The 56,744-nt window shown below is 66.8% G+C and carries 46 protein-coding genes (1 of these 46 running past the window's edge); 17 read left to right on the top strand and 29 right to left on the bottom strand.

The window, feature by feature from the left end; genetic code table 11:
• The 9 genes from LJ737_RS24745 to LJ737_RS24705 all read right to left on the bottom strand — a co-directional run.
• Positions 1-1,759 carry the 5' portion of an ATP-binding protein gene (locus LJ737_RS24745; protein WP_227769453.1) on the bottom strand. Its footprint begins 557 nt before the window's first position, so 1,759 of the gene's 2,316 nt are visible here — the first part of the coding sequence; it begins with the start codon at positions 1,757-1,759; the stop codon falls past the left edge of the window.
• On the bottom strand, positions 1,741-2,304 hold the full coding sequence (locus tag LJ737_RS24740; RefSeq protein ID WP_227769452.1) for a biliverdin-producing heme oxygenase: 564 nt from the start codon (positions 2,302-2,304) through the stop codon (positions 1,741-1,743). The genes LJ737_RS24745 and LJ737_RS24740 overlap by 19 nt, the downstream gene beginning before the upstream one ends.
• 299 nt (positions 2,305-2,603) lie before the next feature.
• Positions 2,604-3,383 (bottom strand): LytR/AlgR family response regulator transcription factor, encoded by a 780-nt coding sequence (locus LJ737_RS24735; protein ID WP_227769451.1) that lies wholly within the window; start codon positions 3,381-3,383, stop codon positions 2,604-2,606.
• Positions 3,364-4,464 carry a sensor histidine kinase gene (locus LJ737_RS24730; RefSeq protein ID WP_227769450.1) on the bottom strand — a complete coding sequence of 367 codons (1,101 nt, stop codon included), beginning with the start codon at positions 4,462-4,464 and terminating at the stop codon, positions 3,364-3,366. The genes LJ737_RS24735 and LJ737_RS24730 overlap by 20 nt, the downstream gene beginning before the upstream one ends.
• Before the next feature lie 31 nt (positions 4,465-4,495).
• Positions 4,496-4,750, bottom strand: a complete 255-nt coding sequence (locus LJ737_RS24725; RefSeq protein WP_227769449.1) for a phosphopantetheine-binding protein — start codon at positions 4,748-4,750, stop codon at positions 4,496-4,498.
• Between the two features lie 151 nt (positions 4,751-4,901).
• Positions 4,902-7,997, bottom strand: coding sequence for an efflux RND transporter permease subunit (locus LJ737_RS24720; protein WP_227769448.1), 3,096 nt, complete (start codon positions 7,995-7,997; stop codon positions 4,902-4,904).
• 36 nt (positions 7,998-8,033) lie between these two features.
• Positions 8,034-9,104: an efflux RND transporter periplasmic adaptor subunit gene (locus LJ737_RS24715; RefSeq protein WP_227769447.1), complete on the bottom strand. Its 1,071-nt coding sequence runs from the start codon at positions 9,102-9,104 to the stop codon at positions 8,034-8,036.
• Between the two features lie 79 nt (positions 9,105-9,183).
• Positions 9,184-10,596: a TolC family protein gene (locus tag LJ737_RS24710; protein WP_227769446.1), complete on the bottom strand. Its 1,413-nt coding sequence runs from the start codon at positions 10,594-10,596 to the stop codon at positions 9,184-9,186.
• Between the two features lie 308 nt (positions 10,597-10,904).
• On the bottom strand, positions 10,905-12,497 hold the full coding sequence (locus LJ737_RS24705; RefSeq protein ID WP_410779966.1) for a DEAD/DEAH box helicase: 1,593 nt from the start codon (positions 12,495-12,497) through the stop codon (positions 10,905-10,907).
• A gap of 265 nt (positions 12,498-12,762) precedes the next feature.
• Between LJ737_RS24705 and LJ737_RS24700 the strand changes: the two genes are divergently transcribed.
• Positions 12,763-13,419, top strand: a complete 657-nt coding sequence (locus LJ737_RS24700) for an NAD-dependent epimerase/dehydratase family protein (RefSeq protein ID WP_227769445.1) — start codon at positions 12,763-12,765, stop codon at positions 13,417-13,419.
• 95 nt (positions 13,420-13,514) lie between these two features.
• Here the strand turns inward: LJ737_RS24700 and LJ737_RS24695 are convergent, their stop codons facing one another.
• On the bottom strand, positions 13,515-14,564 hold the full coding sequence (locus LJ737_RS24695) for a Gfo/Idh/MocA family oxidoreductase (RefSeq protein ID WP_227769444.1): 1,050 nt from the start codon (positions 14,562-14,564) through the stop codon (positions 13,515-13,517).
• 208 nt (positions 14,565-14,772) lie between these two features.
• Between LJ737_RS24695 and LJ737_RS24690 the strand changes: the two genes are divergently transcribed.
• From LJ737_RS24690 to LJ737_RS24680, 3 genes are all read left to right on the top strand, one after another.
• Positions 14,773-15,552 (top strand): DUF3108 domain-containing protein, encoded by a 780-nt coding sequence (locus LJ737_RS24690; RefSeq protein ID WP_227769443.1) that lies wholly within the window; start codon positions 14,773-14,775, stop codon positions 15,550-15,552.
• A gap of 77 nt (positions 15,553-15,629) precedes the next feature.
• Positions 15,630-16,829, top strand: a complete 1,200-nt coding sequence (locus LJ737_RS24685) for a CaiB/BaiF CoA transferase family protein (protein ID WP_227769442.1) — start codon at positions 15,630-15,632, stop codon at positions 16,827-16,829.
• Positions 16,830-16,919: 90 nt separating this feature from the next.
• A complete protein-coding gene (locus LJ737_RS24680; RefSeq protein WP_227769441.1) occupies positions 16,920-17,816 on the top strand; it encodes a eukaryotic translation initiation factor 3 subunit J in 897 nt (298 codons plus the stop codon).
• A 284-nt stretch (positions 17,817-18,100) separates the two neighbouring features.
• On the opposite strand, the gene trpS is transcribed toward LJ737_RS24680, so the two are convergent.
• The 8 genes from trpS to LJ737_RS24640 form a co-directional block, all read right to left on the bottom strand.
• The gene (gene trpS, locus LJ737_RS24675) at positions 18,101-19,078 is read right to left on the bottom strand and encodes a tryptophan--tRNA ligase (protein WP_227769440.1); all 978 of its coding nucleotides are present in this window, start codon (positions 19,076-19,078) and stop codon (positions 18,101-18,103) included.
• A gap of 9 nt (positions 19,079-19,087) precedes the next feature.
• Positions 19,088-19,744, bottom strand: coding sequence for a hypothetical protein (locus LJ737_RS24670; protein ID WP_227769439.1), 657 nt, complete (start codon positions 19,742-19,744; stop codon positions 19,088-19,090).
• Between the two features lie 15 nt (positions 19,745-19,759).
• Positions 19,760-20,533, bottom strand: coding sequence for a queuosine precursor transporter (locus LJ737_RS24665; RefSeq protein WP_227769438.1), 774 nt, complete (start codon positions 20,531-20,533; stop codon positions 19,760-19,762).
• 186 nt (positions 20,534-20,719) lie between these two features.
• Positions 20,720-21,631 (bottom strand): ribonuclease Z, encoded by a 912-nt coding sequence (locus LJ737_RS24660; protein WP_227769437.1) that lies wholly within the window; start codon positions 21,629-21,631, stop codon positions 20,720-20,722.
• Positions 21,632-21,759: 128 nt separating this feature from the next.
• On the bottom strand, positions 21,760-22,134 hold the full coding sequence (locus LJ737_RS24655) for an STAS domain-containing protein (protein WP_078012567.1): 375 nt from the start codon (positions 22,132-22,134) through the stop codon (positions 21,760-21,762).
• A 109-nt stretch (positions 22,135-22,243) separates the two neighbouring features.
• Positions 22,244-23,068 (bottom strand): DUF4198 domain-containing protein, encoded by an 825-nt coding sequence (locus tag LJ737_RS24650; protein WP_227769436.1) that lies wholly within the window; start codon positions 23,066-23,068, stop codon positions 22,244-22,246.
• A 6-nt stretch (positions 23,069-23,074) separates the two neighbouring features.
• On the bottom strand, positions 23,075-24,919 hold the full coding sequence (locus LJ737_RS24645) for a glycosyltransferase (RefSeq protein WP_227769435.1): 1,845 nt from the start codon (positions 24,917-24,919) through the stop codon (positions 23,075-23,077).
• 139 nt (positions 24,920-25,058) lie between these two features.
• A complete protein-coding gene (locus LJ737_RS24640) occupies positions 25,059-26,912 on the bottom strand; it encodes an alpha-amylase family glycosyl hydrolase (protein ID WP_227769434.1) in 1,854 nt (617 codons plus the stop codon).
• 183 nt (positions 26,913-27,095) lie between these two features.
• Between LJ737_RS24640 and LJ737_RS24635 the strand changes: the two genes are divergently transcribed.
• The 3 genes from LJ737_RS24635 to LJ737_RS24625 all read left to right on the top strand — a co-directional run bounded on the left by LJ737_RS24635 (position 27,096) and on the right by LJ737_RS24625 (position 29,696).
• Entirely contained in the window at positions 27,096-28,205 is a 1,110-nt protein-coding gene (locus LJ737_RS24635; RefSeq protein ID WP_227769433.1) for a class I SAM-dependent methyltransferase, read from the top strand.
• Between the two features lie 67 nt (positions 28,206-28,272).
• A complete protein-coding gene (locus LJ737_RS24630) occupies positions 28,273-28,950 on the top strand; it encodes a hypothetical protein (RefSeq protein WP_227769432.1) in 678 nt (225 codons plus the stop codon).
• A gap of 347 nt (positions 28,951-29,297) precedes the next feature.
• Positions 29,298-29,696, top strand: coding sequence for a DUF6960 family protein (locus LJ737_RS24625; RefSeq protein ID WP_227769431.1), 399 nt, complete (start codon positions 29,298-29,300; stop codon positions 29,694-29,696).
• 127 nt (positions 29,697-29,823) lie between these two features.
• On the opposite strand, the gene LJ737_RS24620 is transcribed toward LJ737_RS24625, so the two are convergent.
• Positions 29,824-30,519: a glycosyl hydrolase 108 family protein gene (locus LJ737_RS24620; RefSeq protein WP_227769430.1), complete on the bottom strand. Its 696-nt coding sequence runs from the start codon at positions 30,517-30,519 to the stop codon at positions 29,824-29,826.
• A 276-nt stretch (positions 30,520-30,795) separates the two neighbouring features.
• On the opposite strand from LJ737_RS24620, the gene LJ737_RS24615 reads away from it, so the two are divergent.
• The 4 genes from LJ737_RS24615 to LJ737_RS24600 all read left to right on the top strand — a co-directional run bounded on the left by LJ737_RS24615 (position 30,796) and on the right by LJ737_RS24600 (position 35,115).
• Positions 30,796-31,533: a hypothetical protein gene (locus LJ737_RS24615; RefSeq protein ID WP_227769429.1), complete on the top strand. Its 738-nt coding sequence runs from the start codon at positions 30,796-30,798 to the stop codon at positions 31,531-31,533.
• Positions 31,534-31,859: 326 nt separating this feature from the next.
• Entirely contained in the window at positions 31,860-33,503 is a 1,644-nt protein-coding gene (locus LJ737_RS24610; RefSeq protein ID WP_227769428.1) for a hypothetical protein, read from the top strand.
• Positions 33,504-33,560: 57 nt separating this feature from the next.
• Positions 33,561-34,358 (top strand): peptidoglycan recognition protein family protein, encoded by a 798-nt coding sequence (locus tag LJ737_RS24605; RefSeq protein WP_227769427.1) that lies wholly within the window; start codon positions 33,561-33,563, stop codon positions 34,356-34,358.
• Positions 34,359-34,557: 199 nt separating this feature from the next.
• Positions 34,558-35,115, top strand: coding sequence for a hypothetical protein (locus LJ737_RS24600; RefSeq protein WP_227769426.1), 558 nt, complete (start codon positions 34,558-34,560; stop codon positions 35,113-35,115).
• A gap of 25 nt (positions 35,116-35,140) precedes the next feature.
• Here LJ737_RS24600 and LJ737_RS24595 read toward each other — a convergent pair whose 3' ends face one another.
• On the bottom strand, positions 35,141-36,502 hold the full coding sequence (locus LJ737_RS24595; RefSeq protein ID WP_227769425.1) for a YfcC family protein: 1,362 nt from the start codon (positions 36,500-36,502) through the stop codon (positions 35,141-35,143).
• 312 nt (positions 36,503-36,814) lie between these two features.
• On the opposite strand from LJ737_RS24595, the gene LJ737_RS24590 reads away from it, so the two are divergent.
• Complete coding sequence (locus LJ737_RS24590) at positions 36,815-37,060, top strand: hypothetical protein (RefSeq protein WP_227769424.1); 246 nt, start codon at positions 36,815-36,817, stop codon at positions 37,058-37,060.
• A 27-nt stretch (positions 37,061-37,087) separates the two neighbouring features.
• Here LJ737_RS24590 and LJ737_RS24585 read toward each other — a convergent pair whose 3' ends face one another.
• Together LJ737_RS24585 and LJ737_RS24580 are read right to left on the bottom strand one after the other, a co-directional pair.
• Entirely contained in the window at positions 37,088-37,534 is a 447-nt protein-coding gene (locus LJ737_RS24585) for a hypothetical protein (protein WP_227769423.1), read from the bottom strand.
• A 14-nt stretch (positions 37,535-37,548) separates the two neighbouring features.
• Entirely contained in the window at positions 37,549-39,825 is a 2,277-nt protein-coding gene (locus tag LJ737_RS24580; RefSeq protein WP_227769422.1) for an efflux RND transporter permease subunit, read from the bottom strand.
• A 304-nt stretch (positions 39,826-40,129) separates the two neighbouring features.
• On the opposite strand from LJ737_RS24580, the gene LJ737_RS24575 reads away from it, so the two are divergent.
• The 3 genes from LJ737_RS24575 (at position 40,130) to LJ737_RS24565 (ending at position 44,875) form a co-directional block, all read left to right on the top strand.
• On the top strand, positions 40,130-41,035 hold the full coding sequence (locus LJ737_RS24575; protein ID WP_227769421.1) for a UbiA prenyltransferase family protein: 906 nt from the start codon (positions 40,130-40,132) through the stop codon (positions 41,033-41,035).
• 9 nt (positions 41,036-41,044) lie between these two features.
• Positions 41,045-43,675 carry a PEP/pyruvate-binding domain-containing protein gene (locus LJ737_RS24570; protein ID WP_227769420.1) on the top strand — a complete coding sequence of 877 codons (2,631 nt, stop codon included), beginning with the start codon at positions 41,045-41,047 and terminating at the stop codon, positions 43,673-43,675.
• A 132-nt stretch (positions 43,676-43,807) separates the two neighbouring features.
• The gene (locus tag LJ737_RS24565) at positions 43,808-44,875 is read left to right on the top strand and encodes a hypothetical protein (RefSeq protein WP_227769419.1); all 1,068 of its coding nucleotides are present in this window, start codon (positions 43,808-43,810) and stop codon (positions 44,873-44,875) included.
• A 43-nt stretch (positions 44,876-44,918) separates the two neighbouring features.
• Here the strand turns inward: LJ737_RS24565 and LJ737_RS24560 are convergent, their stop codons facing one another.
• Positions 44,919-45,368, bottom strand: a complete 450-nt coding sequence (locus LJ737_RS24560) for a GNAT family N-acetyltransferase (RefSeq protein WP_227769418.1) — start codon at positions 45,366-45,368, stop codon at positions 44,919-44,921.
• A 127-nt stretch (positions 45,369-45,495) separates the two neighbouring features.
• Here LJ737_RS24560 and LJ737_RS24555 point away from each other — a divergent pair, with 127 nt between their 5' ends.
• Positions 45,496-46,383 carry a LysR family transcriptional regulator gene (locus LJ737_RS24555; protein WP_227769417.1) on the top strand — a complete coding sequence of 296 codons (888 nt, stop codon included), beginning with the start codon at positions 45,496-45,498 and terminating at the stop codon, positions 46,381-46,383.
• A 77-nt stretch (positions 46,384-46,460) separates the two neighbouring features.
• Here the strand turns inward: LJ737_RS24555 and LJ737_RS24550 are convergent, their stop codons facing one another.
• The 5 genes from LJ737_RS24550 to LJ737_RS24530 form a co-directional block, all read right to left on the bottom strand.
• Positions 46,461-47,657, bottom strand: a complete 1,197-nt coding sequence (locus tag LJ737_RS24550; protein WP_227769416.1) for an aminoglycoside phosphotransferase family protein — start codon at positions 47,655-47,657, stop codon at positions 46,461-46,463.
• A complete protein-coding gene (locus LJ737_RS24545) occupies positions 47,650-48,789 on the bottom strand; it encodes a DUF3419 family protein (RefSeq protein WP_227769486.1) in 1,140 nt (379 codons plus the stop codon). The genes LJ737_RS24550 and LJ737_RS24545 overlap by 8 nt, the downstream gene beginning before the upstream one ends.
• 16 nt (positions 48,790-48,805) lie before the next feature.
• The gene (locus LJ737_RS24540) at positions 48,806-50,251 is read right to left on the bottom strand and encodes an AMP-binding protein (RefSeq protein ID WP_227769415.1); all 1,446 of its coding nucleotides are present in this window, start codon (positions 50,249-50,251) and stop codon (positions 48,806-48,808) included.
• A gap of 844 nt (positions 50,252-51,095) precedes the next feature.
• Complete coding sequence (locus LJ737_RS24535; protein WP_227769414.1) at positions 51,096-51,356, bottom strand: hypothetical protein; 261 nt, start codon at positions 51,354-51,356, stop codon at positions 51,096-51,098.
• Between the two features lie 11 nt (positions 51,357-51,367).
• Positions 51,368-53,833 carry a TonB-dependent receptor gene (locus LJ737_RS24530; protein ID WP_227769413.1) on the bottom strand — a complete coding sequence of 822 codons (2,466 nt, stop codon included), beginning with the start codon at positions 53,831-53,833 and terminating at the stop codon, positions 51,368-51,370.
• A 147-nt stretch (positions 53,834-53,980) separates the two neighbouring features.
• Here LJ737_RS24530 and LJ737_RS24525 point away from each other — a divergent pair, with 147 nt between their 5' ends.
• Positions 53,981-54,721, top strand: coding sequence for a MarR family winged helix-turn-helix transcriptional regulator (locus LJ737_RS24525; protein ID WP_227769412.1), 741 nt, complete (start codon positions 53,981-53,983; stop codon positions 54,719-54,721).
• 147 nt (positions 54,722-54,868) lie between these two features.
• On the opposite strand, the gene LJ737_RS24520 is transcribed toward LJ737_RS24525, so the two are convergent.
• On the bottom strand, positions 54,869-56,533 hold the full coding sequence (locus LJ737_RS24520; protein ID WP_227769411.1) for a M28 family peptidase: 1,665 nt from the start codon (positions 56,531-56,533) through the stop codon (positions 54,869-54,871).
• Positions 56,534-56,744: the final 211 nt, after the last annotated feature.

Below are 56,744 nucleotides of genomic sequence, written 5' to 3'. Positions count from 1 at the left end.
TCAGGCGCACCAGCGTTTCCAGCTTCTGCGTGCCCTCGGCGTCGAGCTTGTCGGCGTAGTCTTCGAGCAGGAAGATGGAGTAGTTGTGAATGCCGCGCAGCGGCTCCTTCAAGTCGTGCGAGGCCACGTAGGCAAAGGAATCCAGCTCGTCGTTGCTGCGCTCCAGCTCCGAGTTGAGCTTGCTCAGCGAGGCGGCGCGGGCCTGCAGCTCGTTGAAGATTTTCAGGCGCACGTCGGAGAGGTGCAGGCGGATTTCCTCGGCCGCCTTGATTTCCATGGGCCGCCACGCCACGGCGGTGCTGTCCACGGTTTGCTTCCAGGCTTCGAAAGACTGGCGCGGCGAGAGGTGCAGCAGCCCGTTTTCCATCCGCTCGGCCTTTTGCTCGCGCCCGGCCCAGGTTACCGTCTGAATCACCTCCGGCCGGAACCAGATCAGGTAGTCGCCGGACTCCTGCGAGAGCGACACCGCTAAAATGCCGCTGGCCGTGCCGCGAATGGCGAGGCCGGCGGGGTTGTGCTGCACGTAGGAGTTGGTGTAAAACACGTCCTGCGGGGCGTGCTGCTGCAGCCACTGGGTCAGCTCGGCAATCTGCGCCTTGGTGGGCGTGGTCCCCAGCGTGATGATGTTGCCCTCGAAGCAAATGGCCGCCCCGCCGCAATCAAACACGTCGGTGACGGTGGGCTTGCGCTGGTACAGGCCCTCGAGGAAGTTGGCGTGGCGCCCCACTTGCTCAAACAGCTGGGCCTGGGTTTCGCGGATGTGCAGCTGGTAGGCAAACTCGTCCTGCTGCTGCTTGGTCTTGAGCAGGGCCGAAAACGTCTTGCCGATGAAGAGGCACAGCTCGCGCAGCTCGTAGCGCAGCAGCCGCGGAGTGAGGTGGTGGCAGGTGATGAGGCCCCACAGGCGGTTTTCCTGGATAATGGAAATCGTCATGGTGGCCGCCACGCCCATGTTGCGCAGGTACTGCAGGTGAATGGGCGACACGCTGCGCAGCACCGCGTGCGTCATGTCGGGCGGGCGCTGGTGCTCGGGGTGGAGCACCGGCACCAGCGGGGCCGGCTGGTAGTCCACGTCGGCAATGAAGCGCAGCCAGTTTTTGAGGTACATGGCCCGCGCCTGCTGCGGAATGTCGGTGGCGGGGTAGTGCAGGCCAAAAAACGGCTCCAGGTCCTCGCGTTTGGCCTCGGCCACCACCTCGCCGCTGGCGTCCTCGGCGAAGCGGTACATGAGCACCCGGTCGAAGCCCGTCAGGTCGCGCACTTGGTCCACGGCAAACTGGCAGAATTCCAGCACCGAGCCGGCGGTCAGCATCTGGCCCAGGGTCTGGTTGAGGGTGGCCAGGTCCAGCACGTTGGCTTCGCCCGCAGCCACGGGCTCAAACTCCAGCCACAGCAGCCCGTCGTGGCGGTGAAGCACCACGCGGTAGGCCGGGCGTCCCGCGCCGGTCAGCAGGGGCACGGTCAGCAGCTTGGGCTCCTCCGCGGCCACCTCCAGGGCACGCTCCACCTCGGCCAGGGCCGTTGGGTCCAGCAGGCGCTCCAGGCCCGCGCCCAGCAGCGCCGTGGCGTCGATGCCGATGTGCTCCGCGGCATTGGCCGAGGCGTGCACCACGCGCCGGCTGCCCTCCTCCAGGCACAGAAGGAAGCCGTAGGGCTGAATCGAGCCCGGAATATGAATCGGTTCCCGGTCGCAGGTGGTCAGCGTGACCGGGGCATTGATCAGGGTTTCGTCCGTCGTGACTACCGTTGCTCGATCCACGCGTGTAGCAATTGAAAGGTCTGAATAGCGGCGGCGACGATGGCAGCCTCGTTGTCGGCGGTGGCTTCGGCGCCCAGCAGCTGGCAAAAGCTTTTCCACAGCGCCCCGGTCTGCTCGGCGTGCCCGCTGAAGTAGCGACGGGGGGCCAAGCCGGCCCGGGCCAACTGCCGGGCAATAACTTGCCCGCCCAGCGTCGAGCCTTCCAGCACGTACATGGCGCCCAGGAGCCGGGGCCAGGTGTCGAGCAGGGGCATGGTGGAGCAGAGGGGCAGCGCGTCGGCGGCGGGTAGGTCGGCGCGCAGCAGGTGGGCGCGCTGGCGCAGCTCCGGCTGCCATTCGGGGCCGGGGCGGTGGTGGCGCAACTGCGCCTCGTAGGGCAGCAGAAAGCCGTACAGCTTGCCCAGAAACTGCTCCGTCACCGCCGCCGTGAGCGTGCCTGCCTGCAGTGCTTGGTTGAACGCGTTTTGCTCCAGCGCCTCGTGGTACGCGTGCGTTTCGCTGCGCAAACGCTGCAGGATAACGGGACGTGTGAGGGCAACAGACATAACGGTTGGGACAGGTGCGAAGGGTAAAGATAAAACAAGCCGCCGAAGCAGACGACTGCGCATCCGCCCGAAAGCAGCCGTGGCCCGCGCCGGCCGAAGCCGCGCGCACCGCCCGGCCGGAACGCGGCGGCCGCGGCCAATTGAGCGATACGAAGACGGTGCGGGCAAGGTGTTGATTGACAGCGAAGAGTTGGCGGTAAAAATTGCCGAACTCCGCAGCACGCCAAAAGCCCCGCCGGCAGGTACGGCGGGGTCAGTAATCGGCGAAAAAAACGGTTGGCGTAGGCCGGGGCGCGCAGCTATTCCAGCCAGCGCTTCAGGGCCGGGGCCCGCTCGCGGCTGACGAGCACCTCCTCGCCGGCGGCGGGCAGCAGTTCCAGCTTGAGCTTGCCGCCGAGGTAGGTGTAGATTTTCTCCACCGCCGGCATGGCCGCCAAGTACTGCCGGTTGACGCGGAAAAACTGCGCTGGGTCGAGCAGCTTTTCCAACTGGTCCAGCTTGTAGTCGACGGGAAAGCGGCGGCCGTCGCGGCGTACCAGGTACACCAGCTCGTGGGCGGTGAAGAAGTAGGCTACCTCGCCGACCGGCACCGGGAGCAACTGCTCGCCGGTGCTGACGAGGAAGCGCTGCCGGTAGCGCGGCGGGCTCAGCGGCAGCGCGTCGAGCAACTGCTGCATCTGCAGGAGCTGGGCGTTGCTGAGCTGCTGCTGGCGGGCGGGTTCCTGCTGCTGCCAAAACTGGTACTTGCCCAGGGCCCGGCCCAGTTGCCCGGCGTTGATGGGCTTGAGCAGGTAATCCACGCTGTGCAGCGAGAAGGCCTGCAGGGCGTACTCGTCGTAGCTGGTGGTGAAGACGATGGGGCTGCGCACGGCCACCGCGTCGAAGATTTCAAAGCTCAGCCCGTCGGCCAGCTGGATGTCGGCGAAGATGAGGTCGGGGGCGGGGTGCGAGGCAAACCAGGCCACGGCTTCTTCCACGCTGGCCAGCCGGACTTCCACCTGCACGTCGGGGTGCTGGCCGAGCAGCTGGGTGAGGCGCTGGGCCGCGGGGGCTTCGTCTTCAATGAGTACGGCGCGCATGGGCGGGGGTAAGCAAGGGGAGTTTGACGGCAAAGCGGCCCGCGTCCTGCTCGACGAGCACCTCGCGCCCGGCCAGCAGCTGAAACTGCTCCTGCAGGTTGCGCAAGCCCAGGCGGGCGCCGCGGGCCAGCTGGGTTTTGGGCTGCACGTTGTTGCTGACCTGCACGTAGCCCGCGGCCTCGCACAGCTCGATGCGCAACGGCCGCTGCGGGCTGGCCGCGTTGTGCTTGATGGCGTTTTCCACCAGCATCTGCACTGACAAGGGCGGCACGTGCTGCTGCAGGACGGCCGCGGGCAGCTGGCTCAGCACCTGCACCGCTTCCTGGTGGCGAATCTTGTTCAGGTACACGTACGACTCGACGAAGGCCATTTCCTCGGCCAGGGTCACGGTGGCCTGGTCGCGGCGGGAGAGGACGTAGCGGTACACGTTGGCCAGCTCGTCGAGGAATTCCTGGGCGGGCTCGTTGTCGCCGACCAGTGCCGCCAGCGTGTTCAGGGTATTGAACAGAAAGTGCGGATCGACCTGCTGCTTGAGGGCGGCCAGCTGGCTCACGGCGCGCTCCTTTTCCAGCCAAGCGGTGCGCAGGTAATAGCGTTTCCATTCCTGGAAAAAGTACACCGACTCGTAGATCAGCAGCACGATGGCCGTGGCCGGCAGCGAGTGCAGCAGGCAGCTGGCGTAGGACTGGCCGTACTGCAGCTCCGGCATAAACACCCAGCTGCGCACGGCGGCCATGCCCACGTTGACCAGCAGGGTGTAGGCCAAAATCAGCAGGGCCTGCAGGCTTAAGCGGATTAGGGTGGACTGGTAGTTGGGGTAGCGGCGGCGCAGGGCAAACATGATTTGCCGGTCGCCCTCCCAGCAGACGGCGGTGCAAAACGTGCCGAAGGCCAGCTCCGCCACCGAGCCCCGGCTGTGCAGCAGCCAGATAATCAGTGCTACCAGCGGGATGCCCAGCAGGTGCAGCTGCGCCTCGCCCAGTTCCCACTTGGCCAGGCGCAGCCAAGTGCGCGGGGCCAGCCGGCAGGTGTCAGCGGCGGAGTAGTCGGGGGCGACGAAGGGCGGGGCGGGAGCTTCCATAGCAGCTCTAAGATATAGTTTCGGGGCCTAATCAGGCGGCCTGCGCGGGCGTCAGCAGCAGGTCTTCCACGCAGCGGACCACGTCCTGCACGGTGCGCAGCGTTTCCACCCGCGGATCGGGAATTTCGATGTGGAAGCGGCGTTCCAGGTCGATGACCAGCTCCACCAGTTCGATGGAATCCAGGCCCAGGTCGTCGCTGAGCTTGGAATCGGGCTGCAGGCGAAAGGCCGAGTGTTGTTTGTGGCGCAGCAGGCGTTCAACCTGCCATTGAATTGAGGTTTCCATGCGGATGGTGAGAAAGGGGGTTGGCGCAACGCCCTGGGCGTTTCAGGCAGGGCTGACGCAGCTGGTCAGCATTTACTTTACTCCGCCTAGACTGGGCAAAGGCGGCCGCAGCGGGCCGGGCGCTGCTACCAAACGGGTCGGTACATAAGTGCTAAGCCGGAACCAGCTCCCCGGCGGCTTGTTCGACCCTGGCGGGCGTTTTAGCGGTTTCGGGCAGGGTAGGCGGTAACAATTTGTATAGCACCGGCGTGACGATGCGCGTGAGCAGCAGCGAGGAAATCAGCCCGCCGATGAGCACCCAGGCCAGCGGGGAGTAGAGCGGGTTGCCTTCGAGCACCAGCGGCACCAGCCCGCCGATGGCGGTGAGCGTGGTCAGCAGGATGGGAATGAAGCGCACCTGCCCGGCTTCCTCGATGGCCTCGTCCAGCCCCCGGCCCTGCAGGCGCAGCTGGTTGGTGAAGTCCACGAGCAGGATGGAGTTCTTCACCTCGATGCCGATGAGGGCAATCAGGCCGATGACGGCCACGAAAGAGAAAGAATTGCCGGTGAGCAGCAGGGCTACCACCGCGCCGATGACGCCCAACGGGATGACCGACAGCACGATGAGCGTGCTCTTGAAGGTGCGGAACTCCAGGATGAGCACGGCCAAGATGCCGAAGATGGTGATGATGACAATGGTGCCGAGCCCGCCGAAGGAGTCCTGGGCGCTTTCCTTTTCGCCGGCGGCCACGTAGCGGTAGCCGGCCGGAAACTTGAACGCATCGAGCTGGCCGATGACCTTCTCGTAGACGTTGTTGGTCAGGTAGCCCGGCTTCACCGAGGCGGTGATGGTCACGTAGCGGTCCTTGTCGTAGTGGCGGATGCTGGTCGGGCTGGCTTCCAGGCGCAGGTCGGCCAGCTGGCGCAGGGGTACCAGGGCGCCCGAGCGGCTGGTCACGTAGAGCTTGTCGAAGGCGTCGAGGGTCTGGCGCTGCCCGCGGGGCAAGCTCACGTTGATGTTGTAGTCGTTGTCGTCGCCCTCCACCTGGAAGGTACCCACGTTCAGGCCGGCCACGCCCAGGCGCACGGTGCGGTCGATTTCGCTGACCGGGATGCCCAGCAAGCCGGCCTTGTCCTTGTTGATGCGCACCTTGAGGTCGGTGCCCAGGGCGGTGAGCGGGTTATTCACGTAGATGGTGCCCTCGGTGCGGGCCAGCAGCTTCTCGACGCGGAAGGCCAGGCTGCGCAGGGAGTCGAGGTTGTCGCCGAAGACGCGGATGGCAATGGGCGCCTCCACCGGCGGGCCCTGCTCAAACTGCTTGACCTCGATTTTGGCCCCGGGCACGTTGGTCAGCCGGCCGCGCAGGCGGGTCACCAGCGCCTCCAGCTCCTTGACTTCCAGCGGCTGGGTTTGCACGAACAGCTCGGCGAAGTTGGCGGTGGTGTTGCGCGGCACGATGTTGTAGTAGATGCGCGGGTTGCCGTGGCCCACGTTGGTGGCGTAGTTGCGCACCTGCGGCTCCCGGGCCAGCTCGCGTTCCACGCGCCGGGCCACGCGGTCGGTTTCGTAGAGCGAGGTGCCCAGCGGCGTCTCGATGGTCACCAGGAACATGGGCTTCTCGGAGCGCGGAAACACGCTGAAGCCCACCGTCGGAATTAGGGCTAGGGCGCCCACGAAGATGGCCCCGGCCACGGCCAGCGCCAGGTAGGGACGGTGCAGGGCGCGGTCGAGCAATGGCTTGTAGGTGCGCTCCAGCACCCGGTTCAGCCCGCGCAGAAAGAAGTTGCCCTCGGCGTGCTCGTGCGCCGACAGAATGCGGCTCGACAGGAAGGGCACGATGGTCAGGGCCACGAACAGCGAAGCCAGCACCGTGGTAATGACGGCCATGGGCAGGGAGCGGATAAAGTCGCCGGCGCCCTCGGGCAGAAACACCAGCGGCAAAAAGGCCAGGATGAGCACGGCGGTGCAGCCCACCACGGCCAGGCTGATCTGCTCGGTGGCCTTGATGGCGGCCTGCACCCGGCCGTAGCCGGCGCGCAGGTACCGCTCGATGTTTTCGACCACTACGATGCTGTCGTCGACGAGCAAACCCAGGGCCACCACCAAGCCCACGATGCTGAGCTGGTTGATGCTGAAGCCGAGCAAATTTAGGATGGCCAGCCCGATGGCCAGGCAGAGCGGAATGGAAATCATGACCACCACCGAGGCCCGCCAGCCCAGCGGAATTAGCGTGAGCAGCACCAGGAAGATGGCAATGCCGAAGTCGCGGGTGAAGCCCGTGAGGCGGTGGCCCACGTTATCGGCCTGGTCGAAGCTCTTGACGTACTGGATGTCCTTGGGCAAATCCTTTTGGAACTGCGCCAGCACCGGCGTCAGCTCGTCGCGCACGGCAATGATGTTCTGCTGGTCCTTCATGGCCGCCGACACGAACACGGCGCGCTGCCCGTTGAGCCGGCCGAGGTAGTTTTCCTCCTCGTAGTTGAAGCTCACGTCGGCCACGTCCTTGAGGTAAACCACGCCCTGGGCCGAGGCCTGCACCACGGTGTTTTGCACCTCCGCCAGGTCGGCGTAGCGGCCGCTGGTTTTGATGTTGAACTTCTTGGGGCCGGCTTCCACCGAGCCGCCGGGAATGTTCACGTTTTCGCTCTGAATGGCCCCGAGCACCTGGTTCAGCCCTAGCCCGAGCCGGGCCATTTTCTCCAGGTTCAGGTTCACGCGCACCTGCCGCAGCGGGTAGGCCCAGGTTTCCACTTTCTTCAGCGCCTTGATTTTCTGCAGGCGGTCCTGCAGCTCCTCGGCCTGCTGTTGCAGCGCGCTGTAGGGCAAGGTCGGCGACACCAGCGCCACCTGCAGGATGTTCACGTCCGAAGGGGTGAACTTCTGCACTTCCAGCGCGGCCAGATCGGCCGGCAGCTGGGGGCGCAGGTTGTTGATTTCGCGCAGCACCTCGGCGTACTTGTCGTCGGGGTCCTCGGAGTACACGAAGTCGATGCGCACCACGGCCAGCCCGTCGTCGATGGTGGTGACGAGCTTCTTGACGTTGTCGAGCCCGTTGAGCTTTTCCTCCAGGGGCTTGACCACCAAATCCTCCATGTCGGTGGGGTTGGTGCCCGGGTACACGGCCACCACGGCGAAGCTCGGCGAGGACAGCGAGGGGTCCTCGGCCCGGGGCATGGTCAGCAGCGCGTTCAGGCCCAGGCCCAGCGCCAGCAGAAACACCACCAGCATGAACTGGTAGTTCTTGACGGAAAAAGCGGCGATACGCACGGCGTTCTTCGGTTTGGAGTGGGAGAGAAGCGGGGGTTACTGCACCGTCACCCGCGAGCTGGGCGTGAGGTAGGCCGCGCCCTGGCTGATGATGGGCGTGCCTAGCGGCAACTCGGAGGCTATGGCCACCTGCCCGCCCAGCAGGCGCAGCACGCGCACCGGGTGCTGCTGCACCTGCGGCCCGCGGCCGCGCAGGGTGTACACGTAGCCCCGGCTGCCGTCGGCGCTGACCAAAGCCTCCACCGGCACCGTGGCCACGGCCGCCCCGGCCCGTGGAGTAATGTCCACTTCGCCCACCAGCCCCGATACCAACTTGCGCCCGGCGGGCTGCACGGTTATTTCCGCCTCGTAGGTGCCGCTGGCCGGGTCGCTGGTTTGGGCCAGTCGACTCACGCGGCCCCGGAAGTCCAGTTCCGGGTAGGCGTCGAGGTGAATGGTGGCCGCGTCGCCGAGGCGCACGCGCACCACGTCGCGGTCGGCCAGGCCCACGCGCAGCACCCAGGCCGCGTCCGAGGAGCTGAGCTCGTACACCGGGGCGCCGGCGGCCACCAGCTCGCCCGGCTCGGCGCGGCGGCTCAGCACCCGCCCGCTCACCGGCGCCACGATGGTGGCGTACTGCTGGTTGAACTCGGCGGCCTGCACGGCGGCGCGGCCGGCAGCCACGGCAGTGCGGGCGTTTTGCACCTGCTCCAGCGTTGCCACCGAGTCGCGGTACAGGTTCTGGCTGCGCTGCAGGCTGCGCTCGGCCTGCGCCAGGGCTTCCCGCGCCTGCGTCACCTGCGCCCCCACCTCGGCCGGATTCACGCGGGCCAGCACCTGCCCGCGGCGCACCTCGTCGCCTTCGCGGGGACCTAGCTCTGTTACGATACCGCCGACTTTGAAGCCCAGGCGCAGCTCGGTGGCGGAGGAAAGCTTGCCGCTGGCACGGATGGCCTCGGTCAGCGGCTGAGCGGCTAGCGGCACCGTCTGCACCGGGATGAGCTCGGTATCGGCCGAAGCTTCCGCGGTAGGCGGCGCGGCTGCGGCCTGGGTTTCCTTGGAGCCGCAGCTGCTGGCGGTCAGCAGCGCGGCGGAAGCGGTAAGCAGGAGTAAGGCTGGGCGTAGCATGGGCTTGTTAGCAAAGGGCTGAGCGGGGCGGTGTAGTGACCGGGCCCGCGAGTTGTCGGAAGGGACGGTGAAACGGGCTCTATTCAGCCGCCAGCGGGTAAGTGGCCGCGCTGCGCTCCACTCGGGCCAGCTGGCCGAGGTAGGCATACTTGCTCAGGATGAGGTTGAGCTCGGCGTTGGTGTAGGTGGTGCGCGCGTCGATGAATTGCAACAGCGGGGTGAGGCCTTCCTCGTACTGCCGGCTCACCAGCCGGAAGGCCTGGGCAGCGCTGCGCAGGCGGGCTTCGGCGGCCAGCACGGTGGCGCGAGTGGCTTCCAGGGCGTAGTAGTCCTGGCGCACTTCCAGGCTGATCTGGGCCTGAGCTTCCTGCAGACGGGTGGTTTGCTGGCGCTGCTCGGCGCGGGCTAGGGCCGTCTGGGCGCGGTTTTGCAGGCCCCCAAACAGGTTCCAGTTCAGCACCAGCGAGGCCTGCGTAAAGCGGTTACCGTCGCGGTTGCGGAAGTCGTAACGCGGGCCCTGGTAGCCGTGGTCGACGAGGCCGGCCACGGTGGGCTGGTAGCGCGAGCGGGCTAGACCCAGGCTGAGGTCGGCCATCGATACGGCCTTCTGCTGCTGCTGCAACTCCTCGCGGGTGGTGCCGGCGGTTTCGGTCAGGGCCGGCAGGGGCTGGGGCGCGGGCAGGGCCAGGGCCGAGTCGGGCAGGGCCGTCACGGGCTGCTCCTGGGACTGGTTGAGCAGGAAGTTGAAGTAGGCCCGGGCCACCTGCTCGTTTTTGCGGGCCTCGGCCAGCTGCTGGTCCACGGCACTGACTTCGGCCCGGGCACGGTACACCACGTCGGGCGTGGCGCGCTGGTTCTGCACCAGCTTCTCGCTGACGTGCTGGTTGCGCTCCACCAGCTGCCGGGTGCGGCCGTACAGCTCGATGACGCGCCGGGCGGCCAGGTAGTTGAAGTAGGCCACCTTGATTTCCTTGACCAGCTCGCGGCGGTAGCGCTGCACGTCGAGGGCGGCCACGGCGGCCTGCTCGCGGCTGATGGCCTGGTTGTAGCGCAGCGCCGGCTGGTACACCGGCACGGTCAGGCGCAGCTTGGTTTCCTGCTCGTGGGGCCGCAGAAAGGGTGTGCTCTGGTTTTGCAGCTGCGGAAAGTTATCCGTCCCGGTGAGCTGATTGAGCGTAGCGTAAGTGGGGTTGAGCAGGTCGCCCACTGGTATTTCGATGCGCCGCCCGCCGCTGGCCGCGCTGTAGCGGGCGTTGAAGTCCAGGCTGGGGTAGAAGAGCGCCCGGGCTACTCGCAAAGCGGCTTCGGCTTTGTCGCCGGCGGCCTGCCGCTGCTGCAGGGCTAGGTTGCTGCGCAGGCCCTGGGCCACGTAGCCGTCGAGTACCGGAAATCGGGCGGCCGAAGTAGCCCCATCCTGGCTGCGAGCCGGCAGGGCAGTAAAAAGCAGCAGGGCTGCCGAGGCGGGGCGAAGTAAGCGGGCGAGGTAGCGCATAAGCGGGTTGCTAGGGCCTGAATCCGCTGCTAAGCACGCTCAATGGGCCACCGCCCGCTCGAAAAAAGCCCCGAAGCGGGGCCAAACCCGGGGTGAAGCGTCAGCGCCACGGGGCGAAGTTGAATGCGGGAACCAGCTATTAGCCCGTCATCCTGAGCAGAGCGAACCGAAGGTCCTTGACTACGTCGACCTTCGGTTCGCCCTGCTCAGGATGACGAAGTAGAGGTCCGGCGTAGATTCAATGGCTGGTTAATAAAAAAGCCCCGCAGCGTCGGCTACGGGGCTTTTCGGTACTAATCAGGTCACGCTTACTCAGCCGCGGCCGCCGAGGCTACCGGTGCCGAGTCGGCCGCACCTACTCCTTCCGGCTTGGGCCCGCGGCCACTGCGGTTGCGCCCGCCGCGCTTGCGGCGGCGCTTGGCGGCTTCGCCAGTGCTGCCTTCGCCGTCGGCAACGGCTGCCGTTGGGGCAGCGCCTTCCGCGGTGCTCGTCGTGGCTTCGATACCGCCGGCCGTGGCGCCTTCGGGCTTGGGCCCGCGGCGGCGCTTCTTGCGGCGCTTTTTCTGCTCCTCGGTTTCGCCGGCTACGGCGGGGGCTTCGGCACCTTCGGCCAGGGCTACTGCCGGGGCCGGTTTGGGCGCGGCGTGCGCCGGCCGCTCCGAGCGGCCGGCGCTGCTACGGCCACCGCCGCCGAAAGGCGAGGATTTGCCGCCGCGGCCCCCAGGACCGGCGGCGCCGCGGCCGCGGTATTTCTTAGGGTCAAACTCGGGCGAAGGACCAATTTCGGGGGGCGTGGGCTTCTTTTCCAGCTCCCGCTCGATGAGCTTCTCGATTTTCACCACCGCGTCCTGGTCGTGGTCCGACACGAACGTAATGGCCATGCCCGAGGTGCCGGCGCGGGCCGTGCGGCCGATGCGGTGCACGTAATCCTCCGCGTCGCGCGGGAGGTCGAAGTTCACCACGTGGCTCAGCTCGCTCACGTCGATGCCGCGCGACATTACGTCGGTGGCCACCAGGATCTGGAACTGCTTGTTTTTAAAGTCGCGCATGACTTGCTCGCGCTCCTCCTGGGTGCGGTCGGAGGTGATGCCGCGCACGTTCAGGCCTTTCTTGCGCAGGGCCCGCTCGATGGGGCCCACGTTCATCTTACGCGAAGTAAACAGGATCATGCTCTGCACGTCCAGCTCGCCGATGAGGTGCTCCAGCAAAGCCAGCTTCATGGTGTCGTACACCATGTACATCTGCTGGTTGATGTTTTCGGCCGGCTTCGACACGGCCAGGCGGATTTCCTCCGGCTCGTGCAGAATCTTCTTCGAAAACTCACGGATCTTGTTCGGCATGGTGGCCGAGAAGAGCAGGGTCTGGCGCTTGGTGGGCAGGTGGTTGACAATCTGAATGATGTCATCCGAAAAGCCCATGTCCAGCATCTTGTCGGCTTCGTCCAGGATGAGGAAGTCGATCTGGTCGAGCTTCACGTAGCCCAGCTGCATGTGCGCAATCAGGCGGCCGGGCGTGGCGATGATGATGTCGGCGCCTTGGGTGAGGGCGCGCTTCTGCTGCTCCCAGTTCTCGCTTTTGCCGCCGCCGTAGATGGCAATGGACGAAGCCCCGACGTGGTAGCCGAAGCCTTCCACCTGCTCGTCGATCTGCTTGGCCAGCTCGCGCGTGGGGCAGAGGATGAGGGCAGTGGTGTGCTCGGGGCGCTCGTAGGCAATGAAATCAAGGACGGGCAGCAGGTAGGCGGCGGTTTTGCCGGTGCCGGTCTGGGCGCAGGCAATGAGGTCTTTGCCGGCCAGCGCGGCCGGAATGGCCTGCTCCTGAATGGGGGAGGGCTTGGAGTAGCCCATGCCGTGTACCCCGTCGGCTACGTCGGGGTGCAGTTGGAAATCGTCGAACGTCAAGGGTTCAGCAATTGGGTTGAAAAGATGGCTGACCTTGGGTTCCTGGTCAGCAAACAGCAGCGTATTCTGGCTAAAGATACGCGAAAAGAACAGCCCCGGCGCCAGGATGGTTCGGGGCGGCGCCGGCAACCCGCTGACAGCCTGCCGCTCGGCCGTAGTGTGCGGGCCCGGGCAACGCGCAGGAACAAGAAATTAGGCCCGCCGATAAAGTATCGGCGGGGGCGCTGCGTCGTAGCAAGAACACACCCCACGGATAACCAACCAGATGAACGTAATCGTAACCGGTGCCACCGGCATGGTGGGCGAAGGCGTGCTGCTCGAATGCCTGCAGGCCCCCGACGTGCAGCGGGTGCTGGTCGTCACGCGCAAGCCCACCGGTCGGCAGCACCCCAAACTGCGCGAGGTCTTGCTCCAGGACTTTGAACACCCCGAGGCCATTGCCCAGGAGCTACAGGGCTACGACGCCTGCTACTTCTGCCTGGGTGTCTCGTCGGTGGGCATGAAGGAGCCCGAGTACACCCGCCTGACCTACGACCTGACGCTAGGCTTTGCCCGCACCCTGGCCCTCCTGAATCCGCAGCTGACGTTTTGCTACGTTTCGGGCAGCGGCACCGACTCGTCGGGGAAAGGCCGGCAGATGTGGGCCCGCGTGAAGGGCCGCACCGAAAACGAGCTGCTGCGCCTCTTCCCGAACGGGTACGCGTTCCGGCCGGGCTTCATGAAAGCCACGCCCGGGCAGCGCAACATCTTGCCGTTCTACAAGTACGTGGCCTGGCTGTACCCGCTGGCGCGGCGGCTGACCCCGGGCTTCGTCTCGACCATGGCCGAAGTAGGCCGGGCCATGCTCAACGCAACCCGCCACGGCTACGAAAAGCGCGTCCTCGAAGTCAAAGACATTGTGGCGCTGGCGCACCGGTACTAGCCGGCAAAGCGTAGCCAGGTCGAGCAAAGCGAGGCATCTGGGTGAGCACGGCCGATGACGTGCCCCAGATGCCTCGCCTTACCCCAGCGGCCCGGCTACTCCGCCCGGCGCAGCTCCCAGGCGTCGTCGGGCTCGGTGAAGGCCTGCAATTGCCACAACAGCTGCTCCTCGGTGATGGGGTAGGGGGCGCCGTGGCGCAAGGTCTGGTACACGGCCTCGAACAAGCCCATATAGTCGCCCTTTGGCGCGGGCACGGCGCTGGTCTGGCGCCGGCCATCCTCGCCGACCACCGTCAGCTGACCGGCCAGCTCGGCGGGCTCCAGGCCGTAGCCGGGGGCCAGCGGCGACATGGCTTCGTTGAGCTGGGCTTCCTGCACGTCGGCGCGGGGCTTGAGGTAGCTGCCGTGGGTGCCGTGCAGCACGAAGCTGGGCAGGGGCTCGGGAATCACCAGCCCGCCGACTACCGTCACGAGCGGGCCCTGCGGGTAGTGCAGCTGCAGCTGGAAGTAGTCGGTGACCTGGGAGCCGGGCCGGAACTGGCCCTGGGTGCGGCGCACGTGCGCGGGACGGCCAAACAGGCTCAGCGCCTGGTCGAGCACGTGCGGGCCCAGGTCGAAAAGCAGGCCGCTGCCGGGCGTGTGGGGTTCTTCCTTGAACAACTTGTGGTGCAGGGGCAGCTTGTGGCGGTCGAAGCGGAAGGTGACTTCGGCCAGCTGGCCCAGCTGCCCGCTGGCCACCACCTGGCGCACCGACTGGAAATCGGAGTCCCAGCGGCGGTTTTGGTAGGCCAGCAGCTGGCGGTTCGCCGCGCGGGCCAGCTGGCAGAGCTCCCGCCACTCGGCCACGGTTGTGGCCACGGGCTTTTCCAGCAGCACGTGTTTGCCGGCCTGCAGGGCCTCGCGGGCCAGCTGCACGTGCGAGTCGTTGGGCGTGTTCACGATAACCAGCTCAAGGGCCTCGTCGGCCAGCAGCTCGGCCACTGACTGGTAGCTGATGACGTCGGGGTACCGTTGCTGGGCCTGCTTGCGGCTGCGTTCCACCACGGCGCGCAGCTCAAAAGCGGGGTGGGCAGCCACAAACGGCGCCTGAAACAGCTGGCCCGACATGCCGTAGGCAAGCAGGCCGGTTTGGATGGCGTTGGTCATGACGGCAAGGTACGGCAGTGGCCCGAACCGGCTGCGCGGCCGGTGCCGCTGGGGCCGGGCTGGCGAAGAAGTACTGCGGCTCCGGCGCTTTCCCGGCCGCGGGCGAGGGCCAAGCCGGGCTTGCAACTATTGCCCGCGGCGAATGCAACGCCCCGCGCCGGCGGGTGTCTAAGTAGGCATTTTGCCTTTTTGCCTACCCTTTTTCGCTATGAAACGCTTCCTAACGGCCTGGGCGCTGGCCCTGCTGCCCCTGGTCGGCTTCAGCCAGTCGGCCCCCGACACCATCCGCACGTTCTTGGCCAAGCAGCTGCGCAAACTGCGCCCGGGCATGCGCCAGTACCTGGTGTTCATGCAGCGCGGCAACCGGCCCCAGGCCAACAACTCTGCCCTGTGGCTGCGCCACGTGGCCATTGACGCCAACCGTCGGGAGGTCGTCATCAGCCAGCAGTGGTTTTCGGGCGACTCCACGACGAACCGCCAACTCTTGTCGCGCAACCGCCTCGACAACTTTCGGCCCGTCTACCACCGCACCAGCAGCCGCCGGGCCGGGGTAGCGGCCTTCAATTTCTTGGGCGATAACATCGTTGGGACCGACTCGGTGGCCGGCAACCGGCAGGCCGCCTTGGTCGTGCCCACGCCCGCACCCACGCTGAATTGGGAGCTGGACTTGGAAACCTTCGAGCTGCTCGACTACGCCCCAGGCAAAAAGTTCGTGCTCAATTTCTACCACCCCGGCGGGCCCGTCCTGCCCAAATGGTACACCTACGAGGTCGTCGGCAAGGAAACCATTCCGCTCATCGGCGCGGCCACGGCCGAGTGCTGGAAGCTGCGCATCAACTACGACGCGCAGAACTACGCCGTGTTCTGGATTGCCACCAAAACCAACGAGGTGCTAAAAATGGAAGAGGAGTACAACGGCGTGAGGCGCTACAAAGTGAAGCTAGCCACGCCCGCCGTGCCCGCGGCGGCCCGCAAGCCCTTGTCGTAACCCGAAGAGCGGACCCGGAAGTTGGCGGCCGAAGATGCATACTTGCGTTTTCGGCCGTAGGCCGCTGCCTTTCCTCAATGCCTTTTTCTTTGAACGACTTCTCCGCTTCCGAGCTTCCCCTCCGCGGCCTGCGCGTGCTGGAGCTGGCCGCCGTGCTGGCCGGCCCGCAGGTCGGGCAGTTCCTGGCCGAACTGGGCGCCGACGTTACCAAAATCGAGCCGCCGGCCGGCGACGTGACCCGCAGCTGGAAAACCCCGGCCGAGCCCGCCGACGCCGACGTGTCGGCCTATTTCGCCTGCGCCAACTGGGGCAAGCAGTCGGTGGTGGCCGATTTGCGCACGCCGGCCGGGCGGGCCCTGGTGCAGCGCCTGGCCGGCGCGGCCGACATCGTGCTGGCCAGCTACAAGCCCGGCGACGCGGAAAAGCTGCAGGTCGACTACGCCACGCTCAGCCAGCAGCACCCGCGGCTCATCTACGGGCAGATAACCGGCTACGGCCCCCAGGAGCCCCGCGCCGGCTACGACGCGGTGGTGCAGGCCGAGGCCGGGTTCATGCACCTCAACGGCGAGCCGGGCCAGCCCCCGCTCAAGATGCCCGTGGCCCTGATGGACCTCTTGGCCGCCCACCAACTCAAGGAAGGCCTGCTCACGGCCCTCTACCGCCGCGAGCGGACGGGCCAGGGGGCCCTGGTGCAGGTGTCGCTCTGGGAAGCCGGGCTGGCCTCGCTGGCCAACCAAGCCAGCACCTACCTCGTCACCGGCCACGACCCGCAGCCCCTGGGCTCGGGCCACCCCAGCATCGTGCCCTACGGCACCGTGTACCAGGGCGCCGACGGCGTGCGCCTGATTCTGGCCGTGGGCTCCGACCGGCAGTTTCAGGAGTTGTGCGCGGCGCTCGGCCAGCCGGAGTGGGCCGCAGACGCGCGGTTCCGGACCAACGGGGCCCGCGTGCGGCACCGCGCCGAACTGGAAGCGCTGTTGGCCGGGCGCATCGGCCAGATCAGCGGGGCCGAACTGCTGGCCCGGCTGGAAACGGCCGCCGTGCCCGCCGGGGCCGTGCGCACCGTGGGGCAGGCCCTGCAGCAGCCCAGCGCGGCAGCCATGCTGCTGCCGCCCACGGCGGCGTTTGCGCATCCGGGGTTGCGCACGGTGGCGTTTCGCAGCCCGCAGTGGCCCGCGGTGCCGGCGCTGGCCGGGCCGCCGGCGCTGGGCGACTCGGCGGCCGCGCCGGACGCCGCCGACCAGCTTTCGGTCGAAAATTCCATCCCCCCGGGCTAAAGATTCGTAGCATTAGGCATTCCGCAGCATTTCGAAGGGACGCTCCGTCCCGCTTGCCCCTGACCCCCAAACGGCTCCGCCTGCTCACCTATGCCCGAGGAAAACAACCGCCCGACCCCATCTGCTGAGTTCACCGAAACTCCCACCGAGCTAGACCCCCGCCCCGCCGAGAAGCCCGCCAAGGCAACCAAGGCCAGCACCGCGAAATCGGCCAAACCGGCCAAAGCCGACAAGCCCGCCAAGCCCGCCGGCCGCAAAAAAGCGGCGGCCGAAGCCGAGCCGGAAGAACCCGAAGACAAGCTCGACATCATCTTCGAGGGCCTGCGGCAGAAATCAGCCGCCAAGCAAGCCATTTTCCGCAACGCGCAAGCTGCCTTCGAGTGCCTGCGCACCGTCACGCAGGAGCTGGTGCTGGATTTGACGCGCCGCGTCACCTCGGTGGATTCCAGCGTGGTCATCGAGTACCGGCCGGTCAACGAGCTGGAGTTTCACATCCGCTTCAGCGGCGACTTGTTGGTGTTCGTGATGCACTCCAACATCATCACCTTCCCCGACGACTTCCCGCTGTTCGGCTCGCGCTACGTGAGCGAGGATTTCCGGCGCCGCTTCTTCGGCCACATCATGGCCTACAACTTCATGGCCGACAGCATCAAGTACCAGCGCCTGAACGACCCGGGCTACCTGGTCGGCCGCCTGCTCATCAACATAGACAACCACTACTACATCGAGGGCGCCAAACAGCTGGACCTGCCCGACAACGACATGGAGCACAACGTCGTCAACGAGGACGCCATGCGCCTGTACGTGGAAAGCGCCATGATTGCGGCCGTCAACAACGACCTGATGGCCCCGCCCATTCAGGACATCCAGAAGATTACCGTCAAGCAGAAGCTGGAAAACCAGCAGGTCAGCCGCGGCAGCAAGGTGGGCTTCAACTTCCGCAACGAGCAGCCCCGCCACCAAGGCTACGACGGCCTGACGTACTGAGTAGCCAGGTGGTGAAGGGAAGCTTGCCGCTGAAACGGCACTGAAAAAGGCCGCGGGCCACCCCTCCGTCCTTGCGAGGAGGCACGACGAAGTAATCCTTCCTCCAGCAGCCCCGCCGGCGCAATACCTCCGACCCAAAAACCAGCCCCGCCCGAAACCAGAGTTACTTGGTTTCGGGCGGGGCTGTTTTCGGTTGGTGCCAGTCGGGCCGTCGTGCCGCGAGCGGCATCATTGCCGCGCTTGACTACGTCGACCTTCGGTTCGTTCGCAAGGACGGCTGGCTGCTACCGGGCTTGGTAGCCTACTTTCTCCCGCACTTTGTTGAGCACCGTGCTGCCATAGTCCTGGGCTTTGCGGGCGCCTTCGGCGAGGCGGCGGTCCACTTCCGGCAGGTTTTGCATGAAGTAGTTGAACTGCTCCCGCTCCTGGGCGAAGCGCGTGCGGATGACCTCGAACAGGGCCTGCTTGGCGTGGCCGTAGCCGTAGCCGCCGTTGAGGTAGTTCTGGCGCATTTCGGCCGTTTGCTCGGGCGTGGCCAGCAGCGAAAACAGCTTGAAAGTGGTGTCGGTATCCGGGTTTTTGGGCGCCTCCAGCGGGGTGCTGTCCGAAACGATGCCGCGGATGTTTTTCAGCAGGGCCTTGTCGTCGAGGAAGATGTCGATGATGTTGCCGTAGGACTTGCTCATCTTCTGCCCGTCGAGGCCCGGAATGGTTTGGATCTGTTCGTCGGTGCGGGCCTGGGGCAGCACGAAGGTGTCGCCGTAGCGGTTGTTGAAGGTGCTGGCAATGTCGCGGGTGATTTCCAGGTGCTGAATCTGGTCCTTGCCCACCGGCACAAAGTCCGCGTCGTAGAGCAAGATGTCGGCCGCCATGAGCACGGGGTAGGTAAACAGGCCCGCATTCACGTCCGCGAGCCGGTCCGACTTGTCTTTGAACGAGTGCGCGTTGGCCAGCATCGGGTAGGGCGTGAAGCACGACAGGTACCAAGCCAGCTCGGTTACCTGCGGCACGTCCGACTGCCGGTAGAACAGGTTCTTCTCCGTGTCGAAGCCGCAGGCTAGCCACGCGGCGGCCACCGAGTAGGTGTTGTGGCGCAGCAACTCCGCGTCGCGCACTTGCGTGAGGGAGTGCAGGTCGGCGATGAAGAGCAGGGAGGTGTTGGCCGCGCTTTTCGATAATTCGATGGCGGGCAGGATGGCGCCGAGCAGGTTGCCCAAATGCGGGCGGCCGGTGCTCTGAATGCCGGTCAGGATGCGGGACATGGGGTAAAGTTAAGGCTGCTTCGCCGCGTAGGCGTTGTACGAATGGAGAAACTCCGGCAGGTTTTCAATCGTGATGCGGCCGGTGGTCAGGATGCGGGCGTAGGACGGCTGATCGGCCACCAAGGGCCCCACTACCTCGCGCAGGCGTTTTTGACTGGTCATGGCCCCGCCTTCGGGTAGCTGCGCCCAGGTCGTGGCGCCGCGCTGCCGCAGCAGCAACGTGGACATGCGCACCCCGCCCACGTTGGCCGTGTAGCTGTAGCGCAGGACTTCGATGTTGCCTTTTTCGAGCACCTTGGCAAAGACCGGTGTGATGCTGGTGCTATCCGTGCTGCGGGCATTTTGCACGAAGTCAACGGGAACAAACGTGGCCGGGCCGATGGTGAAATACGCCAACTGCCGGGGCGTGTACTCCCGTTTCTGCCCGTCGTCGGTTTCGACTTCCAAGTTCGGGTGCTTGCCGTAGCGCAGCCACAGCTCCCCCTTGACGCGGGAGCTGTCTGGCAACACGCAGGTGCCCGGTTGCGCAGTCGCATAGCCCGTCGGGCCCAGCGCCCGCGTGGGCATACGGCCGGGCACGCCCCCCGGCCCGGGCGGGACCATTATTTGGGCAGTGGCGCCGGTGGAAAGCAGGCCAGCGGCTAGTAGCGGAAAAAGCAGTTTCATAACCAAGGGCAAGCCTCACACCGACACGTTCTGGGCCGCTTCCGTCTGCAGCTCGGTAGTTTCCGCCTGGCCCAGGTACCGGTCGATGAGGTTGTGGGCCAGGTAAAGCACCGGCGTGAGCAGCACGGCGGCCGCGAATTTATACCAGTAGTTGGTGTTGGCCACGCTGAGCACTTGCTCGAAGGACCAATTGCCGAACACGTAGAAAGCCACGAACAACACCACGAACGAGTCGACGAGCTGGGAAATAAGCGTGGAGCCGGTGGCGCGCAGCCAGATCAGGCGGCTGCCGGTGATGCGGCGCAGGCGCTGAAACACCGTCGCGTCGAGCAGCTGGCCCACGATGAAGGCCGCAATGGAGCCGATGATGATGTTGCCGCCCTGCCGGAAAATGCTCTGGTAGGCGTAGTCAATGTTGAAGGGCCGGCCCTGGGCGTCGGCCTTGTTCACGTCGAGCCAAAAGGCGGCCGGCTGCAGCCGGGTGGTGGCGTAGATGACGCCAAAGGCATAGAGGATCAGCCCGGCCGTGAGCAGGCTCACCCGCAGCACGCCCTTGGGCCCGAAGTACTCGTTGAGGATGTCCGTCGTCACGAACACTGCCGGCCAGATCAGCACGCCCGCCGTCAGGTCGCCCGGCACCGTTTCGGGCAGGCCGATTAACCCGTTGACGTGAAAAATCTTCACCCCGATGATTTCGGCTAGCAGGGCATTGACGATGAAGATGGCGCTGAGCACCAGGTAGAGCTGCTGCTTCTTGTGGGCAAACAGCGAGTTGGCCGGAGTAGACATGAGGGCAAAATAAGTCGTTTAGAGCAGCAAATAGCACGTCATTCCGAGCGAAGCCGATCAATCTCGCGTGCTGATGCCAGGTAGTAAAGCCCTCTTTGAACAAAGAAATTACTATTGGAAGTCAGCACGCGAGATTGATCGGCTTCGCTCGGAATGACGTGCTTTTCCTTTGGCGTAATGCCCCGGCTACAGCGTCACCGTTAGGCCTTCCACGGCCAGCTGCGTGGGCTCGAACTCGCGGCGGGCTTCGCTGAGCAAGGGCTGCAGGTCGCGGTAGCGGGAGGAGAAGTGGCCGATAAGCAGTTGCTTTGCCTCGGCTAGGCGCGCCAGCTGCCCAGCCTGCCGGGCGGTGGAATGGCCGGTTTGCTGGGCCCGGTCGAGCATTTCGTGCAGGAAGGTGCACTCGTGGTAGAGCAGGTCGACGCCGCGGACCAGCTCGGCTAAGCTTTCCTGGTACACCGTGTCGGAGCAGTAGGCGTAGCTGCGGGGCGCGGGCGGCTCGGTACTCACGTCGTGGTGGCGCAGCCATACGTGGCCGGCTTCGTCGCTGAGGTCTTCGCCGCGGGTCAGGGCCTGCAGCTGCTCGGGCGTGAGTGAGTCGGGCAGGGCCTCCTTCACCAAGCGCCGGCGCCGCGGCTGCTCCCGAAACAGGTAGCCGCAGCACGGAATGCGGTGGCGCATGGGCAGCGTGTACACCTGCACCAAGTGGTCGGAATAAATCAGCTGGTGCCGCTCGGTGTCGACGGCCACGAAGTCCACGTCGTAGGCCAGGGGCGTGCCGGAGCAGCGCAGCTGGGTGGTGATGATTTCGTCGAGGCCGGCGGGGCCGAACAGCTGCAGCGGCTCGGTGCGGCCCTGCAGGTGCAGGGTGCCCAGCAGCCCGAACAGGCCGAAGAAATGGTCGCCGTGCAGGTGCGAGATAAAGATGCGGTTGATGCGCCCAAAGCGGATGCGTTGCTCGATCAGGCGCTCTTGGGTAGCTTCGCCGCAGTCAATCAGATACGGCTCGCGGCCCACGGTGAGCACCTGCGCCGTGTGGTGGCGCCCGAGCATGGGCGTGGCGGAAGCGCTGCCGAGTATCGTAAGCTCAAACTCCAAAACAGTGGTCTGTTGTTAGTTATCCATTGTCAGCACTAGCTGGGGCCGCTACCAAAAGAAGAAGGTTGTCAGTTGCCAGCTTCTCGCACTGACAACTGACAACCTCTCGACTGACAACTAAGCGGAAACTACTCCTTGCTGGTCAAGTCACGCTCGATGGCGTGCAGGAAAATGCGGTCGATGCCTTCTTCCACCGTGGGCAGGATGTGCAGTACCGACTCCAGCTTCGAGATGGTGATAAGCTTCATCACGTGGTCTTGCAGGCCGGTCAGCACCAGCAGGCCGCCGGTGGAGTTGCACAGGCGGTTGGCAATCAGGATGGAGCTCAGACCCGACGAATCAGTGTACTTCACATTCTGCAGGTCGAGGATCAGGTTGTTGATGCCCTCGGCGTTGAGCTTCACGAACTCCGACTTCAGATCCGGCGCAACGGTAGTGTCGAGCTTTTTCTCGTCAATCGTGATGATCGTGTAGTTCTCTTTTTTATCGATGGAGTACTTCATACCAGGAAGGTGGTTGCTTTCGAGAGGGGGGTAGGTTGCGAAGGTAAGAAAAAAAGCCGGGTCTCAGGTACGAGGGGAACCCTACGAAGTTATAGGTTTTCCATCAATTTCAACGGCCCGGGGCCCCAAAAGTGAGGGAGGCCCAGGTGCTCTGCCAATCGGCCTGCGGGTGCTTGGGCAGGGCCACCATGCGCACGGTGGCCAGCAGCACTTCGGCCGGGTACTGCAGCTGAAACAGCGCCCGGCCGTTTTGGTTGGTGTGCAGGGTAAAATGTTTGGGCGGCTGCCCGCCCAGGGGCCGCAGCCACACCTGCACGGCCTGGGCCGCGGCCGGGCGGCCATCGGCCAGCACCCGCACCGTGAGCGAGGCCCCGGGCGCCAAGGCGTAGGGGTTTTGCTCGGGAATGATTTCGAGCGGGTGGCCCGCGCGGCGGCGGTAAGTGGTATCGGCAGTCAGGGCCGCGGCGGGACCGGCCAGCAGCAGGGTTTTGGCGCAGCGGCGGTAGGCTTCGCGGCCGGGCTGCTCCTGCTGCTTGCGCTTTTGCCGCAGCCAGCTCGCGTCGCTCAGGCCTTCTTCCTTCAGATAAGCTTCAAACTCGGTCGCGGGCAGGGTGATAAAGGCGTCGTTGGTTTGCAGGGCCAGCAGGTGCACGCCGGGCTGCCGCAGTGCCACGGTGGTGCTGAGCGTGTCGGCGGCGCGGGCGGCGGCAGTGAGGTCGGCAGGGGCGGCGGTGCCGGGCTCGAAGTGCGTCAGCTGCTCCAACCGGGCGCTCAGGCCGGTCCAGCGCGTGCCCTGAAAATCGGCCCCGACCCAGCGGCCCAGGTGCACGCGGCTGCCCGCCGCCACCGCGAAGCGCGTGGGCTGCAGCCAGAACTCGTGGGCCAGGGCCGCCGTGGCCGCCAGCAGCAGGCAGGGCAGGAGCAGACGTTGCATGGCCGCTTACTCCCGCTCCAGGGCCAACTCGTAGGCGTGGTCGTAGTGCTGGCGCAGCTGGTGCCAGTCGAACTGTCCGGAGGAGCTTTCCACCTGGTTGCGCTGCATGATTCGCTCCCGGCGGTTGAGCATCACGAAGCGCCAGAGCATGTCGGTCAGCTCCTCGGCGGCCTCGTCGAAGCTGCGCTCCTTGCGGCGCACCACGAAAATGCCCTTCTGCTCGTGGTCGGGCACGTGCTGCTGCACGTAGTCGCCGAAGCCGGAGAGGTCGGAGGTGACGGCCGGCACGCCGCTGGCAATGCACTCCAGCGGGGTGTAGCCCCAGGGCTCGTAGTAGCTCGGAAACACGCCCAGGTGGCAGCCGCGCACGAACTGCCCGTAGTCCATGCCGAACAGCGGGGAGGTAGTCGACACGAAATCGGGGTGGTAGACGACCTTGACCCGGTCGTGGCGGTTGTTCACCAGGTTGGCGCGGCGCACGAATTCCAGGATTTCGTCCTTGCCGTCGTCCACGAGGTTGTGGGTCACGACCGGGGGCAGGCGGGTGGTCTTCCAGCTTTGCAGGGCGCGGCGGTAGCGCAGCTTCCAGTAGTCGTCGACGAGGCTGTTGAGGTTGGGCAGCTGGTAGTCGGCGGAGCTGGCGGCTTGGTAAAACAGCTTTTCGCCCACCTGCTGCTCGATGGCCTCGCAGGTGCTCTGCACTTCGTCGAGCATGGCCCGGCTCTGCAGCACCTCGGCGTTGATGCTGTGGTAGGGCCGCTTGGTAATCATGAACAAGACCACCTGCCCTTCGAGCCCGCTCTGCTGAATGCGGTAGTTCAGCCGCGCCACGGCCTCCAGCGTGAGGTCGAAGCCCTTGTTGTGGTACTCGTAGCGGCCGGAGGTAAAGAAGTACAGCGTCTTGTCCAGGTCGAAGGAGTACGACTGGAAAAAGTGCGCCATCACGAATTCGTGAATCTTCGACTTGTAGAGCTGGTGCAGGTTCTGAAACTCGTGCAGGGCCACAAACCGCTCGATGTTTAGCCCGTTGGGCAGCACCGCGTCCGGAATGCGGTCGAGCAGGTAAATGCACTCGCGCACCGTCAGCTCCGACACGGTGGTGAACACGTGGGCGCCGTGGGCGGCGGCGCGCTCCATGCGCACGGCCGTTTCGATGTTGAAGTGCTTGGCTTCCCGCTCCCAGTCCACGTACAGCAGGTGGTCGTAGAAGTTCGGGTCGTTCATGGCCAGGTAGCGGCCGAGCAGGGTGGCGTGGGTGGTAAATACCAGCTTGGCCTTCGACTGCTCGCGGCGCAGGGCCGGAATGGCCGAGCCCACCATCCACTCGTGGAAGTGGGCAATGATGCGGTACTCGGCGGCGGCGGCTTCGGCCTCCAAGGTCTGCACGAAGCGCGTGGCCAGGTGCCCAAAGGCCGTAACCTGGTGCAAGAGGTCGTCGTGCTCCTGCGAGGGAATGTGGTGGTGCTCCCAGAGGTCGGCCTTGAGCTGCCCGAGCTGGTTGTAGGCCTGAAACGGCGACAAGAGCACCACCCGCGGCTTGCCGGTGACGAGCCAGTGGCCGTAGTGCACCTCCACGCCCTGCTGGCGCAGGCGGCGCACGGCGCGGGCCACCGGGTCGTGGTAGGCGGCCGCCAGCTGGGTGTCCGACAGGGGCTCGAACTCGGCCTGGGCCTGTTGCGGAAAATAGGGGCCGAGCAGGCAGTACCGGTCGTTCCACACGTCGACGGTGGCCGGGACCTTGGAGCGGATAACGGTGTAGATGCCGCCGACCTGGTTGCACACTTCCCAGGCGACTTCCAGGAGCAAGGCGCTGGGCACAACGGTTTCGGGGGCGGAGGCGGGAAACTGCATTCGGTAAGGGGCGCGTTGGAGGACTTGCGGCAAGATAGAAGCTGCCCGGTGGTTTTGCGGGCAAACCAGTCGCAAAAAGGCGGGCGGCGCCGTTTTTTTCAAAACCGCCGCCGCCCGCCGCCCAAGTGTGTTGCCGGGGCTAGTCCGCGTCCTGCGAAATAATGAGCACCGAGTAGGGCGCCAGCCCGAAGGAGCCCGCAAACGGCTGCCCGTCGTAGTCGCCTGCGTCGGCCTGAGTCCCCACGCTCTCGAAGTTGCCGAACTCCTGGTCGTAGCCGGCCCAGTCGGAGTTGAAACGCACGTGCCACTGCCCGCTTGCGGGCAGGCCGATGGTGTAGGCTTCGTGGCTGCGGTCGGCGAAGTTGCAGAGCACGACGGTGTCATCGGCGGGGCCGCCGTCGGCCCAGCGCCGGAAGGCCAGCACCTTGTCTTCGTCGTTGACGTGCAGCACCTCGATGTGCTGGCCCCGCAGGCCGCCGGTGGTGCCGCGCTGGTTGCGGCGCAGCGCTATCAGGTCGCGGTACAGGTGCACCAGGCCCCCGAACTGCTCCTCGCGGCTCCAGTCTAGCGGCTGGTCGTCGCTGAACGAGCCGTCGGCGAGCATGGGCTGGCCCTGGAAAATCATCGGGATGCCCGGGGCGGTGAAGACCAGCGCGGCGCCCAGGGTGGAGCGCTTCTTCGGAAACCAGGAGGCCGCGTTGCCGGGCATGATTTCCTCGGTCACGCGGGCCTTGCCGTTGGCCACCTCGTCGTGCGACTCGGTGTAGACCACGCGCTGAAACGCGTCGCCGTTGTAGACTTTGGTCAGGGCCGCGGCCACGGCCGCCATGCTGCGGTCCTGGTCGTTGGGCGTCACCAGCGCGTCGCGGATGGGGTACACGAAGGCCGAATCCCACTGGGCCGAGAAGCCCTGGCCGCCCTCGCCGGGCGTTTTGGTGATGTACTCGTTGCCGAGCAAATCCTCGGCAATGGTGATTTTCCAGGGCATGCGGGCGTGGATTTCCTCGTTGATCCACTTCATCAGGCTCCAGCCGTCGGGCAGGTCGCGGGCGGGGTCGGTGGTGCCGTCCACGTTGCGGATGTGGGCAATGGCGTCGGCCCGCAGCCCGTCGACGCGGTATTCTTCCAGCCAGAGCAGGGCGTTGTCGCGGATGTACTGGCGCACCTCGGGGCGGCCGTAGTCGGGGCGGTTGTGGCCCCAGGGCGTTTCGGCGCGCCAATCATTGTAGAAATAGATGCCCCCGCCGTCGTTTTCCTGCCAGCCGTCGAACTGCCACAGGTCCAGGTCGCCGGGGCCGAAGTGGTTGTAGACCACGTCCAGAATCACGGCAATGCCGTGCTGGTGGGCGGCGCGGATAAACTCTTTGAAAGCCAGAGGCCCGCCGTAGTCGGTTTCGATGGCGTAGGGGTGGGCCGGGTTGTAGCCCCACGACAGGGAGCCCGGAAACTCCGTGGCCGGCATGATTTCGACGGCATTCACGCCCAGGTCCCGCAGGTAGCCCAGCTTCTCGATGGCGTCGCGGAAGGTGCCGGGGCGGGCGGGGTCGGGGGCGTAGAAGGTGCCCACGTGCAGCTCGTAGATGACCAGCTCGTTCCAGGCGGGCATCTCGAAGTGGTCGTCGCCCCAGTCGAAGCTGGGGTCGTGCACCACCGAGTTGCCGGCCGAGTGCGTGACCTGGCGGGCGTAGGGGTCGTGGCGGGTCAGCTCGCGGCCGTCTTCGGTCTTGAGCCAGAACTTGTATTCGGTGCCGGCGGGCAGCGCGGCCACGGTGGCGGCCCAGTAGCCGTCGGCTTCGTGGCGCAGCGGGTGGGACTCGGCGTCCCAGTCGTTGAAGGGCCCGACGACCGATACGGCCTGGGCGTGCGGGGCCCACACGCGGAAGGTGACGCCCTCGGGGTGCAAAATGGCGCCCATTCCAGCGGGCAGGGCGGCCACGGGTGCGGCCGGCTGGGCAGCGGGGCGCGGTGGTTTCGGAGTGAAGGTGCTAGGCATGAGCAAAAGCGGTGTGCGGCAAATCAGTTCGCACTAACTGCTTTTGTCGAGTTTAGGTTGTGCCGGTCGTGGTTACACCCGCGCCAGCGGCCCGGGGCGCTAGTGCTTGATATTGATTACCTTGAGGATAAGCCCGGCGGAAGCCGTCCGTCGGCGGTGTTATCAACCTAACCCCCACGCGTTATGGAAACCACCATCACCGCCGCGGCCGCCGAGGTCAGCGCCGACGCCTTTGCCGACCGGTTCGTGCAGTCCCTGCTGGGCGCCTTCGACGTATTCGGCGTGTATCTGGGCGTGCGGCTGGGCTACTACCAGGTCCTGGCCCGCAGCGGCCCGCTCACGGCCGCCCAGCTGGCCCGCCGCACCGGCACCGACGCCCGCTACGCCTGCGAGTGGCTGGAGCAGCAAACCGTATCGGCCATTCTCACCGTCGACGACGAGCATGCCCCGGCCGCCGAGCGGCGGTATGCGCTGCCGCCCGGCCCGGCCGAAGTGCTGGCCGACGAAAACAGCCTGCAGTACCTCGCCCCCATGGCCCAACTCATGGCCGGCATCGTGCACCCGCTGCCCGCGGTGGTGGCCTCGTACCGCAGCGGCGGCGGCCTCTCCTTCGGCGCCTACGGGCCCGACATGCGCGAGGGGCAGGCCGGGCAAAACCGCACCATGTTCTTGCAGCAGCTGGGCCGGGAGTGGCTGCCCGGCTTGCCCGATATCGACGCCCGCCTGCGCCAATCCGAGCGGCCCGCCCGCGTGGCCGACATCGGCTGCGGGGCCGGATGGTCGGGCATCGGCCTGGCGCAGTGCTACCCGGATATCGTGGTCGATGGGTTCGATCTGGACGAGGAGTCGGTGGCGCTGGCCCAGGCCAACGTGGCCGCCGCGGGCCTCTCGGAGCGGGTGCGCATCCGGGTGCGCGACGCGGCCGATGCCCCGCTCACCGAGGGCCACTACGACTTGGTCACGGCCTTCGAGTGCATCCACGACATGAGCCAGCCGGTGGCCGTGCTGCGCGCCATGCGCCGCCTGGCAGGCCCCAGCGGCGCCGTACTGGTGATGGACGAGCGGGTGGCCGAGCAGTTCTCCGCCAGCGCCGACCCCATCGAGCGGCTGATGTACGGCTTCAGCATTCTGCACTGCCTGCCGGTGGGCAAGGCCGAGGACCCGTCGGCCGAAACGGGCACCGTGATGCGCCCCGGCACGCTGGCCCGCTACGCCCGCGGGGCCGGCTTCGCGCGCACCGAAATTCTGCCCATCGAGCACCCGTTTTTCCGCTTCTACCAGCTGCACAGCTGAGGCATTGGCCCCTGCAGGGATGCGCGCGGAGTTGCGCCCCGGCCGGATTTTGCCGTGCTTGGGCGCCGTGAATTCCTTCGCCCCCGACTCCAGCCGCATTGTTGTATACCACCGCCACCACGCCCGGCGGCAGCGCGCCAAGGCCCTCTCGCACTTGGTGCCCGCGCTAGTGCTACTCAGCAGCCTGCTGCCCCTGCTGCAGGGCGAGACGCTGAGCTGGGTGACGGCAGCCGAAATCGGGGTGGGCGCGGCCTACGTGCTGCTGCTAGTGCGGGAGCTGCGCCACCTGCAGCAGCACCCGCACCACCGCGCCCGGGTGGAGTGGCTGGAAATTGCCGGCGCGGGCATTCTGGCGCTTGAAGGCTACCACATCTGGCACCGCCACCACGAGGCTGCCGACGCCGGCGCCCCGCCCCGGTTCCACGTGCTGCCCTGGCTGTACTGGGCCGTGGCGCTGGTGTACGTGGGCCTGGCCTTCGGCCTGCGCCGCCTCGACGCCCGCCGCCACCTGCACCTGCACGCCGAGGGCTTTAGCCTGCGCCCCAACCCGCTGGTGGCGCTGCGTCACTGGCGCTGGGCCGACATCGACACGCTGGTGGCCGTGGGCGAAGCGGACCTGCTGATCCGCTACCGCAGCGGCCGCGAGGAGCGCCTGTCCTTCGCCCACCTGCACGACGGCCCGGCCTTGCGGCAGCGGTTGCTGGAGCACGCGGCCGGCGGCGAAATCCTAGAGGACGAGGCGTAGCGTGCCGCTGCGGGGCCAGTGTAGTCCTCCGGCTCGCAGAGTACCGCCACGGTCCATTCCTGGTGGCCGCGGGCGTCGCAGCCGGGGTTGGGCGCGTGCCCGTCGCTACGCCGCCCGGCCTCATAGGTGCCTGGGGATTGGGCTGCTGGTCGCGAAGCTCCTAGCTCCCGGCGCCAAAGGCCGCCGCTTTAAACCGGGCCTTCCGAGGGCAGCTGCCCGGGCTCGGGCTAATCCTGCGCCGCAGGCCCGGCGGTACGAATTGGACGGTGCTACTTTTGCCGCCCGCCGAACCCGCGGCTGCGCAGCGGTGTTTTGGAGGTCTATTTCTCACCGCAACTCCGCTTTCCGTGCCCCGTCCGATGCTCGAATACGGCCTGTATGGCTGGTCGCCCGCCTACGGTTATTCCTACCTCCACCCGGCCAACCGCCGCTCCTTTGAGTGGGTGGAGCCGCTCGACAAGCTTTTCGAAAAAATCAGCGAGGACGAGGAGTGGATTACGCTGCGCTACGACGAGCGCAACTACCTCGTGCGCCCCGAGCTGTTCCGCCCGGTGCAGCGCCCCCCGTTCGGCTTCGGCGACGCGGTGGAGGCCGTGGACCTGGAGCCCGGCCAGCCTCGCCTGCGCGGCGTCGTATCCGACATCATGTGGGACGAGCGGCACGACCGCGCCCGGTACCAGATTGTGGTGCGCAAAAAGAAAGTGCCGCGCGTCTTCGAAGCCGACGAATTGCGCCCGGCGCGCTAGTCGGTAAGGCTCTTTTGAACCGGAACGTCCTGCTGCGCTTGCCGAAGCCTCACTACCGCGTCGTTTGTTCGGTAGTAAGGCTTCGGCAAGCGCAGCAGGACGTTCTTACCGTTTTATGAAAAGTGCATTACGCCGTGGCCGCCGCAACCGAAGCGGGCGTGGGCGTGAAGGCTTCGTGGGTGCGGCCCAGCCAGCTGGCCAGGTATTTTTCCATGCGCGCGTCGGTGTGCAGGTTGAGCTGCTGAGCGAAAAACTGGTGCCAAGCAGCCAGCGCGGTGGCTTCGGCCGGCGTGAAGGCGCCCGCGCGGTACTTGTAAAAGGCCTGGCGCATGGCAATCAACCGCTGGTAGAAATGGCCGGCGTCGACGGCGTTGAGCGCGGCGACGCTCTGCGGGCCGATTTCGCCGTCGAGGACTAGGTGGGCGCCGAATTCGGTGTTGAGCAAGTACTGCCACATTTTGGCCGCCCGGCCGGTGCCGGCATTCACGCCGTGGTCGGCCAGCTGGTCGGCAATGGGCTGCGAGTTCACCGCGTCGAGGTGCAGCGGGTTCCAGTAGGCGGCTTTGTAAAAGGCCTCGATGGCCGCGGCCAGCGGAGCATCGGCGGCCAGCGCCACGTTGAGCTGGTGCCAGTCGGCCTGGGGCACGGGGTGGGGCAAGCCCAGGTGGGCCTTGACGGCGTCGACGGCGGGCCAGCCGGACCAGTGCGGGTTGGCGGTGCGGGCAATGCCGCGGTAGGTTTCGCCGCCCGGGTCGAGCGGGTCGTGGCAGTAGCCGCCTTCGTTGGCGAGCAGGGTGGGGTAGTAGTGCGTAAAAGCAGCCATAGCAACAATCAAAAAAAGCAAAAGGGAACCGTAATCGACCCGCCGGCAAAAGCGGGGCGCAGGTCGATATTAGCAAAAAGGTGAATGAATAATTGGGGGCGAGGCGGAATTATTTTAATTATGCAGATGCAAGCTCGGGTTAGTCGTAATTGACGGTGCCCAGGTAGCCGTCCGCGTAGGCTTGAAAAGGCCGCCGGCAATTCGCCCAACGAGTTCTGCTCCGCGCGGCTTGGTTGCTGTGGTTTTTGTCGTTTTCACCTCCTTCGTTTTCCGCTCATGGCCCTCAGCTTACAAGACGACGCCATTGTGTCCACCGTGTCGCTGCCCGCGGCCCAGCCCGGCCGCCTCGACGGGGCCCGCGGCATCATTCCCGATTCCGGCAACGTCAGTGGCCTGGAGGTGCGCCTCTCGCGCCTGCTCGTCAAGGACAACCACACCCCGCGCATTCCGCCCTTTCCCGGCTACGCCAACCTCTATCTGCTCGTGGTGGTCATCGATGACCAGATGCAGGAGCCGCGCACGCTCACGCTCAACAGCTTCGCCCGCGTCGACGACAACGAGGACCTGCCCGTCGACCGCACCGTGTACTACTGGAAGCAGGAGCAGCCCGACCAGAAACCGCCCTGCCAGGTGCACGTGCTCGTGTCGGTGCTCAAAAGCAAAAAGGACCTGCGCGACACCGGGCAGGTGCTGGCCGCCGCCCAGAGCAACGACACCTACAAAAGCCTGCTGCAGCAAGTGACGGCCGCCATCGTGAAAGCCCCGACGCAGACGGTGGGGCTGATTTTGCAGCTCGGCAACGTCATCGGCTCGGCCCTGACCGACGTGGAAGACAAAACGCTCTTTACCCAAGTGGTGAGCTTCACCGACATCAACGGCGACTTCGACACCCTCGGCAAAACCCCGCACGAGCAGGAAAACCGCTACGTGGCCTCCACGCTCAGCATCATCGTGCGCGACGCCGAGCGGGAGCAGGCCCTGGCTACCCTGGCCCCCACTGGCCAGCCGTCGTAAGGCGTTCGGCCGGCGGGGGGCCGCTGCCGGTGTTGCGGCATCCGAGCCAATCGTTACGTTTGTAAACCCAGTTGTTAGCAGGAAATACCAGCTGGGTTAATTAGCGCTTTTCCTGCCCCCACACCTATTGCCTGGATATGTTTTACCCGTAAAAACGCGGGGTTATTGGTGTGTCTATTCAGGTAATTATACCTGGTCGTTATTGAGGCCAATTGAAGGACTTTTGGTGGTGAATAATAGTGGCATTAATACCGTGTTTTATTTGCGTTAAAGTTATTGACTGCGACGCCATTTTACCTCGTCGGTACTCCCGTTTGTCAACCATCATGCTGCCATTTTTTTCGCTTACTCTGGCGCCCAACGCGCCCCGTTACGGCCGGCTAGTGCTGCTGGCCTGGCTTCTCGTGGGCGTCCTGCTGCCGGAGGCGCGCGCTCAGCAACGGCCCCAGGTGTTTCGGCCCGTCATCAAGAACATTCACGCCACGGCCGACGCCGGGCAGGATTCGTTGTTTAAGCTGGGTAGCACCATCACCCTGGAAGTCGACGGGCTGGGGCGCTGGCTGCACGACGAAGAAGCGGCTCTGGAAAAAATGGGCATGAGCCCGGAGCGCGCCCACGCCAAGGCCCGGCAAATGGTGCTCTACATCGACGACACGCCGCTGCGCAACATGCCGCCGCTGGCCGTGTACCTGGCCGGCACCGACAGCAAAGCCGCTGGCTCGCGGCACCGCGCCGCCGCCTACCTCACCGACGACGACACCCTGAGCACCGTGGCCGCCCCCGACCTCGTGGGCCGGGCCGTAAGCGAGGACTCGGTGCTTAACGACCTGAACGCGGCCTACGACAAGGTGCTTTTCAAGCTCGACCGCACGCCGGCCAACCTGCAGTACTGGGACATTGTGTACGGCTCGCCGTGGAAGTTCACGCACCCCGGCAAAATCGGCTTGGGCTACGACGACCAAGTGTTTACGGAGCTGTTTCCGGGGCCCGACCGCAGTGTGCACTTTCAGCTGGTGCAGCCCAGCGCGTTGTGGGTGGCCGGGGTCGGGGTGTTTTTCCTGGCGCTGGGCATCATTGCGCTGGCGCACCGCTCGGCCCTGCTGCGCACCGGCAAGGAGGGCGAGCTGACCAGCGCCGGCGTGGCCCTGGACTCCATGCAGCGGCCCTTCAGCCTGGCCAAGACCCAACTGGCCTGGTGGACGTTCATCATCATGAGCTGCTACCTGGTCATTTACTGCGTGACGGGCGAAATGACCAACATCAGCATGACCACGCTGTCCTTGCTGGGCATCAGTGCGGGCACGGCTGGGCTGAGCGGGCTCATCGGCATGGGCGGCGACGTGGGCAAGGCCCTGCCCGGCGGCCCCGAAGTCAGCCACGGCTGGATGACCGACATTCTCTCCGACAGCAACGGCGTGAGCATTCACCGCCTGCAGAAAGTGGTCATCACGGTGCTGCTGGGCTATTTTTTCGTGCGCACGGTGTACAAAACGGTGGCCCTGCCCGAGTGGAACAACAACGAAACCCTGCTGCTGGCCATCAGCAGCGCCACCTACCTGGGCCTGAAGTGGCAAGAAAACAAACCCGGGACCGAGGCCGTCAACGCGCCTACCGCGGGTGGCGCCGTGGCAGCCGGCCCCGGCACCACGCCGCTGCTAATGACTCCGGTGCCCGCGCCGCCCACCGCGCCGCTCCCGGCTTCCTACGCCGCGCCCGAGGCAGCCGCTTACGTGGCCCCGGGCTACGCCACGGTGCCCGCAGCCGTGGTAGCCGCCCCCACCGTGACCATGGTGCCTGCCGCGCCCGTGGCAACTGCCGCGGCAACCGCTGCCGCCGTGGCGGCGGGCGAGTCGCTGGCCGACCCGACGACGGGCGCGGTGTTGCACCGCGCGGAAGACGACATGGGACCCGAGGCCGCTCAACCGGGAGACGAGGTGCCCCCGCTGGGCGCCGAGCAGATTCCGGGCTGAGTACGACCGGACTTCGAGCCGACCACCGCGGGCCGGGCCCGCCACTTGCAGTAAGCTATGCGCCAGTTCCCCGACCTCGAGTACCCCATCAGCCAAAGCTGGCTGACGCCGCACACCAAGCGCCGCGCCGGCATTCCGGCCGCGCCCATCCGCTTCGTGGTGGCCCACGACACGGGCAACCGCGGCTCCACGGCCGCCGGCAACGTGCGCTACTACGAAGAGTCGCGCAACCAGATCAGCGCCTCGGCCCACCTGTTCGTCGATGACCGGCAGATCCTGGAGTGCGTGCCAGCCCTCACGGCCCCGCCCGAAAAGGCCTGGCACGTGCTCTACAGCGTGACGGAGGACAACCGCCGCTACGGCGCCAACGCCAACGACGCGGCTATCGGGGTGGAGTACTGCTTCGGGCCCAACATCAATGCCGACGAGGCCTACCGCCGCTACGTGTGGGTGCTGGCCTACCTTTGCTGGAAATTTCGCCTCGACCCGGCCCGGGCCATTGTGGGCCACCACATCCTCGACCCGCACCGCAAAACCGACCCCCATTCGGGCCTAGCGCAGAGCAACCGCAGCTACGAGCAGCTGCTGCGCGACGTGCCCGCCGTGTACGCCCGCTGCACCGGCCAGGCCGCGCCCGACCTCTTGCCGCACGAGGCCGCCGCGGGCGTGGTGCGCACCCGCTCGCGCGTCAACATCCGCCACGGCGAGCCATACCGCCGCGCGCCTGCCCGCCTAGTGCCCGCTGGCCACGAACTGGCCTACGTGGGCCGCGTGAAAGGCGAAAGCGTGAACGAAAACGCCGACTGGTACGCCTTGCCCAACAACGAATTCTGCTGGAGCGGGGCGGTGCACTAAGGCCGCCCCGCCGCGCCAAACCGCGCTGCACTGCTGCAGCAGAACCACATCTTTGGGCGCAGCGAGCCTAGTACGGGCGTCAAAATGCCGCAAGCAGGCCAGGCGGCGAAGCCAAGCGGGCAACCCGGGCCCCGATCATGCGATTGACGGCGCCTGGGGCCGGCGGTAAGTTTGGGCAACCCTGAAACGCCCATTTGCCATGAACCACCGCACGCTCGGCCAAGTCGCCATTCTGCTCAGCCCCATGATGGCCCTGATGCTCACCATGCAGCACTGGCCGCCGCAGCACGTTGTGGGCGATGCGGCCGGCTGGTTGTTTCTGGCGGGCTGGCTGTGCAGCGCCGTGGGCATGCGCCGCCTGCGGGTGCTGGGCCCGGGAGCGGTGGCGCGGGGGCTATCGATGCTGCAGATAACCTTGCTGGTGCTGGCTTCCGTTCAGCAACTGTTCGATGCCACCACCGGCCGCCTCGAAACCTGGTACTACTTCGTGTGCGACATGGCCTGGCCGGGCAGCATGGCCATGATGCTCATCACCGGCGTGGCCGTGTGGCGGGCCGGCGTCTGGACTGACTGGCGCCGCTTCGTGCCGGTGCTCTGCGGCCTGACGCTGCCCCTGGCCCTGCTCACGCAGTGGCTGGTGGGCGAGCTGGCCGCGGGCATCGTTTTCGGCGGTTACAGCTGCGTGCTCTGGGCGCTGCTCGGCCTGGCCGTGCGCACGGGCGCTCCGCAGCCGGCGCTGGCCTACGCCAAAGCCTAACCGGGCAGCAGCCGCTGCCCGGAGCTTACACGCCCACGGCAATGCCGACGACAATGGCTAGCACGGCCAGCGCGAGCAGCAGCAGGTAGAGCGGAAACACGAACTTCCACCACTGGTCGAAGCGCACCCCACAGGCGGCCACGATGGCCATGAGCGCGCCGTTGGTGGGCGTGATGATTTCGCAGAGGCCCGCACCGTATTGGAAGGCCAGCACCGTGACCTGGCGCGACAACCCGAGCAGGTCCGACAGCGGCGTGAGGATGGGCATGGTCAGCACGGCCTGCCCGCTCACGCTCGGCACCGGCAGGTGCAGGGCCGTGTGCAGGCCCAGCATGCCCAGGGCCGAGGCCGCCACCGGCAGGTGGGCCAGCGGGGCTGAAAGGCCGTTGACGATGGTATCAACAATCTGGCCCTGCTCCAGCACCACGAAAATGGCGCGGGCAAAGCCGATGAGCATGCCCGAAAAGGCAATGTCCTTGAAACCGGCAATGAAGCCCTCGGCCGTGCCCGTCAGGCCTAGCCCGCCCACCAGGCCGGCGGCCACGCCCAGGGCAAAGAACAGAGCCGACATCTGGCCGAAGTCCCAGCCCAGCTCCAGCACGCCGTAGGCAAAAAAGGCGAAGGTGACGAAGAGCAGCAGCAGCACCAGCCCGTGGCGGTGCCCGCCCTCGTGGGCCGAGTGCTCGGCTTCGATTTGCGCGTCGTCGACGGCCAGCGGGGCCAGTTCGCGGTGGCGCTGGGCGTAGCGCAAGGTGCCGCCGATCCAGATCAACAGGGCCAGGGCCAGAAACACCAGGCGGAAGCCCAGGCCCGAGAGCAAGGGCAGGCCGGCGAGCTTTTGGGCAATGCCCACCTGAAACGGGTTCATGGGGCTAAAGGCCGCGCCCACCGCCGCCGAGCCGATGCTCACGGCCGCCGCCGTCAGCACGGGGTAGCGCATGCGGCGCATGAGCACCAGCAGCACCGGCACCAGCGGCACGATTTCCTCCTGCATGTTTTCGAGCGCGCCCATGGTGGCGAAGAGCAGGGCCACCACCGGAATGACCAGCGCCTCGCGTCCCCGCAGCTTCTCCAGCAGCCAGTCGACGCCGCGGCGCAGGGCCCCGGTCTGGTCGACCACGGTGAAGGCGCCGCCGGCCAGAAACACCAGGAAAATGACGTCGGCCGCGTCCTGCAGGCCCTTGGGAATGGCCGTCAGCGCATCCAGCGGCGAAACGGGCGTGGGCGCCACGCGGTGGTAGGAGCCGGGCACCACCACTTCGCGCTTGGTGGCCTCGTCCTGGCGCCGCTCGAAGCGGCCGGCCGGCAGGAGGTAGCTCAGGCCGACGGCCAGCAAAATGAAACCAACGAGGAGCACCAACGGGTGCGGAAAGCGGAACGAGGGCATACGGGCGCGGCGGAAGTGGAGCGTCAGAAGAACGCGAAGGTAGCGCCGAACCGGCCGGAACGAACAGCAAACGGCACCGGTTTAGCGAAACGCGGGGCGCGCATCCGCCGTCCGCCTGCGGGTAGTTTTCGACCAGCGCGCGGCCCCGATCAAGGCCGTCTGCCCCGTGGCTGTAGCGCCGCCGCATAGGGCCAACGGCCGGCCGCCGACGGCACCAGCGGCTAGGCCGGCGCCACCGGCCAGCTGCTTTGCCGATTCAATTCTTCCCGTATATTGCCCACCGCCGGCCGCGCAGTTGCCCCTAGTGTTGTCATGAAATACGCCGCTTTTACCACGCTTTCCCTGGGCCAGCAGGCCGAAGTGCTGCGCTGCGCCGGCCACCACCTGGCCGACCGCGCCGAGCACGGCTGCCGCCTGCAGCTGTGGGCCCTGGAGGATTTTTACGCCGAAATCTGGCGGCTCGCGGGCGAGGAGCGCGTGCTCTTCATCAACCTGTTTCAGAAGCCCGCGCTGCTGCAGTGCTGGCTCGACGCGGTGCAGCTGCCGGAGGAGCTGTAAAAGCTGTGGCGAAGCGACCTAGCTACGTCAGGCCCTCATGATTTCGCAGTACACCCGCACGCGCCACTCCGTTTCCGGCTCGGCGTAATCTGCCCGAGCCGTGAAGCGCAGAAAATCGGCCAGCAGCGCGGCTTCGCTGCGCACCAGCTCCACGGGGGCACTGAACGGGAGCTGCTCGTGGCAGTTGCTGAGAAAATTGAAGCGCAGGTGGCCCGACTGGTAATCAACCCACAGGTAGTAGAGCAGCGCGTCGGTAACGGCTTGCCGGCGCAGTTGCGCCAGCCGGTTCTGCTTGACGCGCTGCAGCCAGTGCGCGAAGTCGGCTACGCGCAACGACGCAGCAAGCTCGGCCGGCAGCTCGATGCGCCAGGCATTTTGCCGGACTTCCTCGTTGAGCCGCTCGGCCGAGCCGGTTAGCAGCACCGGGTCCGTTACTATCTCTTCGAGGCTGGCGAAATAGGCGCGGGTGTCCATGCAAGGCAAGATAATCAGGCCCGCACCACGTCGGGGGCCGGCTCCCGGTCGAAGCGCGCCAGCACCAGCGGGAAAATGACGATTTCGCCGAACAGCGCGGCGGCCACGCTGACGGCCGTGAGCACGCCGAACAGCTGCACCGTCTTCAACGAACCCAGGCCCATCACGGCGTAGCCCAGAAACAAAATCAGGCTGGTGAGCACAATGGTGGGCCCGACGTGGGTGATGGTGGCCAGCCGCGCCGCGTGGGGCGCGAGGGTGCGCCGGGCCTCTTGGTAGTGGTGAATGTAGTGCACCGTGTCGTCGACGCAGAGGCCGAGCACGATGGCGGCAATGCTGGCCGTGGCCGTGTCGAGCCGGATGCCGCACCAGCCCATCACGCCCAGCAGCACCAGCACCGGAAACAGGTTGGGCAGCACCGTGAGCAGGGCCAGGCGCAGGCTGCGCACGTACAGCCACACCAGCCCGAACACCGTGACGATGGAAAGGAGCAGGCTCTGGGTTTGCGAGGTCGTCACGTACTCGGTGATGCGGGCGTACATGGGCTGGTAGCCGGCGGGTCGCACCCGCGCCACCGGCCCGAGCGTGCGGGCAGCCAAGCGCAGCAGCGTGTCGGTTTTGGCCGTGAGCTGCCGGGCCGAGAGCATGCGGCCGGCCACGGTGATGCGCCCCGTGCCGCTGGGCCGGTGAATAAACTCGGCCGCCAGCTGCGGGTAATCGGTGGCCAGCTGCCGGTCCACGGCGTTCAGCAGGCTCTGGCTGCCCAGCGCCCGGCGGCCCCGGCCCGGAAACTGCACGTCGAGCCCGGCTTGGTAGAGCGAGTGAAAGCCGAACACCCGGCCCACGCCCGGCAGCAGCCGCACCGAATCGGCAAAGGCGGCCGCGGCCTGCACCACGGCCGCGTCGCGGAGCCGGTGGCCGGGGCGGGGCTCCACGAGCAACTCCAGGGGCAAGTAGGGGCCCCAGGTGGCTTCGAGGCGGCGGTGGTCCTGCACCACGGGGTGGTCGGCCGGAAAGTAGCCGAGCGTGTAGGTATCGGCTTTGAGCAGAAAAATGCCCGCCCCGGCCAGCAGCGTGAAAGCCGCCGACACGGCCGTGAAGCCGAGCGGGCGGGCCAGCAGATACTCGTAGAAACGAGCCAGGCCGCGGCTGGTGGCGCGGGTGGCGCGGGGCGCGGGCGCGGTCAGCGGCAAGATGATGGCCCCGAGTACGAAGGTCAGCAGCAGGCACAGGGCAATGCCAAGGGCGGCGAACAGGCCGAAATTGCGCAGAATGGCCATCGGGCTGCTGACCAGAGCCAAGAAGCCGGCGACGGTGGTGAGCATGGTGGCCAGGCAGGGCGAAAACGTGCGCTGCAAAGCCATTAGGGCCGATTCGCGGCGCGCAAGGGCCGGCGCCGCAGTAGGAGCGGCTCCCGGTTCGGCCACCAGATTCCGCTCGTTGATGACGTGCATGGCGTCCATGATGCCGAGCAGGATGAGCACCACCGGCAGCAGCACCGTCATCAGGTTCAGGCGGTGGCCCAGCAGGCCGTAGGCGCCCAGCGTCAGGTACGTGGCCCCGCCCACGATGCCGAGCACGTACAGCAGCAGCCAACCGTTGCGGTACAGCAGCAGGAAGATGCCGAACATCAAGGCGTAGCCCAGCCCGAGAAACAGGCCGAAATCGTGCTGGGAGAGGGCGTTGAGGCCGGCGAAAATGATGCCCACGCCGCCCAGCGCCACATTCTGGCGCGGCACATGGCGGTAGGCGGTGCGCGTCACCTCGTCCAGAATGGCCCCGCGCCGGGCATCGAAGCCGGGCAGGCGGCGCAGTACCACCACGAAGCGGGCGGTGCGCGCGTCGGGCGAAAACAGCTGCTCGCGCAACAGCGGGTGCGCGGCCAGCGTGCGGCGCACCGCGGCGGGCGAGGCCCCGGGCGCCAGCAGCGGCTGCGGGCCGGCCCCGCCCAGCACCCCGGCACGGGCGGGCACCACCGCGTTGCCGGGCCCGATGACGGCCGCCACGCTCGGCAGCTGCTCCAGCGCCCGACTCAGTTCGCGGAAGCGCGCGAAGTAAGCGGGTGTGAGCAGCGTTTCCGCGTCGTGCACGCCGACGATGACCACTTCGTCGTTGCCGAAGCGCCGCTGAAAGTCGTGGTAAGCCTGCAGGCTGGGGTCGTTCTGCAGAAACCAGGCTTCCAGGCTGTTGTCGACCTGCACGGCCCGGCGCACGCCCGGCCAGAGCGCCACACCGGCGGCCAGCAACAGGGCCAGCAGCCAAAAACGGAATCGGTAGAGCGAGTAGATCATGCCGTAAAGTAGCGCGGCGCGTACCGCATCTGGTACTAGCGGGAGAGGCGCGCGGCCGAAAATGCTATTTTTCTAAAGTCAGATCCGAAACGCCCTGGGCGAAGCAACACCGCCGGCAGAAACCTGCCGCCACGGCGCCGTACCAAGACCTTTATTGGCTAGAAACGCACAAAAACGCGCCGCGTCAATTCTTCCGGAGCGGTGGCCTATGGAGCCGCCCGCGCCGGCGGTTTCGCAGCTGGCTAAGGTCAGAAACGGGCAGTCATTGGGCGGACGAGCGGCCCTGGCGCCGTAATTTGGGCCTATGAATAGTCGAGCCTTCTGGGCCTACCTGCAGGAGCGGTTTCCGCCCGTCAACATGGCCCTGTTCGCCATCCTGTTTCTGACGGTGTATGCCGTGGCGCGGGCCACCCAGCCAGCCGCCGCGGCCCTGGCCGGCTTCGGCCCGCGCGAGGCGCTGGGCATCGTGGCGGTCATCTCGTTTTTTTTCCGCCTGCGCGTCTTCGATGAAATCAAGGACTACGCCGCCGACGCCGTCAACTTCCCCGAGCGGGTGCTGCAATCGGGCCGCGTGACGCTGGGGCAGTTGCAGCGGCTGGCCTGGGCCGGGCTGCTGCTCGAAGCGGCCTGGTCGGGCTGGATGGGCGGGGCCACGCTGCTGGCCTGGGGGCTGGCCGTGGGCTACAGCTTGGTGATGCGCTACGAGTTTTTCGCGCCGGCCTGGCTGCGGGCCCGGCTGGTGCTCTACGCCCTCACCCACCTGCTCATCATGCCGCTGCTGATCGGCTGGGTGTGGGCCGCTTACGCCGCCGCGCCGCGGTTCACGCCGCCCCTGCTGCTGCTGGGGCTGTTGAGTTTGCTCGGCGGGCTGGCCTTCGAAATAGCCCGCAAAATCAAGCCCGCTCCCGACGAGCGGCCCGGCGTCGACTCCTACTCGCGCACCTTGGGCTACGGCGGGGCCATGGCGGCCGTGCTGCTGGTGCTACTAGCCGGCTCGGCGGTGCAGGGCTACTTGCTGCAGTTGCTGCAGGCCCGCGCTTGGCCCTTTGGGCTGATGGGCGGGCTGTTTGTGGCCACCGCGGCGGCCTACGGGCTGAGCTGGCGCCGGCCCGCCGCCCGGCCCCTGAAAGTAGCCGAGCTGCTGGTGTCGCTGTTTATGCTGACGAGCTACGTGGCCATCATCGTGGAAATTGCCCGCCGATTATCCTAAGCCGCCCGCATGCTGATTACGACCGACAACGCCCGGCAGTACCCCGAGGCCACCGTGGGGGGCAAAGCCCGCGGGCTGCAACGGCTGCAAGCCGCCGGCCTGCGCGTGCCCGATTTCGCCGTCATTCCCGCCGAGGAATTCGACGGGGCGCTGGCCGGCGCGCACCACCCGGCAGAACTCCACGCCCGGCTGGCGCAGTGGCCGCTGCCCGCGGCGCTGCAAACGCAGGTGCGCGCGGCCCTGCAGCGCTGGAATTTTCCCGCCGAGCCGGTGGTGGTGCGCTCCTCCGTGGCCGACGAGGACGGCCGCCACGATGCCTTCGCCGGGCTGATGGACTCGTTTCTGAACCTGACTTCGGAAGACGCCGTGCTGGCGGCCGTGGCCCGTTGTGCCGCCTCGGCCTATTCCGAGCGGGCTCTGGCCTACCGCCGCCAAAAAGGCCTCTCGCTACGGGCCCGCCCGGCCGTCATTATTCAGCGCCAGGTGACGCCCGCGGCCAGCGGAGTGATGTTCACCACCTTTCCCGAGTACCCGCAGGAGCTGGCCGTTCACGCCGTGCGCGGCTTCGGCGAGGGGCTGGTGAGCGGGCAGCTGCCGCCCGACGAGTTCTACCTGCTGAAAGCCACCGGGCAGGCGCACCGCCGCGTGCTCGGCGGCCAGGACGAGCAACTGGTGGCCCGGCCCGCGGGCGGCCTCACGGCGCAGGTCGTCGGGCCAGGGCCGGCCGCGCCCTGCCTGAGCGAGGCCCAGCTGACGGCGCTGTTCGGCCTGGGGCAGCGGCTGGAAGCGGAGCTGGGCGGGCCCCAGGACGTGGAGTTCGTGGTGGATGCGGCCGGGGCGCTGTGGGTGGTGCAGGCCCGGCCTATTACCCAGCCCATTCCGGAGGTCGTCGTGTACGACAACAGCAACATCCAGGAAAGCTACTGCGGGGTCACCACGCCGCTTACGTTCAGCTTTGCCCGCCGCGCCTACGCCACCGTGTACCGCCAAACCATGCACGCGCTGGGCCTGCCCCCGGCGCAGATTGCGGCGCAGGAGCCGGTGGTGACCAACCTGCTCGGGCTGGTGCAGGGCCGCATTTACTACCACATCAACAACTGGTACCGCGGCCTACAACTGCTGCCCGCCTTTCGCCAGAACAAGGACGACATGGAGCGCATGATGGGCCTGGAAGAGCCCGTCGACTTCGTGCAGACCCGGGAGAAAAGCCTGCGCGACAAGCTCCGGCTGGCGCCGCGGCTGCTGCTGAACCTCTCGCGGCTGCTGCTGGCCTTTGCCCGCCTCGACGGGGCCGTGCGCACGTTTCAGGCCCGGTTTGCGGCCCATTACCAGCGCTTCTACGCCCGGCCGCTGCAGGCGCTGAGCCCGGCCGAGCTGCTGGCCGAAAAAGCCCGCCTCGACGCCGAATTGCTGGGACAGTGGTCCACGCCCATCGTCAACGACTTCTACGTGATGATGACCAACGGCCGGGCCCTGCGCCAGCTGCGGCAAGTGGGCGCCCCGGAGCCCGAGGAGCTGCTGCGCCGCTACCTGGCCGCCGACCAGGACCTGGCCAGCACCCAACCCACCCGCCGCCTGCTGGCCCTGGCCGCGCTGGCCCGCCCCCAGGAGCCGCTGCGCCAGCTCATCGTTGATTTTTCCGACGACTTGCCCGCCCAGGTGCAAGCCCGCTTTCCCGCGTTTGCCGCCGAGGTAGCCGCCTTCATCGAGCAGTTCGGCGACCGGACGGTGGGGGAGCTGAAGCTGGAAACCGCGACCATGCGCACCCGCCCGCTGATTTTCTACCAGTACCTGCGCAACTACCTCGTGCCCGGCGCTGCGCCCGCCGCCTTCGGCACTGCCGACCAGACCGTGCAGCACGGCGCCCAGGCCGATATCGACGCGCTGCTGCGCGGGCGCCTGCCCTGGCGCCGCCGGCAGCTGCGCCAGCGGCTGCAGCAGTTGCAGCGCGCCATTGCGCACCGCGAGGCGCTGCGGCTGGAGCGCACCCGCCTGTTTGGCATGTACCGCGGGCTGTACCTGGCCTTGGGCGAGCAGCTGACCGCCGCCGGCGAGCTGGCCACCGCCCGCGACGTGTTTTACCTGACCGAGGCCGAAATCGAAGCCGCCGCCCGCCGCTTGAGCGAATCCGCTGCCGCCGCGACGCGGATCCAACCGGTGCGCGCCGCTGCCGCCGAAGAAACTGCCGAAACCGCGTCGCTGCGCGTGCTGGTGGCCGAGCGGCAGCAGGAATTTGCCCGCTACGCCCAGCAGCACGTGCCCAGCCGCGTGACGGTGCCCGCCCCGCCCGCGGCGGCACCCGCGGCGGACGAGGCCGCCGACCCCGGGCTGCTGCGCGGCACCGGCTGCTACCCTGGGCAGCTCAGCGGCGAAGTCATTGTGGTGACCAGCCCCGAGGACAGCTTGGCCGTGGCCGGCAAAATCGTCTGCGCCCTACGCACCGACCCAGGCTGGGCGGCGCTGTTTCCGGTGTGCCGCGGCGTCATCATCGAAAAGGGTTCCTCGTTGTCGCATTCGGTGATTCTGCTGCGCGAGCTGGGCATTCCCACCATCATCAACGTGCCCGGCCTCACGCGCCGGCTGCAGAGCGGCCAACGCGTGCGCATGGACGGCCGCAGCGGCGAAATCGAGCTGCTGTAGCGCGCAGAGGCGCTGCCTGAGTTGTGGCAAGCGCCCGGGCGACGATGTGGTGTCCCGCCAAGCCGGCGGTGCGCGCCACGCGGCTGTTGCGGCAGCTATTTGCGGGCCCGGGCCGCCTTATCTTTTACTTCTATGAGCAACCTCCGCCGCATTTCTTACCAAGGGCAGCTGCCCGAGTCCTTCTGGCTGATTGCCGACCGCGTGTACGCCGACCGGCCGCAGCGGCCCGCCGAAAGCCGGCCGCTGACCGAGCAGCTGTTTGCCCTCGAAGCCAGCCGCAACGACATCGTACTTTACACCGACGAGGCCACGCTGCGCTTGGTCGGCATTTTCCCGCACGAGTCCGAAGAAGCGTTTTTTGGTTTCTGGGAAACCATGCCCAATGCGGCGCTGAACGAAGAAGCGTTTGAGCTGCTGCGCGCCGACGCCCGGCAGCGCGGCCGGCGCCGCCTCGTCGGCCCCGTCGACTTCAACACTTACCACCGCTACCGCCTGCGCCTGCCGCCCGCGCCCGGCTGGGGCGTGTTCGATCGGGAGCCCGTCAACCCCGATTACTACCCCGCGCTGCTGGCTGGCTTGGGGCTGGCGCCCGTCAGCACCTTCGAGAGTCGCCGCATCCGGCCCCAAGACGTGCCGGCGGTCTACACCGAAAAGGATATGCTGCTGCGCGAGCTGGCCAAGATTCCGTTCGACTTCATTCCGCTAAACGAGCACACCTGGCAGGAGCACGAAACGGCCATTTTCGAGCTGGTGCAAGCTATTTTCGGGGCCAACCCCGGCTACCGGCCGGTGCCGCTGGCGCAGTTTCGGCTGCTCTACAACCGGCAGTACGCCGCCAAGCTGTGCCCGCACACCTCGGTGCTGTTTCGCGACCAAGCTAGCGGCGAGCTGGCCGCGCTGAGCTTCTGCCACCCCAACTATACCGACCTGGCGCTGCCCGACGACGCGCCGCCCGTGTTTGAGCGCGACTTCCCGCGCCTGGCCCGCAAGCAGCTGCTGGCCAAAACCGTGGGCGTGCACCCGGCCTACCGGCAGCGCGGGCTGATGTCGTACCTGGGCGCCTACGGCATGGTGCACTTCCGCGAGCGGTACGACGACGTCATCTTCTGCCTGATGCGCACCGGCAACTTTTCCCTGCACTTCACCGACGGCCTGCCCGCCGAAACCGCTCACTACGCGCTCTTCGGCCAGGACTTATAAAGAGCCGGTTTAGGCCAGGGCGCCCGACCGGCGTAGGCCGCGCTTACACCGCCTTCTGCATGCACACGCTGTTGTCGACGCCGATGTACTGCCCGTAGTTCGGGATAAATTGGTAGCCGCTTTTCTGGTAGAGGCGGATGGCTTCGGGCTGCTTTTTGCCGGTTTCGAGCACGCAGCCCGCGTAGCCCAGCTCCCGCGCCCAGCCTTCCAGCTCCGTCAGCACGGCTTGGGCCACGCCGCGGCCCCGGTGCACGGGTTGCACAAACATGCGCTTGATTTCCACCGAATCGGCCTCGAATGGCTTGAAGGCGCCGCAGCCAACGGGCTCGTCGTCCTGATAGGCCACCACCACGTGCCGGATGGCGTCGACCTTGTTGAATTGGGCGTAGAAGCCGTGCTCAGCGCCGTCGCGCACTTGCAGATCCTGGTCGAGCAGGCGGACCAGGGCGCGAAAATCGGCGTTGTCGGAATCGGTGCGGAGCAGGCGCAGCATAACGGAAAAGGAAAGCAAGTGAGTGGACGCCCGCGGCAGCTCGCCGCGCGGAATAGCCACAAAACTAGGCGGCGCGTTGATGCGCAACAATGCTACTTTCGCCGCAACCAATGCCGTTGCTGCATCAATGAACCTGCACCACATCCGCTACTTTCTGCGCCTGGCCGACCGCCTGCACTTCTGGCAAACGGCCGAGCAGTTGGGTATTACGCAGTCCTCGCTCAGCCGTCACATCCAGGGCCTGGAGCAGGAGCTGGGTTTTGCGCTGCTGGAGCGCCGCTCGCGCACCGTGCGCCTGACCGCCGCCGGCCAGCTGCTGCAGGCCGAGTGGACGCGCCTGCTCGCCGAATTCGACGCGGTGCAGCGCCACGCCGGCCAGCTGAGCCGGGGCGAAGTGGGCAGCCTGCGCCTGGGCCACGTGGGCTCGGTGGCCTACGACTGGCTGCCGCGGCTGCTGCAGGGCTTCACCGCCCGCTACCCGCTGGTAGCGCTGGAATTGCACGAAATCGGCGCCGCGGACTCCGAGCAGCAGCTGCTCAGCTACCAGCTCGACGCCGGCTTCTGGCGCGAGCCAGCCCGCAACCCTGCACTGGTATCGGAGCCGGTATTTGCCGAGCCACTGGCCCTGGCCGTGCCCGCCGCCCACCCCGTCCGGGCCGATACGTTCACGTCCTTGGCCGAGCTGCGCGACGAGCGGTTCATCCTCTCGTCCTTCGCCGGCGACGGCACCTACGCCCAGACGCTGCGGGGCATGTTCGCGGCGTACGGCTTCGCGCCCCGGCGCACCATCACCTCCGATTTCGGTGCCACCATCCTGAGCCTGGTGGCCGCGGGCCTGGGCGTGGCCGTGCTGCCCATGTCCTACGCCGCCAGTCCCGCACCCGGCCTGCGCTTCCTGCCGCTGCCGCACCACACCACCGTCTACCTCACCGCGCGCCGCGACGACCCCTCCGTGGTGGTGGCCAACCTGCGGGCCGAAGTCGAGCGGCTGGTGACCGTAGCAGAGCGGAAGTAGTTGGTCCGAGGCCTGAGAAAAACAGCGCCCCGCCGGCACAGCAGTGCGGGCGGGGCGTCGGCAATTCCGCGGCGTACTCAGGCGTACACCGGCTCCGGGCGCAGCGGTTGCAGCTGGGTCAGCGTATCAAAAAAGCTGTCGACCACGCGGGGCAGGTAGGGGTAGGGTCCCACGGTGTGCGCCATCAGGTACATGCCCAGGCGGTGCAGGCCAAAATCCAGCGCCGCTAGGCCGGCCAGGCGGCGAAACGCCTCGGCGTCGGCGAAGCGGCCGGTGCGGGCGTGCAGCTGCTGGCGGTAATACTCCAGGTAGTGCGGGCGCAGGTGGTAGCGGTCGGCATCGAGCACGAAGCTGAGCAGCTCCACCACGTCGTAGGCCGGCACGTGGTAAGTGGCCAGCTCCCAGTCGTAGGCGCAGAGCTGCAGGCGGCCGGCGGCGTCGCGGCGGAAGCAGGTGTTGCGCGGGTTCAGGTCGTTGTGGCAGAGCGTGCGCGGCGCGGCGGCCAGCTCGGCCCAGTACTCCGGGATGCGGGCAATGGCCTCCTGGAGCAAGGCCGTGCGCTCGGCCGAATACAGCGCGGGGTGGTTTGTGGCGGCGTTGGTCAGCAAGGCCTGCCAGAGCGGGCTGAGCTGCTGCATATAGGCCGGGGAGGGCAGATCGGGCCAGGCCGGCAGCGCGCCGTCGGGCTCCCCGACGAGGTGGCGGGCGTGCCAAGCGGCCAGGTGGTCGAGGGCGGTGCGCAGGTGCTCGTCGGTCCAGGCCTCGGGCTGCATCACCGAGTTCAGCAATTCCACCTCTGCCTGGTCGAGGTATTCCATCAGGATGGCGTACACCTCGGCTTCGTCGTCGTGGTGCAGGCCCCAGATGCGGGGCATCAGCTCGGGCGCGGTCTGGGCGTAGAGGGCCAGCTCGCGGTGGTGGGTGTGGTGAAAGCCGCTGCGCGTGGCAAAGGCCGGGTAGGTGCGGGCCAACTCGCCGCCGCAGGCCTGGGCCAGCCCCGCCAGCATGGCCGATACCTCGTGGCCGGGCGGCTTGAGCTTGAGCACCATGCGCTCGGTGCGTGCCGGCTCCCCGTCGGCCTCGAAGATGACCAACAGGCCGAAGTGGCCCACCGGCCGGCTGGTCTGGCCCGCCGTCAGCACGGCCAGGATGCTGGCGGAGCTGTCGACGGCCAGCGGCTGCACGTCGAGCACGCGCAGGCGTCGTTGGGGGGCGTGGGCGCGCATCAGGCTCTCAATGAAGCCGGGCGAGCAGTAGTAGGCGGGGCTAGACATAAACTTCGGCTTGGGGCAACGAGGAGTGGACAAGGGTATCGGCCGGGCCGGCGCCGAGCACGCGCACGTCGCGGAAGTAAAAGCAGCTGCCGGGCAGCTGGGCGTGGGCGGGCGTGGCTTCCGCGCCGGAGGTGGCCGGTGCCGCGTCGCCCTGGGCCTGCAGCAGGTTCCAGTACACGGCGCGCAGGGCCGGGGCAGCGGGGCGGGCCTGCAGGGCAGCGCGCACGCGGGCAAAGTCCGCGGGGCTCACGTATTCGAAGATGTTGGAGAGGCTGGCCTTGCTGATGGCGCGGCCGGCCGGGCTGAGCAGGTACTCGCAGGCCTCGCCCTGCACGGTGCTTAGGCGGTGGAGCCGGCTGCGCAGGCGGCCGTGGTTGCGCACCTGGTAGCAGGGCGGCAGCACGTGCTCGGGCAGGCCTTCGGGGCCGAAAAAGAAGAAGCGGAAAAAGAAATTGTCGCGCACCAGCTCGGTGCTCAGCTGGGCCGTCAGCCGCGCGTAAAAGGCCCGGCCGCCCGATTCCTCGGCGTACTTGAACAGTTTCGGGTCGCGCCCGCGGCTGAGGTTGGCCTCGTCGAAGTAGCTCACGAACTGCGTCTCGAACTCGGTGCCGTGCAGCTGCTCCCGAAACCAGCGCTGCTGCTGCGTCACCGACTCGCAGGTGAGCAGGTGGCGCAGGCGCTGCTGCACGGCCGGGCTGAGCGTGGGCAAGAAGCCGAGCAGGTAGCTTTCCAGCTTGCCGGCCGGCAAAATGCCGCTGGGGTGGCTTTCGAAGAACGGCGCCCAGTATGCCCGCAGCGCCGCCGGCAGGCCCGGCTCGATTTGCTGCCAAGTGGCCAGCACCGCAGCCGGCCCGTCGAGGCCGAGCAAGGCGCGCAGCACCGCGGGCGCGTGGTGCAGAATGAGGTAGCGCTTCAGCTCCAGCAAGTGCAGCTGCACCGGGTTCAGGTCGATGGCCGTTACGCGGCGGGCGCCGAGCAGCAGGGCGTTGAGGGCGTTGCAGCCGGCCGAGCAGATGACGAGCAGCTCGTCGGTGAGCTGCACCTGCAAGGCAGCGGCCAGGGTGCGGCTGCTTTCCCACACCAGCGCGTAGCGCAGCCGGTCGAGGTCGACGTTATAGAATTCGGAATGCATCACGGCAGCGGGGCGCTTAGCGCAGTTGGTCGTAGAGGATTTTGGAGTGGTGGCGCCCATCGACGGGCAGGGCGGGGCGGTGGTGCAGCTGCTTGCACAGGCCGGGCGGAAACTGGGCCGCCAGCGCGGCCCGCACGGTTTCCAGGTCGGCTGGGCCCTGCACGTACACCGCAAAGCCGGTGGCCGTGGCGCGGGCGGCGGCGCGCTCTACGCCGGGCAGCTGCTGCAGCATGTGCTCGAGCTGGTAGTGCTGCACGCCGCGGTGCACCGTTTCGTTGCCCTGCCGGCCGGTCAGCCACAGGCACTGGTCGTCGTCGAAGTAGCCGAAGTCGCCGGTGGCCAGCCAGCCATCGGGCGCGGCGGCCACGTGCGGGCCGCGCACCGTGATTTCGCCCACGGCGAAGCGCCGGCCGTCGGGCATGTCGAGGCTGGTGCCCGTGCCGCGCAGCTGGCAGTGCAAGCCGGCCACCACCGGGCCCACGCAGTAGCCCTGGCGCGGGTTGGCGGGCCGGGCCGCGTCGTAGCGGCGCACGGCAATGGGCTCGGCTTCCGAGGAGCCGTAGATGCCGTAGACGGCCGCCTGGGGCAGCGCCGCTTGCAGGCCGGCCAGCAGCCACTCGGGCACCGGCGAGCCGCCCACGCCCACGGCGCGCACGGCCGGCAAGGCCACCGGCTGCCGGCGCAGTTGCTCGAGCAGGCGGGTGAAGTAGAACACGTTGCCGGTCAGCGTCTCGGCGCCCGTGAGCTGCAGCTGGGCCAGCACCCGGGCCGCGTCGAGGTCGGCGAGGTGTCCCCAGGGCACGTCGGGCAGCACCGTGGTGGCGCCCACGGCCAAATTGTGCAGCAGAATGTTGGGGAACAGCGGGAAGTCGCGCTGCCCGGCCCAGGGCGGAAACACCTGCCGCAGCACCTCGTGCTGCGCCGTGAGCACCCGGTGGCTGCGCCGGATGGCCTTGGGCCGGCCCGTGGAGCCCGAGCTGTGCGACACCAGCGCCGGCAGCTCGGCGGCTACGGCTTGCGGGGGGCGCAGCTCGGCGGCGGCCGCGGCGTCCGGGGCGCCTAGCAGCCGCAGCCCCAGCCCGCGCGTCAGCCAGCCGTAGCGCCGCGCCAGCCGCGCCGGCGCTAGCGCCGCCCCGATGCCCGCGCCTCGGCGCAATGCCAGCAGGCGGCGCACCGAAGCCCCGGCGGGTGGCAGCACCGGCACGGCGCCCAGGCTCATCACGGCCAGCAAGCCGCAAATCAGCTCGGCGCCCACGGGCAGCAGCAGCAGCACCGGCTGCTCGGCCCGGATGCCGCGCTGCGCGAGCAGTTGCTGGTAAGCCCCGATGCGGCCGGCCAGGTCGCGGCCGGTGTAGCGGGCCAACGTGCCCCGCGGCCCGGCGCCGGGCCACTCCAGCAGCACGGCCTCGGCCTGCTGGCCGAGGGTGCGGTGGATGTGCTGGTAGAAGTTGGGGGCGGTCATGGCGGAGAAGGGCGAGTCAGTAGTCCAAAGCTGGGGAATCGAGCCGACTAATGCAGGGCTAATGATGCGCGTCGCCTGACTTTTGAAAATAAGGGGAAAAGGTAGCTACGCCGTCTTGGCAAGCCGTCAAAAGCAGGAGGCTGCCAGATGATTTTGTGCATGCTAGGGCGATTACAGAGTTGCTCGATGCGACTTCCTAGCTTAGTGAGCTGGTCGTAGTTATTGCGTACATCTGACTTTATAAAGCAGTCAGCTGGGCCTTGGTAAAGGCCTAATTCCCCCGATTATGTGAGGCGACGGGGCAGACCGACGGCAGCGGGCAGTCTACCCGGACTCTAAACCGGCGCAGGCCCTGGCAACCACCGGCGCGCCCGGCGCATTGGCAATTGCAAGCGCTACCTACTTCACCCGTATGAAAAGCCGAGGCTACCTGCTCTGCGCCGCACTGGGATTGGACCCGCGGCTGACGGGCTGCCAACCAGCAGAGTCGGCGGAAACACCCACGCTGCTGGCCCGCTCGCTTCCTTGGTCATGAGCCCGCCAAACGCGAAGTATATAACGCGCTGGCCTGGGCTTATAGTGAAGAAAGCCGCATCCAACAATAGCTGCAGGTCAATGACTTGGTTGTTGCCCGCCTGCAGCAGCAACGGGCCTGGACCGCTCCGGCGCCGCGGACGCGTAGTGCCTGCGGCAGGGCTCCGCTACGAGCACCTGGAAAAGCGCTTTATCTGGTCCAGTGGGGCCGGGGCAAGCAGACCTGGGCCGATCTGCGCTATGCCCAGGCATTCGGGGCATCCGAGGCCGCTACTTTGCTGCCGCTAATACCCCACAGATCGGGCGGTTGTCAGTGGGTGGGCAGCGGGCTCAGCACGGCCGTCAGCACCACCAAGTAGTGCAGCGTGTCGTCGAGGGCTACGCAGTCGGCGGGGTACACCGCGCCGTGGCTCATCTGCAGCTCAAACAGCAGCAGGTGCAGGTCCAGCTCGCTCATGCCCAGGGCCCGGAACGTCAGCGCTAAGGGTGCCACGGGCTCGGGCGTCCAATGGTCCCGGTAGAGCAGCTGGCCGAGGGTGCGCTCAACAGCCGAGGACTCGGAACTTACCATTAGCGGCAGGCTTAGAACTCGAAGATGAAACCGATGGTAGGCGTAATCAGCGCGTCGTCATCGGTCAGTAGCACCGGAATGGCATTCGAGCCGTTGGGCTGCAGGGGCTGGCCGTCGGCGGTCTGGAAGCCGGAGTTGTCGGCCAGGCGCTGGAAGGTATAGCTCGGTTGGCTGGGATTGACAATGAGCAGCGCGTTCTGCAGGTCGATGAACAAGTCGAGCGTGGTGCGGCGCCAGTTGATTTTCTTGTCGAGGCGGAAGTCCAGCTGCTGGAAGTTGCCCAGGCGCAGGGTGTTCAGGCGCGCGTAATCGAGCACGCCGCGGCCGGTGGCCAGGTAGCTGGCCTGCGACACGGCCTCGTCAAACGGCGTGTAGGGCGAGCCGCCGGCAAAGCGGTACTTCAGCCCCACTTCCCAACCGCGGCCGAACTTGTAGCCGAAGAGCGCCGAGGCCAGGAAGCGCGAATCCCAGGCCGAAGGCACGTACTGCCCGTTGCGGCCGCTGAATTCCGAGCGGAAAGCCGTCAGCGAGGTGACGGCGAAAATGCGGCGGGTGAGCTTCTGCTGGAAGAAAAACTCGACCCCGAACGTGCGCCCGCGCCCGGTGCTGCTCACCGCCTCGTTGCCCAGGGCCGCGAAGTCGCCGCCGAGGTTGGCCAAGGAAATACCATCGCGCACCGACACGGGGTAGTGGCCGTAGCGTTTGTAGAAGCCTTCCAGCGTGAAGCGCGTGGCGGGGCCCGGCAGCCACTCCAGGCCGGCCACGTAGTGGTCGGAGCGGATGTAGCGGCTGGCTTTATTGACGGCGTTGCCGGCCTCGTCGCGGAAGCCCAGGATGGTGCTCGGCGGAATCTTGTAGTAGCGGCCCACCGAGGCATTCAGGTTCCACTTGTCGGCTAGGGCGTAAGAGGCCGACACGCGCGGCGAAAGGGTGCGCAGCAGGTGGTGGCCGTCGTCGGTGAAGGTGTTGCCGTCGGTGCGCAGGCCGGCCGAGAGGGTCAGTCGGTCGTCGGGCAGCAGGGTGCGCGTGACCTGCCCGAACAGCCCGTAGCGCAGAAAGCTCAGGTCGGTCTGGAAGCGCACGTCCACGTCGGGCGAGACGACATTGCCGCCCGCGTCGCGCACTTCGCGGCGCAGGCGGGCGAAGTAGCGGCTGTCGTAACCGATGAGCTGGGCCGAGCCGCCGTAGGCCCACTGCCACTTGCCCAGGGCCTTGTTCACGTCCACGCGCAGCTTGTTTTCGGTTTCGCCCGAGCGGGTCAGCAGCACGCGCTTGGTTTCGTCGCCGGTCTGCCCGTCCTGGAACTGGTCCAGCTTGTTGTCGAGCTGGGTGCGGCTCAAGGCCACGTTCAGGTAGCCGTTGTCGAGCAGCTGGCGCAGGGAAGCGCCCACGGTGTAGTTCCACTGGTCGATGCTGGGGTTGGAGCGCAGCACGTACTCCTTGTCGGGCGAGGACTCGCGCGGCACGGCCAGCCGAAACTTGTCGATGGCGCCCAGCCCGAGCGTGGTGACGGTGGTTTTGGGCGAGAGTTTGGTGGTCGTCTTAAACTGAAAGTCCCAGTAGTTCGGGCGGATGGGAATGTCAATCAGCCGGAACAGGTACTGTAGGTAAGAACGCCGCGCCGAGGCCAGAAACGTGGTTTTTGGCGCCAATGGTCCTTCCAGAGTGCCGGCCACCTCGGTGCCGCTCAGGCGCACGTTGCCCTGCAGGCGGTCGGGGTTGCCGTCGCGCTGCCGAAACTGAAACACCGAGGACAGCACGTTGTCGTAGCGCGCCTCGAAGGCCGAGGTGCTCAGGGTCACGTCCTCGATAAACGACACGTTCAGAATGCCCGTGGGGCCGCCGGCCGAGCCCTGGGTCTGGAAGTGGTTGATGACCGGGACCTCGATGCCGTCGAGGTAAAACACGTTTTCGTTGGGCGCCCCGCCGCGGATGATGATGTCGTTGCGGAAACCGGCCGTGCCGCCGGTGCCGCCCCCGCCTACGCCCGGCAAGGTCTGCACCACTTTGCTGATGTCGAAGTTGCCGCCGGGGTTGGAGCGGATTTCCTCCACGCTCAGCCGCTGCACCGATAAGGGTGTTTCGGCCGTGGCCACGCGGATGGCGCGGTTGGCCACCACCTGCACCTCGCCGAGCTGCTGGGACGCCGGGTTCAGCTCCAAGTTGAGCACGTTGGCGTTGCCGCTGGTCACCACCACGTTGGCCCGCAGCAGCGCGTCGTAGCCCACGAAGGAGGCGCGCAGGTTGTAGCTGCCGGTGGGCACGCCCGCCAGCCGGTAGCGGCCCTGCTCATCGGTCACCGTGCCCGTATTAGCGCCTTCCACCACCACCGACACGCCCGGCAGCAGCTCCTGGGTGCGCCGGTCGCGCACCGTGCCGGTGATGATGCCGGTGGTCTGGGCCTCGGCGGCATAGCTGCTCAGCGCGGCCGCCGCGACGACAACGGCCGGGCGCAGGAAGGGTAGGAGTGGGCGCATGTAGGATGTTTTTAGACGTTTCGGCGGCGCGATATTAGCGCATTTAGTCTAAAAACGTCCTAATTGCGGCTTTGTTTTAAATGTTTATGTACCTTTCGTTACGCGGCCGGCGGGCAAGAGTCGGCCGGCCGTGGCCTTCGTGCTTTTATGGATTACAGCCTCATCAAACAGCTGGTACTGCTTTCGGAGGAGTTTCACCGTGACTCTCCCCAATCCGTCGATTCGGCCACGGAGCTGGCCGAGTTCAGCCGCTGGCTGCAGGCCCGCACCGGCTCGGCCGACGCGCCCCGGCGGCAGACGGTGGAGCGGGAGCCCAGCCACCCAATGGAGACGGCGGCCTCGGTTATCGGCAAGTTCGTCACGTTCATGTACCGCTACCTGCGCACCTACTCGCGCCTAGCCCTGCTCAACACCCCGCTCATCACCTACGACGACTTCACCTACCTGGCCACGGTGTACGGCCGCGGGCCGCTGAGCAAAAGCGAGCTAATCACCCGCAACATCCACGAAAAGCCCACCGGCTCCGAAATCATCCGCCGCCTGCTCGCGGCCGGCTTGGTGCAGGAAGCTCCGCACGCCACCGACCGCCGCCGCAAGCTGCTGAGCCTGACGCCCGAGGGCCAGCGCGTGCTTTTCGAGGTGTTTGCCAGCATGAGCCAGGTAGCCGCCATGGCCGCCGGCAACCTCAGCGCGGCCGAGCAGGAGCAGCTGGCCTACCTGCTCACCAAGCTCGACGCCTTTCACTTCCCGGTGTTTGCCGCCGCCCGCCCCGCCAGCCTGGAAGAAATGCGCCAGCAGCACTTCCCGCACGTGTCGCCGGAGTGGCGCCCCACGGGTGCCGGCGGCCCGCCGGCCGGAGCGGGGCCCGAGCAGCCTCCGCAGGCCTAAACGACAAACGGCCCGCCGGTCTGAAACCGGCGGGCCGTTTGCGGGTAGAGCGGGCTGCCGCCTGCGTCCATCGAATAGTAATCTACAACCGGTCAGTCTCACTTCTGCGGCCACAATCGGCCTAACACCTGCGGGCGGAAGCCCGCGCTACTGCCGCCGGCCGGCGCCGAAGCGGCTGCCGAAAAAGTCGCCCTTGTTCCAGGTGGGGCGCTGCGGGTCGTTGGCAATCTGGTAGCCGATGAGGAAGTTCAGCTGCACGTACTTCACGCCCGCCTCGAAATCAAACAGGCCGTTGATGTCGTCCTGGGGCTTGTGGTAGGTGTCGGCCCGCCATTTCTGCACCAGCTCGCTGAGGTTGTTTTTCCCGTCGGCGGTTTTGTTGCCGTACTTAATGTGCAGGGCCGGAATGCCCTGCATCACGAAGCTGTACTGATCCGAGCGGATAAAGCGGTTTTGCTCCGGCTCCGGGTCGTTTTCGACGGCAAGGTCGAGGTACTGGGCGGCGCGCTGCACCGGCTGCATCAGGGAAGAATGCTGGGCGCCCAGCGGCACCACCGAGAGCAGCGGAGCAATGATGGTGGGCATGTCGGTGTTCACGTCGGCCACAATCTTGTCCTTGGGCACGGTGGGGTGGGCAGCAAAATAGGCCGAGCCCAGCAAGCCCAGCTCCTCGCCGGTTTGCAGCACGAAAAGCACCGACCGTTTGGGCCGCTCTTTCTCTTTGAGCTGCGAGTACAAGCGGGCAATTTCCAGCACCGAGGCCACGCCCGAGGCGTTGTCGTGGGCGCCGTTGTAGATGGAGTCGCCCTTCACCGCGGCGGCCACGCCGAGGTGGTCGAGGTGGGCCGAGTGCACCACGTACTCCTTGCTGAGCGCCTTGTCGGAGCCCGGCAACTGGCCCACCACGTTGTAGGAGTCCAGATCCTTGTAAGTGCTGCCGAAGTCCACCTTGGCCACCGTGCGCAGCGGCAGCGAGGCCGGCTTGCCGGCGCGCAGCGCCGTGAGCACCCGGCCGGTATCCGACTTAGCAGCGAGCAGCAGGTTTTGCAGCGTGCCTACCGTGGCGGCGCCCACCACCCGCAAGCCCACGCCCGGCAAGTAGCTGCGCGAGGCGGCCACCTTGCCCTTGGCGTCGAGCACGCTGTAGGCGCCGCGCTTCACGCTCGGCAGCTGGGCCTTGGGGCTGGGGCTGACCACCAGCACGCCCGTGGCGCGGTGCCGGGCGGCGTTCTGCATAATCATCAGCAAATCCTGGCTGGCGGCGGCCACCGTCGAGGGGAAAGCCTTGGGCGCCCCGCGCAGCACCACCACGATTTTGCCGTCCACGTCGAGGCCGGCGTAGTCGTCGTACTTCAGCTCGGGGGCGGTGATGCCGTAGCCAGCAAACACCAGCGGGGCCTGCTGAAACACCTTCGCTTGCTCCGGATTGGGATAGTACACGAAATCCTCGCCGGCGCGCAGCGGAGTGGGCACTTTCTTGTCTTCGATGAGGGCCAGCAGCGGCTCGGGCTGCAGGAAGGCGCGGCGCAGGCGCACTTTCTGCACGTAGCTGCCGTTGTCGCCGGCCGGCTTCACGCCGAAGGACTGCAGCTGCTTGGTCACGTAGTCGACGGCCATCTGGTAGCCTTCGGTGTCGGGCTGCCGGCCGCGCAGCTTGTCGTCGGCCAGGTACTGGATGTGGGCTTTGACGTCGTCGGCCTTCACCTTCTTCAGGGCCGACGTGACGGATTTATCGAGGGTGAGCGACTGGGCCGCCGCGGTCAGCGGCAGCGCCAAACTGGCCATGACAAGCCAGGAACGGAAATGCATCATAGGGGCAAGTACGCGGAAAGCACAAACATACGGCCGGCGGACCTTGGGCGTTGGGACACCCTCTGCCCGGACTTACTCAGCGGGGTAATTACAACGGCGCCGTGCGCGGGCCAACTCACTGGTCCTTCGCTTTGGCTCCCGCCGCGGCCGCCCTTCTTCCCGGGCCGCGGCCTTCTTTCCCTTCTTGCGGTTCGTGCCCGGCTCGCCCTTT

Source organism: Hymenobacter sp. 15J16-1T3B, assembly GCF_020711235.1.
GTDB lineage: Bacteria > Bacteroidota > Bacteroidia > Cytophagales > Hymenobacteraceae > Solirubrum.
The sequence above is the reverse complement of the archived record's forward strand: the minus strand, read 5'-3'. Positions and strand labels throughout refer to the sequence as shown.

Excerpts from the sequence above, each read along its gene's own strand:
- LJ737_RS24650 (WP_227769436.1), bottom strand. The coding sequence starts at position 23,068 with ATGCAACGTCTGCTCCTGCCCTGCCTGCTGCTGGCGGCCACGGCGGCC.
- trpS (WP_227769440.1), bottom strand. The coding sequence starts at position 19,078 with ATGTCCCGCATCCTGACCGGCATTCAGAGCACCGGCCGCCCGCATTTG.
- LJ737_RS24555 (WP_227769417.1), top strand. The coding sequence starts at position 45,496 with ATGAACCTGCACCACATCCGCTACTTTCTGCGCCTGGCCGACCGCCTG.
- LJ737_RS24580 (WP_227769422.1), bottom strand. The coding sequence starts at position 39,825 with ATGATCTACTCGCTCTACCGATTCCGTTTTTGGCTGCTGGCCCTGTTG.
- LJ737_RS24595 (WP_227769425.1), bottom strand. The coding sequence starts at position 36,502 with ATGCCCTCGTTCCGCTTTCCGCACCCGTTGGTGCTCCTCGTTGGTTTC.
- LJ737_RS24690 (WP_227769443.1), top strand. The coding sequence starts at position 14,773 with ATGAAACGCTTCCTAACGGCCTGGGCGCTGGCCCTGCTGCCCCTGGTC.
- LJ737_RS24685 (WP_227769442.1), top strand. The coding sequence starts at position 15,630 with ATGCCTTTTTCTTTGAACGACTTCTCCGCTTCCGAGCTTCCCCTCCGC.
- LJ737_RS24610 (WP_227769428.1), top strand. The coding sequence starts at position 31,860 with ATGCTGCCATTTTTTTCGCTTACTCTGGCGCCCAACGCGCCCCGTTAC.
- LJ737_RS24710 (WP_227769446.1), bottom strand. The coding sequence starts at position 10,596 with ATGCGCTACCTCGCCCGCTTACTTCGCCCCGCCTCGGCAGCCCTGCTG.
- LJ737_RS24535 (WP_227769414.1), bottom strand. The coding sequence starts at position 51,356 with ATGGTAAGTTCCGAGTCCTCGGCTGTTGAGCGCACCCTCGGCCAGCTG.
- LJ737_RS24640 (WP_227769434.1), bottom strand. The coding sequence starts at position 26,912 with ATGCCTAGCACCTTCACTCCGAAACCACCGCGCCCCGCTGCCCAGCCG.
- LJ737_RS24715 (WP_227769447.1), bottom strand. The coding sequence starts at position 9,104 with ATGCTACGCCCAGCCTTACTCCTGCTTACCGCTTCCGCCGCGCTGCTG.
- LJ737_RS24575 (WP_227769421.1), top strand. The coding sequence starts at position 40,130 with ATGAATAGTCGAGCCTTCTGGGCCTACCTGCAGGAGCGGTTTCCGCCC.
- LJ737_RS24545 (WP_227769486.1), bottom strand. The coding sequence starts at position 48,789 with ATGCATTCCGAATTCTATAACGTCGACCTCGACCGGCTGCGCTACGCG.
- LJ737_RS24730 (WP_227769450.1), bottom strand. The coding sequence starts at position 4,464 with ATGGAAGCTCCCGCCCCGCCCTTCGTCGCCCCCGACTACTCCGCCGCT.
- LJ737_RS24635 (WP_227769433.1), top strand. The coding sequence starts at position 27,096 with ATGGAAACCACCATCACCGCCGCGGCCGCCGAGGTCAGCGCCGACGCC.
- LJ737_RS24520 (WP_227769411.1), bottom strand. The coding sequence starts at position 56,533 with ATGATGCATTTCCGTTCCTGGCTTGTCATGGCCAGTTTGGCGCTGCCG.
- LJ737_RS24585 (WP_227769423.1), bottom strand. The coding sequence starts at position 37,534 with ATGGACACCCGCGCCTATTTCGCCAGCCTCGAAGAGATAGTAACGGAC.
- LJ737_RS24735 (WP_227769451.1), bottom strand. The coding sequence starts at position 3,383 with ATGCGCGCCGTACTCATTGAAGACGAAGCCCCCGCGGCCCAGCGCCTC.
- LJ737_RS24560 (WP_227769418.1), bottom strand. The coding sequence starts at position 45,368 with ATGCTGCGCCTGCTCCGCACCGATTCCGACAACGCCGATTTTCGCGCC.
- LJ737_RS24590 (WP_227769424.1), top strand. The coding sequence starts at position 36,815 with ATGAAATACGCCGCTTTTACCACGCTTTCCCTGGGCCAGCAGGCCGAA.
- LJ737_RS24530 (WP_227769413.1), bottom strand. The coding sequence starts at position 53,833 with ATGCGCCCACTCCTACCCTTCCTGCGCCCGGCCGTTGTCGTCGCGGCG.
- LJ737_RS24645 (WP_227769435.1), bottom strand. The coding sequence starts at position 24,919 with ATGCAGTTTCCCGCCTCCGCCCCCGAAACCGTTGTGCCCAGCGCCTTG.
- LJ737_RS24565 (WP_227769419.1), top strand. The coding sequence starts at position 43,808 with ATGAGCAACCTCCGCCGCATTTCTTACCAAGGGCAGCTGCCCGAGTCC.
- LJ737_RS24570 (WP_227769420.1), top strand. The coding sequence starts at position 41,045 with ATGCTGATTACGACCGACAACGCCCGGCAGTACCCCGAGGCCACCGTG.
- LJ737_RS24700 (WP_227769445.1), top strand. The coding sequence starts at position 12,763 with ATGAACGTAATCGTAACCGGTGCCACCGGCATGGTGGGCGAAGGCGTG.
- LJ737_RS24740 (WP_227769452.1), bottom strand. The coding sequence starts at position 2,304 with ATGTCTGTTGCCCTCACACGTCCCGTTATCCTGCAGCGTTTGCGCAGC.
- LJ737_RS24680 (WP_227769441.1), top strand. The coding sequence starts at position 16,920 with ATGCCCGAGGAAAACAACCGCCCGACCCCATCTGCTGAGTTCACCGAA.
- LJ737_RS24605 (WP_227769427.1), top strand. The coding sequence starts at position 33,561 with ATGCGCCAGTTCCCCGACCTCGAGTACCCCATCAGCCAAAGCTGGCTG.
- LJ737_RS24655 (WP_078012567.1), bottom strand. The coding sequence starts at position 22,134 with ATGAAGTACTCCATCGATAAAAAAGAGAACTACACGATCATCACGATT.
- LJ737_RS24615 (WP_227769429.1), top strand. The coding sequence starts at position 30,796 with ATGGCCCTCAGCTTACAAGACGACGCCATTGTGTCCACCGTGTCGCTG.
- LJ737_RS24665 (WP_227769438.1), bottom strand. The coding sequence starts at position 20,533 with ATGTCTACTCCGGCCAACTCGCTGTTTGCCCACAAGAAGCAGCAGCTC.
- LJ737_RS24550 (WP_227769416.1), bottom strand. The coding sequence starts at position 47,657 with ATGTCTAGCCCCGCCTACTACTGCTCGCCCGGCTTCATTGAGAGCCTG.
- LJ737_RS24540 (WP_227769415.1), bottom strand. The coding sequence starts at position 50,251 with ATGACCGCCCCCAACTTCTACCAGCACATCCACCGCACCCTCGGCCAG.
- LJ737_RS24525 (WP_227769412.1), top strand. The coding sequence starts at position 53,981 with ATGGATTACAGCCTCATCAAACAGCTGGTACTGCTTTCGGAGGAGTTT.
- LJ737_RS24600 (WP_227769426.1), top strand. The coding sequence starts at position 34,558 with ATGAACCACCGCACGCTCGGCCAAGTCGCCATTCTGCTCAGCCCCATG.
- LJ737_RS24695 (WP_227769444.1), bottom strand. The coding sequence starts at position 14,564 with ATGACCAACGCCATCCAAACCGGCCTGCTTGCCTACGGCATGTCGGGC.
- LJ737_RS24725 (WP_227769449.1), bottom strand. The coding sequence starts at position 4,750 with ATGGAAACCTCAATTCAATGGCAGGTTGAACGCCTGCTGCGCCACAAA.
- LJ737_RS24620 (WP_227769430.1), bottom strand. The coding sequence starts at position 30,519 with ATGGCTGCTTTTACGCACTACTACCCCACCCTGCTCGCCAACGAAGGC.
- LJ737_RS24670 (WP_227769439.1), bottom strand. The coding sequence starts at position 19,744 with ATGAAACTGCTTTTTCCGCTACTAGCCGCTGGCCTGCTTTCCACCGGC.